This is a genomic window from Ensifer sp. LC163 (assembly GCF_001695855.1).
In the GTDB taxonomy this organism is placed as follows: domain Bacteria; phylum Pseudomonadota; class Alphaproteobacteria; order Rhizobiales; family Rhizobiaceae; genus Ensifer.
This window is the reverse complement of the sequence record NZ_MBSS01000024.1, coordinates 1-51,189: the sequence shown is the minus strand read 5'-3', so window position 1 is coordinate 51,189 and position 51,189 is coordinate 1. Positions and strand designations below refer to the sequence as shown.

50 protein-coding genes, 1 tRNA gene and 1 rRNA gene are annotated in these 51,189 nt (G+C 62.3%); 28 read left to right on the top strand and 24 right to left on the bottom strand.

From position 1 onward, the window contains the following. The 3 genes from rrf to BC360_RS20950 all read left to right on the top strand — a co-directional run. Positions 1–92 (top strand): 5S ribosomal RNA (gene rrf, locus BC360_RS20960); the annotation flags it as partial. 278 nt (positions 93–370) lie between these two features. Continuing rightward, positions 371–447: transfer RNA gene (locus BC360_RS20955), tRNA-Met, on the top strand. A gap of 741 nt (positions 448–1,188) precedes the next feature. Continuing rightward, positions 1,189–1,926, top strand: a complete 738-nt coding sequence (locus BC360_RS20950) for a helix-turn-helix transcriptional regulator (RefSeq protein ID WP_065796778.1) — start codon at positions 1,189–1,191, stop codon at positions 1,924–1,926. A gap of 6 nt (positions 1,927–1,932) precedes the next feature. On the opposite strand, the gene BC360_RS20945 is transcribed toward BC360_RS20950, so the two are convergent. The 5 genes from BC360_RS20945 to BC360_RS20925 form a co-directional block, all read right to left on the bottom strand. Continuing rightward, a complete protein-coding gene (locus BC360_RS20945) occupies positions 1,933–2,205 on the bottom strand; it encodes a transposase (protein ID WP_208858208.1) in 273 nt (90 codons plus the stop codon). A gap of 105 nt (positions 2,206–2,310) precedes the next feature. Then, on the bottom strand, positions 2,311–3,753 hold the full coding sequence (locus BC360_RS20940; RefSeq protein WP_065796777.1) for an HlyD family type I secretion periplasmic adaptor subunit: 1,443 nt from the start codon (positions 3,751–3,753) through the stop codon (positions 2,311–2,313). Positions 3,754–3,768: 15 nt separating this feature from the next. Next, on the bottom strand, positions 3,769–5,484 hold the full coding sequence (locus BC360_RS20935) for a type I secretion system permease/ATPase (protein WP_065796776.1): 1,716 nt from the start codon (positions 5,482–5,484) through the stop codon (positions 3,769–3,771). 102 nt (positions 5,485–5,586) lie between these two features. Then, positions 5,587–6,198, bottom strand: a complete 612-nt coding sequence (locus BC360_RS20930) for a PE-PGRS family protein (protein WP_065783616.1) — start codon at positions 6,196–6,198, stop codon at positions 5,587–5,589. 258 nt (positions 6,199–6,456) lie between these two features. Beyond that, positions 6,457–7,542 carry a hypothetical protein gene (locus BC360_RS20925; RefSeq protein ID WP_065783617.1) on the bottom strand — a complete coding sequence of 362 codons (1,086 nt, stop codon included), beginning with the start codon at positions 7,540–7,542 and terminating at the stop codon, positions 6,457–6,459. A 377-nt stretch (positions 7,543–7,919) separates the two neighbouring features. On the opposite strand from BC360_RS20925, the gene BC360_RS20920 reads away from it, so the two are divergent. The 3 genes from BC360_RS20920 to BC360_RS20910 are packed head-to-tail and all read left to right on the top strand — an operon-like array spanning position 7,920 to position 11,607. Then, positions 7,920–9,383, top strand: coding sequence for a DUF3300 domain-containing protein (locus tag BC360_RS20920; RefSeq protein ID WP_083222665.1), 1,464 nt, complete (start codon positions 7,920–7,922; stop codon positions 9,381–9,383). A gap of 25 nt (positions 9,384–9,408) precedes the next feature. After that, positions 9,409–10,365, top strand: a complete 957-nt coding sequence (locus tag BC360_RS20915; protein ID WP_065796784.1) for a DUF2950 domain-containing protein — start codon at positions 9,409–9,411, stop codon at positions 10,363–10,365. Between the two features lie 6 nt (positions 10,366–10,371). Beyond that, the gene (locus BC360_RS20910; RefSeq protein WP_139110136.1) at positions 10,372–11,607 is read left to right on the top strand and encodes a hypothetical protein; all 1,236 of its coding nucleotides are present in this window, start codon (positions 10,372–10,374) and stop codon (positions 11,605–11,607) included. An 18-nt stretch (positions 11,608–11,625) separates the two neighbouring features. Here the strand turns inward: BC360_RS20910 and BC360_RS20905 are convergent, their stop codons facing one another. The 12 genes from BC360_RS20905 to BC360_RS20850 form a co-directional block, all read right to left on the bottom strand. Next, entirely contained in the window at positions 11,626–11,970 is a 345-nt protein-coding gene (locus BC360_RS20905) for a cytochrome C oxidase subunit IV family protein (RefSeq protein ID WP_065783620.1), read from the bottom strand. A 9-nt stretch (positions 11,971–11,979) separates the two neighbouring features. Then, the gene (locus BC360_RS20900) at positions 11,980–12,702 is read right to left on the bottom strand and encodes a heme-copper oxidase subunit III family protein (protein ID WP_065783621.1); all 723 of its coding nucleotides are present in this window, start codon (positions 12,700–12,702) and stop codon (positions 11,980–11,982) included. A gap of 10 nt (positions 12,703–12,712) precedes the next feature. Beyond that, positions 12,713–13,417 carry a cytochrome c oxidase subunit 3 gene (locus BC360_RS20895; protein WP_065783622.1) on the bottom strand — a complete coding sequence of 235 codons (705 nt, stop codon included), beginning with the start codon at positions 13,415–13,417 and terminating at the stop codon, positions 12,713–12,715. After that, complete coding sequence (ctaD, locus tag BC360_RS20890; protein ID WP_065796774.1) at positions 13,414–15,192, bottom strand: cytochrome c oxidase subunit I; 1,779 nt, start codon at positions 15,190–15,192, stop codon at positions 13,414–13,416. The genes BC360_RS20895 and ctaD overlap by 4 nt, the downstream gene beginning before the upstream one ends. A gap of 35 nt (positions 15,193–15,227) precedes the next feature. Then, the gene (locus BC360_RS20885; RefSeq protein WP_065796773.1) at positions 15,228–16,070 is read right to left on the bottom strand and encodes a cytochrome c oxidase subunit II; all 843 of its coding nucleotides are present in this window, start codon (positions 16,068–16,070) and stop codon (positions 15,228–15,230) included. 141 nt (positions 16,071–16,211) lie between these two features. Continuing rightward, a complete protein-coding gene (locus BC360_RS20880; protein WP_065796772.1) occupies positions 16,212–16,598 on the bottom strand; it encodes a c-type cytochrome in 387 nt (128 codons plus the stop codon). A gap of 214 nt (positions 16,599–16,812) precedes the next feature. Continuing rightward, positions 16,813–17,880, bottom strand: coding sequence for an ABC transporter ATP-binding protein (locus BC360_RS20875; RefSeq protein ID WP_065796771.1), 1,068 nt, complete (start codon positions 17,878–17,880; stop codon positions 16,813–16,815). 10 nt (positions 17,881–17,890) lie between these two features. Further along, positions 17,891–18,724, bottom strand: a complete 834-nt coding sequence (locus tag BC360_RS20870) for a carbohydrate ABC transporter permease (protein ID WP_065783627.1) — start codon at positions 18,722–18,724, stop codon at positions 17,891–17,893. Positions 18,725–18,729: 5 nt separating this feature from the next. Continuing rightward, the gene (locus tag BC360_RS20865) at positions 18,730–19,662 is read right to left on the bottom strand and encodes a carbohydrate ABC transporter permease (protein ID WP_065796770.1); all 933 of its coding nucleotides are present in this window, start codon (positions 19,660–19,662) and stop codon (positions 18,730–18,732) included. 101 nt (positions 19,663–19,763) lie between these two features. Beyond that, complete coding sequence (locus BC360_RS20860) at positions 19,764–21,023, bottom strand: ABC transporter substrate-binding protein (RefSeq protein WP_065783629.1); 1,260 nt, start codon at positions 21,021–21,023, stop codon at positions 19,764–19,766. A gap of 85 nt (positions 21,024–21,108) precedes the next feature. Further along, positions 21,109–22,281: a PLP-dependent transferase gene (locus BC360_RS20855; RefSeq protein ID WP_065796769.1), complete on the bottom strand. Its 1,173-nt coding sequence runs from the start codon at positions 22,279–22,281 to the stop codon at positions 21,109–21,111. Then, positions 22,278–22,994 carry a FadR/GntR family transcriptional regulator gene (locus BC360_RS20850; RefSeq protein ID WP_065783631.1) on the bottom strand — a complete coding sequence of 239 codons (717 nt, stop codon included), beginning with the start codon at positions 22,992–22,994 and terminating at the stop codon, positions 22,278–22,280. The genes BC360_RS20855 and BC360_RS20850 overlap by 4 nt, the downstream gene beginning before the upstream one ends. 144 nt (positions 22,995–23,138) lie before the next feature. On the opposite strand from BC360_RS20850, the gene BC360_RS20845 reads away from it, so the two are divergent. Beyond that, positions 23,139–23,384: a hypothetical protein gene (locus BC360_RS20845; protein WP_065796768.1), complete on the top strand. Its 246-nt coding sequence runs from the start codon at positions 23,139–23,141 to the stop codon at positions 23,382–23,384. A gap of 183 nt (positions 23,385–23,567) precedes the next feature. Here the strand turns inward: BC360_RS20845 and BC360_RS20840 are convergent, their stop codons facing one another. From BC360_RS20840 to BC360_RS20830, 3 genes are all read right to left on the bottom strand, one after another. Further along, a complete protein-coding gene (locus tag BC360_RS20840; RefSeq protein ID WP_083222664.1) occupies positions 23,568–24,671 on the bottom strand; it encodes a M24 family metallopeptidase in 1,104 nt (367 codons plus the stop codon). A gap of 176 nt (positions 24,672–24,847) precedes the next feature. Then, a complete protein-coding gene (locus tag BC360_RS20835; RefSeq protein ID WP_208858207.1) occupies positions 24,848–25,534 on the bottom strand; it encodes a helix-turn-helix domain-containing protein in 687 nt (228 codons plus the stop codon). Positions 25,535–25,727: 193 nt separating this feature from the next. Continuing rightward, a complete protein-coding gene (locus BC360_RS20830; RefSeq protein WP_065796767.1) occupies positions 25,728–26,420 on the bottom strand; it encodes a GntR family transcriptional regulator in 693 nt (230 codons plus the stop codon). Between the two features lie 123 nt (positions 26,421–26,543). Between BC360_RS20830 and BC360_RS20825 the strand changes: the two genes are divergently transcribed. The 4 genes from BC360_RS20825 (at position 26,544) to BC360_RS32405 (ending at position 30,913) form a co-directional block, all read left to right on the top strand. After that, positions 26,544–27,911 carry a glutamine synthetase family protein gene (locus BC360_RS20825; RefSeq protein ID WP_065783634.1) on the top strand — a complete coding sequence of 456 codons (1,368 nt, stop codon included), beginning with the start codon at positions 26,544–26,546 and terminating at the stop codon, positions 27,909–27,911. Then, positions 27,908–29,221, top strand: coding sequence for an NAD(P)/FAD-dependent oxidoreductase (locus BC360_RS20820; RefSeq protein ID WP_065796766.1), 1,314 nt, complete (start codon positions 27,908–27,910; stop codon positions 29,219–29,221). The genes BC360_RS20825 and BC360_RS20820 overlap by 4 nt, the downstream gene beginning before the upstream one ends. 495 nt (positions 29,222–29,716) lie before the next feature. Further along, positions 29,717–30,631, top strand: a complete 915-nt coding sequence (locus tag BC360_RS20815; protein WP_065783636.1) for a transglutaminase-like domain-containing protein — start codon at positions 29,717–29,719, stop codon at positions 30,629–30,631. Positions 30,632–30,763: 132 nt separating this feature from the next. Further along, positions 30,764–30,913: a hypothetical protein gene (locus tag BC360_RS32405; RefSeq protein WP_025428181.1), complete on the top strand. Its 150-nt coding sequence runs from the start codon at positions 30,764–30,766 to the stop codon at positions 30,911–30,913. 16 nt (positions 30,914–30,929) lie between these two features. Here the strand turns inward: BC360_RS32405 and BC360_RS20810 are convergent, their stop codons facing one another. Both BC360_RS20810 and BC360_RS20805 read right to left on the bottom strand, forming a co-directional pair. Further along, positions 30,930–31,322, bottom strand: coding sequence for a YybH family protein (locus BC360_RS20810; protein WP_065796765.1), 393 nt, complete (start codon positions 31,320–31,322; stop codon positions 30,930–30,932). Positions 31,323–31,350: 28 nt separating this feature from the next. Further along, the gene (locus BC360_RS20805) at positions 31,351–31,968 is read right to left on the bottom strand and encodes a TetR/AcrR family transcriptional regulator (protein WP_065796781.1); all 618 of its coding nucleotides are present in this window, start codon (positions 31,966–31,968) and stop codon (positions 31,351–31,353) included. A gap of 114 nt (positions 31,969–32,082) precedes the next feature. On the opposite strand from BC360_RS20805, the gene BC360_RS20800 reads away from it, so the two are divergent. From BC360_RS20800 to BC360_RS20770, 7 genes are all read left to right on the top strand, one after another. Then, positions 32,083–33,180: an ABC transporter substrate-binding protein gene (locus BC360_RS20800; protein ID WP_208858206.1), complete on the top strand. Its 1,098-nt coding sequence runs from the start codon at positions 32,083–32,085 to the stop codon at positions 33,178–33,180. Between the two features lie 128 nt (positions 33,181–33,308). Next, the gene (locus BC360_RS20795; protein ID WP_065796764.1) at positions 33,309–34,172 is read left to right on the top strand and encodes an ABC transporter permease; all 864 of its coding nucleotides are present in this window, start codon (positions 33,309–33,311) and stop codon (positions 34,170–34,172) included. Next, positions 34,172–34,963 (top strand): ABC transporter permease, encoded by a 792-nt coding sequence (locus BC360_RS20790; RefSeq protein WP_065783639.1) that lies wholly within the window; start codon positions 34,172–34,174, stop codon positions 34,961–34,963. Before BC360_RS20795 ends, BC360_RS20790 begins: the two co-directional genes overlap by 1 nt. After that, positions 34,960–36,060 (top strand): ABC transporter ATP-binding protein, encoded by a 1,101-nt coding sequence (locus BC360_RS20785; RefSeq protein ID WP_065796763.1) that lies wholly within the window; start codon positions 34,960–34,962, stop codon positions 36,058–36,060. Before BC360_RS20790 ends, BC360_RS20785 begins: the two co-directional genes overlap by 4 nt. A 4-nt stretch (positions 36,061–36,064) precedes the next feature. Next, a complete protein-coding gene (locus tag BC360_RS20780) occupies positions 36,065–36,799 on the top strand; it encodes an MBL fold metallo-hydrolase (protein WP_065783641.1) in 735 nt (244 codons plus the stop codon). Between the two features lie 16 nt (positions 36,800–36,815). Beyond that, positions 36,816–38,249, top strand: coding sequence for an aldehyde dehydrogenase family protein (locus BC360_RS20775; RefSeq protein ID WP_065796762.1), 1,434 nt, complete (start codon positions 36,816–36,818; stop codon positions 38,247–38,249). A gap of 232 nt (positions 38,250–38,481) precedes the next feature. Next, positions 38,482–39,327: a DMT family transporter gene (locus BC360_RS20770; protein WP_065796761.1), complete on the top strand. Its 846-nt coding sequence runs from the start codon at positions 38,482–38,484 to the stop codon at positions 39,325–39,327. Positions 39,328–39,333: 6 nt separating this feature from the next. On the opposite strand, the gene BC360_RS20765 is transcribed toward BC360_RS20770, so the two are convergent. After that, positions 39,334–40,512 (bottom strand): aminotransferase, encoded by a 1,179-nt coding sequence (locus BC360_RS20765; protein ID WP_065796760.1) that lies wholly within the window; start codon positions 40,510–40,512, stop codon positions 39,334–39,336. A gap of 18 nt (positions 40,513–40,530) precedes the next feature. Continuing rightward, the gene (locus tag BC360_RS20760; protein ID WP_065783645.1) at positions 40,531–41,577 is read right to left on the bottom strand and encodes a LysR substrate-binding domain-containing protein; all 1,047 of its coding nucleotides are present in this window, start codon (positions 41,575–41,577) and stop codon (positions 40,531–40,533) included. 224 nt (positions 41,578–41,801) lie between these two features. Between BC360_RS20760 and speB the strand changes: the two genes are divergently transcribed. The 10 genes from speB (at position 41,802) to BC360_RS20710 (ending at position 51,035) form a co-directional block, all read left to right on the top strand. Next, entirely contained in the window at positions 41,802–42,863 is a 1,062-nt protein-coding gene (gene speB, locus BC360_RS20755) for an agmatinase (protein WP_065783646.1), read from the top strand. A gap of 93 nt (positions 42,864–42,956) precedes the next feature. After that, a complete protein-coding gene (locus BC360_RS20750) occupies positions 42,957–43,751 on the top strand; it encodes a transporter substrate-binding domain-containing protein (RefSeq protein WP_065796759.1) in 795 nt (264 codons plus the stop codon). A gap of 62 nt (positions 43,752–43,813) precedes the next feature. Further along, complete coding sequence (locus tag BC360_RS20745) at positions 43,814–44,482, top strand: amino acid ABC transporter permease (RefSeq protein WP_065796758.1); 669 nt, start codon at positions 43,814–43,816, stop codon at positions 44,480–44,482. Beyond that, a complete protein-coding gene (locus BC360_RS20740) occupies positions 44,479–45,126 on the top strand; it encodes an amino acid ABC transporter permease (RefSeq protein WP_065783649.1) in 648 nt (215 codons plus the stop codon). The genes BC360_RS20745 and BC360_RS20740 overlap by 4 nt, the downstream gene beginning before the upstream one ends. A gap of 73 nt (positions 45,127–45,199) precedes the next feature. After that, on the top strand, positions 45,200–46,279 hold the full coding sequence (locus tag BC360_RS20735) for an ABC transporter substrate-binding protein (RefSeq protein WP_065783681.1): 1,080 nt from the start codon (positions 45,200–45,202) through the stop codon (positions 46,277–46,279). Between the two features lie 125 nt (positions 46,280–46,404). Next, a complete protein-coding gene (locus BC360_RS20730) occupies positions 46,405–47,442 on the top strand; it encodes an ABC transporter ATP-binding protein (protein WP_065783650.1) in 1,038 nt (345 codons plus the stop codon). Then, positions 47,439–48,293: an ABC transporter permease gene (locus BC360_RS20725; protein WP_065783651.1), complete on the top strand. Its 855-nt coding sequence runs from the start codon at positions 47,439–47,441 to the stop codon at positions 48,291–48,293. The genes BC360_RS20730 and BC360_RS20725 overlap by 4 nt, the downstream gene beginning before the upstream one ends. After that, the gene (locus tag BC360_RS20720; RefSeq protein WP_065783652.1) at positions 48,290–49,090 is read left to right on the top strand and encodes an ABC transporter permease; all 801 of its coding nucleotides are present in this window, start codon (positions 48,290–48,292) and stop codon (positions 49,088–49,090) included. Before BC360_RS20725 ends, BC360_RS20720 begins: the two co-directional genes overlap by 4 nt. Then, positions 49,087–49,866, top strand: a complete 780-nt coding sequence (locus BC360_RS20715) for a carbon-nitrogen hydrolase family protein (protein ID WP_065783653.1) — start codon at positions 49,087–49,089, stop codon at positions 49,864–49,866. The genes BC360_RS20720 and BC360_RS20715 overlap by 4 nt, the downstream gene beginning before the upstream one ends. A gap of 215 nt (positions 49,867–50,081) precedes the next feature. Continuing rightward, positions 50,082–51,035 carry a ring-cleaving dioxygenase gene (locus tag BC360_RS20710; protein ID WP_065796779.1) on the top strand — a complete coding sequence of 318 codons (954 nt, stop codon included), beginning with the start codon at positions 50,082–50,084 and terminating at the stop codon, positions 51,033–51,035. Positions 51,036–51,189: the final 154 nt, after the last annotated feature.

Sequence of the window (51,189 nt, the reverse complement as noted above, 5' to 3'; positions counted from 1 at the left end):
TGCACCCGTTCCCATTCCGAACACGGCCGTGAAACGCCCCAGCGCCGATGGTACTTCGTCTTAAGACGCGGGAGAGTAGGTCGCTGCCAGGTCTGCAAAGCGCAAGAAAAACAACCGGATACGCCGCTCCCCTTCGAGGCAACGCCGAGAAGGACAAGGTAGCGGCGCAGATAAACTCTTCTCGACACACACAAACCTCGGCCCAGCCGAACAATGGGCCGCCCTCAAGCGGCCCTTTTGTTTGGTTAGACTGAAAACTCAGAAACAAACGAGATTTTGCTTCGCAAAACTCGGACCGGACAAACGGGATTTTGCCGAAGGCAAAACCCGGGAGAAAGCGGATAAACCGCAAAGCGGTTTACCGCGATGGCGCGGGGTGGAGCAGCCCGGTAGCTCGTCAGGCTCATAACCTGAAGGCCGCAGGTTCAAATCCTGCCCCCGCAACCAGATCAAACAAAGCCCGCAGGACAGCAATGTCCGCGGGCTTTTTGCCGTTCTGGAGCCCTCAAATCCGCGCCCCCAAGCAAGCACAAAACAAAATCAACAAAAATGCCACCTTCAAAGGCAGATGAACGCCGCGTCGCCCCCCGTGCCGAAAGAGAACGCGCCCGCTTGGGCCTACAGCGCCGCGCGTCTATTTAGACGCGCAAAGGTCGCTGTAACACTTTGAGTTGCTGCGTAATTCCTTAAATCGATTCCGATTTAAGGAATTACGCAGTAGGCAGGTGCGCGATGATGCGAAGCCCTCCAAGATGCGCCAGGCGAGCCGGACAGGCTCAACTCCGAGGCTCGGGTCGCAAGCGGCTTGCAACCGCCCTCGGCGACCGCAATAGGGGACGTTTCGCCGCTATACTCAGCCGAAAGCTTGCGGCCTCCTGGGCAGGCGACCAGGGGCCGCCCACGAAGTGTCTGCTGGTTGGCACACGAGGAACGCCGCCAAATCCAGTTGCAAAATATCGCCATGCGATCGATACGCGTTGCATCATTGTCTCGATGAACAACGCGAGTTTCACTACTCAAGATATGTTACAACCGACCAATTCGGAAAGTTCAGTCAAAAAAAGCTTTTTTCCTCAATAGCTTCGTGAAATTGGTCCAATCGGATTAATCCCCATTTTCTCATGACATGATGCATGTTCGGGCCTAGTATGCCCCCTTAGAGGTTGCAAACATCCTGGGGGTCGACTCGTGTCCATCAGTTCAGGAACGGTGCGCCGCAAAGGGCGCAATGCACCGACCGGCATCGTCATCGAACCGCACACGCTTGCCCGCACCGCCATCGTCACGCTCCTCGAGCGCGAACTTGCGGGATGGAACTTCATCGATATGATCTCGACAGCGAGCCTCGATCGGGCTCTGGGCATGGACGTGCGCCTGATCACGCTTGATCTGGCGGGGAGGGGGGTGCGAAGCGGTGGTCTGCTGGCCGACCTTGCCGCCGTTGCGGCTCGCTTTCCTGAGGCGCCGGTCGCTTTGTTGTCGGATACAGACGACAGCTCGATAGCGGCGCAGGCGCTCCAGATGGGCATCCGCGGCTTCTTTACCACATCGCTGCCGATTGAGATTGCCCTGGCTGGTTTGCGACTGGTGCTGGCAGGCGGGGTGTTCTGTCCGCATCCGCTGGGTGCGTTTACCGACGGCGCGACGCTGCACGTGGTGCCCGAGCATGCGGACCGAGAGATCAGGCGGTCGCGCGCCGACGAACTGATTCTGGCCGACTTCACGCCACGGGAAGCCGACGTGCTGGCCGAGCTGCAATGCGGCTCTTCCAACAAGGTTATCGCCGGCAAACTTAACCTGTCGGGCCACACGGTGAAAATGCATCTCCAGCATATCATGCGCAAGCTTCAGGTGCAGAACCGCACGGAGGTCGTCGCGCGACTGGGCGGCAGGCCCTCGTCCGGCAATGGAGCGGCGGTAACGTAGCCGTTGTCATTTCGAGGTTTTCTCCAACATCTCGCTCAGTGTCGCCGCCGTCAGCATGGCTTCGGCAAGCAGCTTCTTCAGCTTTTGGTTCTCCTGCTCGAGCGCCCGTATGCGTTTGACGTCGAAACCGACGGTTCGAAGCTGCGAGGATTGCCAGCGATAGAAGGTCGGTTCGCTGATGCCATAACGTTGGCAGACCTCCACCACCGTTGCGCCGGCCTGATGCTCCCTGAGGATGTCCATGATCTCATCGTCATCGAATTTTCGCTTGCCCATCATGGTATCCTTCGGTGGAACCAAGCCAGGGATGCAAGGGGCATCGGGCATCAATGGAGCACGAACCTCCATTCGCATCGCGCACAGAGCAGCCGGCTACAGCATGTTTCAGTCCTCACGAAATGCTCTGTTGAAACTGTCCAGCAGCGGTCTCAGCGCATAGAGGGCAACGCTGTTGCGTCCGGTCTCGATCAGCGTTTGGGCCGGCATGCCGGGCACAAGCTCGACGTCGCTCATCGTCGCCAGCCGCTCGTCGACCACATGGATCGTTGCGGCATAGTAGGACTGGCCGGTTTGCTTATCGACCAGACGGTCCGCCGAGACATATTCCACCTTGCCCTTCAGAAGCGGTACACGGTGCTGGTTGTAAGGCAGCAGGTGGACCTGTGCCTCAAGTCCCGGATGCACCAGATTGATGTCCTCGGGCCGCACCCGGGCCGAGACGATCAGGCGGCCCTTGCGTGGGACGAGGTCGACGAGCGGCTCGCCGGCACCGATGACGCCGCCGTTGGTATGGATCCGCAAATCCATGATCACGCCGTCTTCAGGCGCCTTGATCTCGGTTCTGGCAAGCTGATCATCGATCGCGCGCAACCTTTCGCTCAGTTGCAGGATCTGCGTTTCCGTTTCGCGCATCGTCTGCGCGACTTCGTTTAGCCGGTCGCTTCGAAGTTTGACGAGATAGGCCTGGGCTTCGCTGATCACCTGGTAGGCACGAGAAATCTGGGCGGCGATTTCTCCCAGCCGCCCGCTGATATCGGCCTTTTCGCGCTGCAGGTTGAGGACACGGCTTTTCTTCTCGAGCCCCTTGGCGGTCAACGTCGTGACGCTCTCAAGCTCCTGCCTGGAGATTTCGACCCGTTCGCTCAGCGCTGCCTTCTGGGCGGCAAGGCCGACGACTTCCTGCTGAACCTGCTTCATTCTTTCTTGGGTGATCGCAATCTCGGACAGCATGACCTGGCGACGGGTCTCGAAAATCCGCTGCTGCCCGATGACGATCGCCTTGACCGAGGGATTGTCGGCCATGACGGCCAGCATCTCGGTCGGGTAGGTTATGTTGTCGGCATCATCCTGCTCGGCCAGCAGGCGCGCGCGCCTGGCCTCTGCGTCCCAGAGCTGCCCCTGGAGGCTGTCGCGTTCCGAGCGGAATTTGGTGTCGTCCAGTTCGATCAGGACCTGGCCGGAGGTGACGGCATCGCCGTTCTTCACGCGGATCTGCCGGATGATCCCGCCTTCCAGATGTTGAATGGTCTTGCGGCTGCTTTCCGGCTCGACGACGCCGGAGGCGATTGCCGCACTGCTGAGCGGCGCCAGTGCCGACCACGTGCCAAGACCGATGACGAAGAAGCCGATCAGGAGATTGCCGGTCCAAGCGACGGAGCGCAGCCTGGACAGCGGCGAGGCGGCTGCGAGCTCGATCGGGTTGATGCCGTCCTGCGGTGAATAGGTCAGCAATTTTCCGATCGGACCTTGCGCCTTTGCCGAGCGGTTGGCCGTATTCGGGGTGGCAATGATCCGCGCGGACGGCGGTTCGATCTGAACAAGGTGCATGGTGCCGTCCCCCTCCTACGTTCCGGTTCGCGCCGGAGGCTGAAGATGGGTTTCGAAGATCTGCTCGCTGTCTCCGAAGGCGTCGACCGTGCCGTTGCGCAGAATGGCGATCTTGTTGGTAACGGGCAGAATTCCCATCCTATGGGTGATGATGACGACAATCATGCCGCGGGATCTCATTCGCGATATGGCGGTGAACAGCTTGCGCTCGCCGTCGTAGTCGAGGCTCGAGTTCGGATCGTCAAGCACCACCAGTGACGGATTGCCGTAGGCGGCACGCGCCAGCCCAAGCTGCTGGCGCTGCGCCCGCAGGAGTAGGCCGCCGCCTTCGCCGATATCGGTGTCGTAGCCCTTGGGCAGGCGCATGATCGTTTCGTGCAGCCCGACGAGCTTGGCTGCCTCGATCGCCTTGCCGGGATCCGCTCCGTCCAGCCGGCCGATGACGTCCTTGACGGCGCCGCCGAAGAGCTCGATGTCCTGCGGCAAGTAACCGACATGACATGTGCCTGCGCACAGGCGCAGGGCGGAGATGTCGACACCGCCAAGAAGTGCGCAGCCGCTCGTCGCCGGCTCGACGCCGGCGATGATACGACCGAGCGTCGATTTTCCCGATCCCGACGGCCCAATCAGGGCGACGCAATCGCCCGGCGCCAGCCGAAGCGTCACGCCCTGCAATATCTGGCGATCTGCGAAGGGGAGCGTATAGCCGACGCCCTCGAGAACGAGACCGCTGGGTTCGGGGACCGGAACCATGCGTGCGCCACTGTCCGCCGCGACGGCGATCAACATGGCATTGAGCCTGTTGAAGGAGTTGCGCGCAAAGGCGAAGGACCTCCAGGCGCCGATCGCCCCTTCAACAGGCGCAAGCCCGCGCCCGAGCAGCAAGCTTGCGACAAAGATGATGCCGGGGCTGCTGTTCTCCTCGAGCACAAGCAAGGTGGCCGCACCCATCATCAGAATTTGCGTAAGCGTCCTGACGGATTTCGACAAGCCCAGAATGATCTCCGTGCGATGCATTGCGTTGTCTTGCGCCTTTCGCGCCGTCTCGGCGTCGCGGTAGACGATCTGTGCGGCACCATCCTGCATACCCATCGCGCGGATCACCTGGATGTATTTGAGGGCGCTGGAAAAGCGCGTGTAGCTGCGGGCCAAGGTAAGGTTGGCGTGGGCCAGCGGCCGCCGCGTCGCCATCTCTGTCAAGATGGCAAGCAAAAGCAGGGTGAGCGCACTCAGAAGCCCGATGACGCCGAGCAGAGGATGAACGAGAAAGAGCAATAACAGGAAGACGGGCGCCCAGGGAATGTCGAAAAGCAGGGAACTGGCAGGCGAATCAAGGAACTGGCGCAGGATCGACAGGTCCTTGTAGCACTCGGTCGCGACACCCGCGTCGGTGCGCGCGCCATATTCGAAGGAAGCGGTGAGAACCACCGGCCGCAACCGATGATCAAGCCAACTGCCAATGCGTGAAAGGGCGGCGCGGCGCACGATATCCAGCAGCGACCCGACCACGACCGCGATCGCGATGATCAGCGTCAGCATCACCAGCGTATCAGCGCTGCGGCTCGACAGAACCCGATCGTAGATCTGCAGCAGATAGATGGACGGGGCGAGAAGAAAGAGGTTGTAGCCACAGCTATAGAGGAAGACCAAGCCGAAGGCCCCGGCGCAAGCCCGAAGGGCCATGACCAGATGCGTCGGTTCGCGCTGCAATGGTGTAGATTTCGCTGTCATTATCAGATCTCGGTGCAATCGATTCTGACAAGGCAAGGGTATCGGCCAAGGCACGGGAAGATGAGGATCACCGGCCGAAGCCGGCGATCCTCATGGCTGACTTCACGTCCCGATATCGCTCAGGTCGATGGTGCCGAATTCGTTACTGAAGTTGGCGAGCGCATTCGAAACCGTCGCGGTTTCGGTGTTCGTTGATGTGCTCGTGTTGGTTTCGGTCCACGGATTCGTGTGCACCAGGGCCGACGATATGTTGCCGCCTTGAGCAAAGTTGCCGTTGCCGCCGCCGCCGCCGACGCCGGCGAGAATGGTGGCGCTCTGATCAGCAACCAATTGCGTGTTCTGCGTTGCGGTGGTGTCGGCTGCCACGGCCGCTACATTGCCACCACTCGAGTTGCTCTGGTCGCCACTCGATGTGGGATTGCCGCCGGCGCCGCCCGCACCGCTATTGGTGAGGGTCGCAAAGACGGCGATCGGTACCTGAACAAGACCGCCGCCGTCAGCGCTGCCGGTTCCCCAGCCAGCGTTTTGCCAGACATCGTCGCCATTGTAGAGGTTGGTATAGGCGCCTTCGACGGTCTGCGTGTTGGCGACATAGGCCACTGGGTTGTAGTAGATATCACCATAGTTGAAGCCGTCGCCGCCGTTGCCGGCACTCGCGTCGCCAGCATCGGAATTGCTGAGATTGATCGTGTCAGATGCTTGCGGAATAGGCATAGCGTTGCTCCTCTATGTAGCTTACCCCGTGTTCTCGAGCGGTTTCGGTAGGATGCGACGTTGTCGCAGACGGGGTACCCGCAGACAGATGGTGCGCGTGATCGCCTGCGCGAACCAGCCGGACATTCGGGGACGTTCTTTTGGGTGGGGTATGTATAGGTGCCGATCCGGCCACAAAGGCTTGGCGCGCACAGGTTGGCAATCGCCACCACGCCATATATGCGCCAGGAGAAGCCACCAAGGGCACAGCCGGGGATGTCAGCCGTCCACGAAAGTCAGGATATCGTCGACGAGGGCCGAGTGCGCGTCGGACAGGTTGCCTTCGCCGCCAAGCCCGCCGATGCCACCGACCTGCAATGCGTGCTGGTCGTATAGGACGGTGTTGAGCTGTTGCGCATCCGCCGTGCCGCCGGCCGGAACGGCAATGTTGATCGGGTGGAAATAGCCGATACTGACATCGACCATGCTCCCGTTCGAATAGCCCGATCCGCCGCCGCCGGCCATCTGGCCGCCGGTGAAGATCGTGTCCGACGACAGGTTGAAACCGCCGCCGGCGCCGCCGATACCGGCGATCTGCATGCCGCCTTGATCGAAGATGGCGTTGTTGGTCTGGTGGGCTTGGGCGTCCCCGCCGGCAGCGCCAATTGCGATGTTGATCGGCGAAAAGACCGCGACGTTCACGTCGATCATGCTGCCGATGAAGGTGCCATCGCCGCCGTGTCCGGCGAAATTGTCGCCGGTGAAGGTGATGGATGTTCCGTGGCTGGCAGATGAGCCGCCGCCACCGCCGCTAATGTTGTTGTCGCCACCCGAACCGCCGATGCCGCCGATCTGGGTCGCACCCTGCAGCATCGCTGCGTTGTTGGTCTGGGTGGCCGTGGCTGTCGATTCCGGTCCTGCTGCAACGGCGGTGTTCACCGGGGCAAACACGCCCACGTCCGTGCTGACGAGGCCGCCGATGAAGGTGCCGCTGCCGCCGCCGCCGGCATTGCCGCCACCGCTGCCGGCCATGTTGCCGTTGCCGCCATCTCCGCCCATGCCGGCCATTTCGGTTGCATGTTGGTTGATCAGGGCGTTATTGCCCTGCTGGGCATCTGCCGCCGAGTGAGGGCCGGTGATGGCTGCGTTGGAGGGCATGAATACAGCCAGGGTATTGCTGCTGAGCGTGCCGATGCTCGTACCGTCGCCGCCGCTTCCGGCCGAATTACCATCCGGGTCGGGGACAAGCTCAAGGGGGAGCCAGGTGGGGACCAGCGCCAGATGTCCGCCGGCAGCTGTCGCGACCGTGTTCTGATTGGTGTTCGTGTTCGGCGCTTCTTCCGACAAGGGACGAGTTTCCGTCATCGCCGTCTCTCCAATCCACCTTTCAGCACAGGCCCTGCGACATCGCGCAGAACATGGGCCCGAATTGAACGGCTATTCTGTAGCCAGTTGCGGGAAAAGAAGAGCCTGCAATTCGTCTATATCCATTTGGGCAGGACCTAGCCGTTTGGCGGTAGCATCGCAGGCCTGGAGAGGTCGTTTGCCACAACCCAGAGAAGGTGCCTTCGCAGCGACATCATTTGTGCATTGAAAAAGAAAGACCTTATGCAGTAGTATCCGCGCACACTTGAGGCAGCCGAGGCGCTGCCGACATATCAGACCAGCAGCTAGGCAGACAGAGAGCGACGCACCAGCAGACAGGACAGGTGACGCGAGAATGCGTCCGATCGGGAGGGGAAATGGCAGTTCTGAGTGTCATCCGTTTGCATCGATCGATCTGCTTTCTGGCCACGGCCTGCTTGCTGATCCCGGAGCCCTACACCTACAATTTTCGGGCGTTTGCGCAGGAGCAAGCTGCTGCCGATCCTTCGGCGGCTCAGCAGGATGACGCGGATAGGCCTGCGCCCCTCAGCGAGGATGAACTCGAAGTCCTTGTCGCCCGTATCGCGCTCTACCCTGACGAGTTGGTCGCGCTCATCGCCTCAGCCTCGCTCTTTCCTTTGCAGATCGTCGAAGCGGAGCGCTATCTTGAAAACCTCAAGAAGAACAAGGATCTGAAGCCTAAGGACAGCTGGGACGGCAGCGTCATCTCGTTGCTGAACTATCCCGAGCTCGTCATGATGATGAGCGAGGATCTCGACTGGACGCAATCGCTGTCTGACGCCATGGCCTATCAGCAGAAGGATGTGCTGATCGCCATTCAGCAGCTTCGCGACAAGGCGGTTGCTTCGGGCGTGCTGAAGACCGACGACAAGATGAAGGTCGTTCAGGAGAACGACAACGTCATCATCCAGGCGGCCAATCCGGAAAAGATCTACGTGCCCCAATACGAGCCGGAGATGCTCTACGTGCCGGACTATGCGCCGGAGCCGCTGTCGTATTATCCGGAGCCATATCCGAGCTACTATTATCCGGCGGCGACGTTCTTTGCGGGTGCGGTGACCGGAGCGGTGTTCGGTGCGATTGTCGACTGGGATGACTGGGGCGTGTGGGGCGGTCGGTTCGATGGAGACATCGATGTGGACTGCAATCGTTGCTTCAACGACATCGATATCACCGGCAAGGTCAAGTTCAACGACATCGACTGGAAGAACGTCGACCGGAGCAAGATCAACATCGACAAGAGCCAGTTCGCCAAGCTCGACCGAACGAACATGAAGAACAGGCTCGAAGCCAACGGTCACAACAATATTCGCGACAAGGCCAAAATCACCCGAAGCAATGCGAGCGCAAGCCTGCGGCAGAAGGTCGACACGGGTTCCTTCAAGGATCTGAAGGATGTTCGGGCCAACAAGATCGATGGCGCAAAGAACCGAGCGGCGGCCGCAAGGCCGAACGCGGGGGCGGCCAACAGGCAGGCCGGTGCCGCCGCGGCGGCAAAGCGAGCCGGCAATGTCTCAAAACCCGGCGCCGGTTCCGGCGGCAAGATCAATCGGCCGGCGAGCAAGCCGCGTCCGGCAGGCAAAGTCGACAATCGTCCGCGCAAACCGTCAGGTCTCGGAGAAGTGCGTTCCGGCAAGGCGACGCAGATCCAGTCGCGGCGCGGCGGCCAGGCCCTCGGTGGCGGCGCCCGCAGCGGGCGCCCGCCGCATCGCTCCATCAGCCACGGCGGCGGTGGCGGTCGGTCTATGGCCCGGCACGGCGGTGGCGGCGGGGCCCGTCATGGTGGCGGCGGACGCGGTGGTGGCGGACGTCGTCGTTGAGCGCGCGAAACGGGAGGGAATGATCATGACCAAGCATCATCGTCAGAGCATGATTTTCCGTTCGGGTGTCGGGCTGTTGCTGCTCGGCCTGTCGGCCTACGCTGGAGTGTCGTTGGCGGCTGAGAGCGAGCCGGCTGAACTTGCAGACTATATCTCGCCGACCGATCCGCCCACCTTCGACGATCCGGACAAGGCGCTGACTGCCTTCAAGGAGGCAGTGAATTCGGGCGACATGGGCAAGCTAGCCGCGTTGCTGGGCCTTGATGCTGAAAAGCTCAAAACGAGCGAAGGGGTGATGAACACCTATGAGCAGATCAAGGCGGGCGCCGCCAAGAAGGTGACCCTGACGGACGCGGGCGACAACAAGATCATCGAGATCGGCGACCAGCTCTGGCCTTTGCCCTTCCCGATTACCAAGGGAGAAGACGGCAAGTGGGCCTTTGACACCTATGCCGGGATCGAAGAGATCATCAATCGCCGCGTCGGTGAGAATGAGCTTGAGGCGATCAACACGGTGCGAGCCTATGTGGACGCACAGGAGGAATACACCCAGGAAGATCACGATGGCGATGGCGTGTTCGAGTATGCCCAGAAACTGATATCGAGTGAAGGACAGACGGATGGCCTCTATTGGCCCGCAGAGCAGGGGGATGGCGACAGTCCCGCAGGAGATCTTTCACAAGCTCAGTTGGATAAAGCCAAAGCGAACGAAGGTTACTACGGCTATCGCTTCAAGATCCTGACGCGCCAGGGGGGAAACATCGCCGGCGGCGCCTACGACTACGTGATCAACGGCAACATGATCGCAGGTTTTGGGCTTGTTGCCTGGCCGGTTCGATATGGCGAGACGGGCATCCATACCTTCGTCGTCAACCGGAACGGCACCGTCTATCAGGCGGATCTCGGCGCGGGAACGGATACGATGGCGCGCGATATCAAGCAGTTCAATCCCAATGACAACTGGACCATTACCGAGGATTGAGCGCTATTGAGTATTGAAGACAAGATTAGCAAGAGTGCCGGCCAGGTGACGGAAACGTCACCGCGCCACGACCTTTTGCCAGGCGAGTATCTTGCCGCTCACGGCGGGCCGTTCTTCGAATTGCAGCGACGGCTTGGGCTGCTTCACGAACATTCGCTGAAAACCGGAAGACGGGCATTGCTTTTCGTTGCGCTTGCCTGGTTCGTGCCGCTCCTGCTCGGCCTGCCGCGCAGTTTCCTCGCCGCAGACACGCCGGGCTCTTACCTCGGGGATCTCGGTATTTGGGGCCGTTTCGTGCTCGGTATCGGTGCCTTCGTACTTGCCGAGCAGCAGGTGGAGCGCGGATTGCGCATCAAGCTCGGGCAGTTCCTGAAAGCCCCACTGATCGCGCCTGGTTCCGTCGCTTCTTTCGGCGATGCCGTGACGACGGCGCTCAAACGGCGCGATTCACGGATCGCTGAGGCCGTTTGCCTAGTCCTGGCCATTGCCGCCGCAGTGTTGGCCTTTGCCCATACCCACACGGCGACCGTGTCTTCCTGGGCAGTCGAGGTTTCGCCTGACGGCAACCGTCTTACGGCGACCGCCTGGTGGATGGTCTTCGTCAGCCAGCCGCTGTTTGTTTTCCTGCTGTTGCGTGGGTTGTGGCGCCACTTGGTGTGGGCGCAGCTTTTGCGCCGGATCGCACGGCTGGAACTCCGGCTGGTCGCAACTCATCCGGACGGAAATGGCGGGCTCGGCTTTCTTGCAGGCTATCCCAACGCGTATGTTCTTTTCATCTTCGGCGTCAGCGCGGCGATCGGCGCGGCAATCGCCAAACATCTGCTGCAGGAAAGCCTGACGACTACAACTTTCAGCATGATCGCAACCGGTTGGCTGGTGATCGTGATTGCTCTCTTTGCCTATCCGCTCTCGGCCTTCTCGAAGCCGCTTGCGGAATTGAAGGAACGCAGCCTGTTGATGCTGGGCACGCAGGCCACCCGCTATCAACGTTTGAACGAGCGCAAGATCATCGGGACGAACGTGGCGGCGGCAAGTGCCGACGAGGTGCAGCAGCAGGCCGACGACATCGCCGACCCGACAAAACAGTATGAGACGACGCGCAAGCTGTCGGCGATGCTGCTGAGCCGTACCGCGATCGTCCCGGTCGCGGCGGCGGCACTCCTGCCGATCGCCGCTGCCGGGGCTACCATTCTTCCCTACAAGGAAGTGTTCTCGGTTCTCAAGAAACTGCTGTTGCTCTGACCGGTTCTTGGCCGCCGCTTACGGCGCGGCACCGAAGAAGGCGAGGCGGCTGAAGAGCACATAGTGCGATTCCGATACCATCAGTGCGACGAAAACCAGCACCAGAAGTGGTGGCAGCAGGATTGCGTAGATCAACGCCAGGCGCTCCCAGGCCATATGCATGAAAACGGCAACGATGAGTCCTGCTTTCAGCATCATGAAAAGCAGGATCAACGACCACCTGAGATAGCCCTGCAGGCCGACATAGTCGACCAGATAGGAACAGGCGCTGAGCACGAAGAGCAGGCCCCAGACGAGCAGGTAAAGACTGATCGGGTGCTGCTGGTGCTCTGTCACCGCGGTATGTGCCGGTGTATCAGTCATGGCCGTTCCTCACCAGAGATAGAAGAATGCGAAGATGAAGACCCAGACGAGGTCGACGAAGTGCCAGTAGAGCCCAGTGATTTCAACGATCTCGTATTGCCCCTTGCGGCTGGTGAAAAAGCCGCGCTTGCCCGTTTCGAAGTCGCCGCGCCAGACCTTGCGCGCGATGATCAGCAGGAAGATAACGCCGATCGTCACGTGTGTGCCGTGGAAACCGGTGATCATGAAGAAGGTGGAGCCGAATTGGGCCGCACCCCATGGGTTGCCCCAGGGGCGCACGCCCTCGGAGATCAGCTTCGTCCATTCGAACGCCTGCATGCCGACGAAAGTGGCGCCGAAGAGCGCGGTCAGAAGCATGAGCGCAGCCGTCTTGCGCCGGTCGCGGCGATAGCCGTAGTTGACCGCCATGGCCATGGTGCCGCTCGATGAAATCAGCACGAAGGTCATGATGGCGATCAGGATCAGGGGGACGTCCGAGCCGCCGATATGCAGCGCAAACACCTCGCTCGGGTTCGGCCAGGGCACGGCGGTCGAGATGCGCGCCGACATATAGGCGACGAGGAAGCAGCCGAAGATGAAGGTGTCGCTGAGCAGAAAGATCCACATCATGGCCTTTCCCCAGGAGACATTCTTGAATGTGCGCTGATCCGATGCCCAATCGGCGGCAAAGCCGACCAGACCCGAGGGCCGGGGCAAGGGCTCTGTGACTGGTGCGTGTGTCGGCGCGGACATGGGACGGCTCCTAGCTCAAGATTTGCCGGCAGAGGTCGATGAAGTCGTTCGCCCAGCCGGAGAACAGTGCAAACAGCACGAGCCAGACAGCGAGCATGAAATGCCAGTAGGTGGCGCAAAGCGTGATCGACAGGGTTGCTCTTTCGTCGATCGGTCGCGCGCGTGTCGCAAGGATGGTGCGGGTAAGTGCGACCAGGCCGCCGACGATGTGCAGGCCGTGCATGCCGGTGATCATGTAGAAGAAGCTGTTGGCCGGATTGTCCGTGAGCAGATAGCCGGCGTCGGTGAGTTCGCGCCAGGCGAGGACCTGGCCGACGAGGAAGGCGAGGCCCGCGGCGAGCGCGGCGATGAGCGCCGAGCGGCTTTTCTCGTCACGATGGTGTTCGGCAGAGGCCTTGGCGGCATGGAGCAGCAGGCTTCCGGTTGCAAGTACCGCGGTGTTCACCCACAGGAGCTTCGGCATCGGTGTCGACCACCAGTCGGTCGATGCCATGCGCATGAAGTAGGCGCTGATGAACAGGGTGAACAGCGCGCTGACGACGGCGAGGAAGACGCCGAGCCCAAGTTTGGCCGGCTCGATCGGGTGCCGGCCCTGCGGGCGCGGATCGTGATGATGGCCGACCTCAAGCCAGGGTTTCGACATCATTCGTTGCTGCGACAGCCACCAGCCGGCGATCGCGGCGACGACGGCAAGGAAGATGAGCGTGATGCTCATGTCGCCGCCTCCCGCGTCAGGTTGCCGGGGCCGGGCTGGTTCTGCGGGATGAAATCTTCCGGCGCGCCCGGCACGCTGTAGTCATAGGCCCAGCGATAGACCACCGGCAGGTCCTTGCCCCAGTTGCCGTGGCGTGGCGGCGTTTCCGGCGTCTGCCATTCGAGCGTGGTTGCCCGCCAGGGGTTGCCGCCGGCATCACGGCCGTGGCGGATGCTCCAGACGAGATTGAAGAGGAAGACGATCTGTGCTGCGCCGACGATGAGGGCGGCGATGGTGATGAACTCGTTGAGCGTGTGGGCGGAGGCCGGGACGAAAGCGGTTTCGCCCATTTCGTAGTAGCGCCGGGGCACACCGATCAGGCCGAGATAGTGCATCGGGAAGAAGATGAGGTAAGCCCCGACGAAGGTGACCCAGAAGTGAAGCTGGCCCAGCGCCTCGTTGAGCATCCGGCCGGTGACCTTCGGATACCAGTGATAGATGGCACCGAAGATGACGAGGATGGGTGCTACACCCATGACCATATGGAAATGGGCAACCACGAACATCGTATCGGAAAGCGGCACGTCGACGACGACATTGCCGAGGAAGAGGCCGGTCAGGCCGCCATTGACGAAGGTGACGATGAAGCCGAGCGCAAACAGCATCGGCAAAGTGAGGTGGATATCGCCGCGCCACAGCGTCAGCACCCAGTTGTAGACCTTCAGCGCCGTCGGCACGGCGATGATCAGCGTCGTGGTGGCGAAGAAGAAGCCGAAATAGGGGTTCATGCCGCTGACATACATGTGGTGCGCCCAGACGACGAAGGAGAGCGCACCGATGATGACGATTGCCCAGACCATCATGCGGTAGCCGAAGATGTTCTTGCGGGCATGGGTGCTGATGAGATCGGAGACGATGCCGAAGGCGGGTAGCGCGACGATGTAGACTTCGGGGTGGCCGAAGAACCAGAAGAGATGCTGGAACAGGATCGGGCTGCCGCCGCCGTGCTGCAGCTGTTCGCCCATCTCGACGATCGCCGGCATGAAGAAGCTGGTGCCGAGCACCCGATCGAACATCATCATGACGCAGGCGACGAAGAGGGCGGGGAAGGCGAGCAGCGCCATCACGGTCGCAGTGAAGATGCCCCAGATGGTCAGCGGCATGCGCATCAGAGTCATGCCGCGCGCGCGGCCCTGGAGAACGGTGACGACATAGTTGAGCCCGCCCATGGTGAAACCGATGATGAAGAGGATGAGCGAGGAGAGCATCAGGAGAATGCCCCAGTCCTTGCCGCCGGGGGTGCCTGAGAGCACCGCTTGCGGCGGATAGAGCGTCCAGCCCGCGCCGGTCGGCCCACCGGGTGCGAAGAAACTGGCGGCGAGCACGAGCACGGCAAGCAGATAGATCCAGTAGCTCAGCATGTTGGCGTAGGGAAACACCATGTCGCGTGCGCCGAGCATCAGCGGGATGAGGTAGTTGCCGAAGCCGCCGAGAAACAGTGCGGTCAGCAAATAGATCACCATGATCATGCCGTGCATGGTGATGAACTGGTAATAGCGCTCCGCATCGATGAAGGCGAAGGCTCCGGGATAGCCGAGTTGCAGGCGCATCAGCCAAGAGAGAACCAGCGCGACCATGCCGATGGCGATGGCGGTCGAGGCATATTGTACGGCGATGATCTTGGCGTCCTGGCTGAAGACGTATCGCGTCCACCAGCTGTGGGGATGGTAGAGTTCAACATCCTCCACCTCGGCGTGTTCAAGCGCCCCATCTGTGCCTAACCGGATATCGACCATCTAAACTCTCCCAACAATGGCCGTCGGGGCGCCTCCTACCGCGCCGGGGCGGCATTTTCTGCCTGTGCCGTTTCCTTCGTTTGCGCTGCTGCCATCAACTGCGAAAAGGTCTGCTGGCTTGCGAGCCAGGTCTGGTAATCGGCTTCGCTGTCGACGACGACGGTTCCGCGCATCTGCGGGTGGCCGACGCCGCAGAGCTCCGCACAGAGCACCTCGAAGGTGCCGGTGCGCGTGGGGGTCATCCAGAAATAGGTGACCATGCCGGGCACCATATCCATTTTGGCGCGGAACTCCGGCACGTAGAAATCATGCAGCACGTCGACCGAGCGCAGCAGCACCTTGACCGGCTTGCCGATCTCGAGGTGCAGCTCGCCGCCTTCGATGACGATGTCGTCGAGGGCGGCCGTGTCGTTGCGGTTGAGGCCGAGCGAGTTTTCCGGCGAGATGTCGCGCGTCTCGGAGGTGCCGAGCTTGCCGTCGACGCCGGGCAGGCGGTAGCTCCACAGCCATTGCTGGCCGACGACTTCGACCTCGCTGGCACCCGCGGGCACGGTGACGAACTGATGCCAGACGAACAGGCCGGGCGTCAGCATCGCGGCGACGCCGAGCGTCGTGCCGGCGGCAAGCCAGCTTTCCAGCTTCTTGTTTTCCGGTTCATAGGCCGCCCGGTTTCCCGGGCGGTGCTGAAAACGCAGGACACAGTACGCCATGAACAGCACGACGGCAACGAAGACGACGCCGGTGATCCAGAAGGTGATGATAAGCGTATTGTCTATGTAGTTCCAGTTGGACGCGATCGGCGTCCACCACCACGGGCTCAACAAATGGAACAACACCGATCCGGCGGCCAGCAAAACCAGAATAACCACCACGGCCATTTCTTGTCCCTCCTCGCCGCTCGCGGCTGTGGGCATGAATACGCAATCCGTAGAGTTCTAAATGCAATTATTGCACGAACGGAAAACGCTCGCAATTGACCGTTCGGTTGAGCGCCAGTGCGGCGTTTCCGACCGTCTCGTCTATTGCGAATATTGCTTGAGATAGGCAAGCAGGTTGAGGATATCGTCCTCGTCCTTCAGGCCGGGAAAGACCATCTTGGTGCCCTTCACCTTCGCCTTCGGATTGTGGAGATAGTCGCGCAACGTTGCCTCGTCCCAGACAAGCCCACCCTTGCCGGCATCGATCATCGCCGGCGAATATTTGAAGCTGGGATGCGTGCCGGCGGTGCGGCCGAGCACATGGTTGAGCGACGGGCCCACCTTGTTGGTATCACTGTCGACGACATGACAGATCGCGCATTTCTTGAAGACGGTGGCGCCGGCGTCCGCATCGCCCTCTTGCGCGAGGGCGGCGACGGGACAGAGCAACGCTGTCGAAAAGGCAAGGGCAACAACAAAGTTTCGCATGATACTTCCTCAAAATCGCCGGGCGCGGGGCAAGGAAGGCTATCGTCAATTCGTCGTCTTGGCGGTACTTGCTTCTCTCAATTGGGCGCCACGGGCGGTTGATACTTGCGACGGCATGACGGTACGCCTCGTCCGTAAGATGTCAATCTCCGGACTTGGGCGATACCGTCTGCGCCGCGTCAGTCTCCGGCAAACACTACGGGCGACGCTGCAATCAGACCCGATTCCCGGCGGCGTCGAAGAAGTGCAGCCGCTCGGGCGGCAGCCGCACGGGGATCTCGCCCGCTGCCTTAAGAAAGGTGCGGTCGTTGGTAAAGGCCTTGAAGCTCGCCTTGCCGAAGGACAGATGCAGGATGATGCCGAAGCCGGTCGGCTCAACCAGTTCGACGGTCGCCTTCAGCGCATCCGGTGCCGTGGTGCCGATCTCGACATGTTCCGGACGGATGCCGAGCGTCGCGCGGGCGCCATCCGTCAGTTGTGCGTGCACTTGCGCCGGAATGGTCACGCCGCCATGTGTCTCGAAGCGTGGCGTCGCACCATTGCGATAGGTGCCTTCGAAGAAGTTCATGCCGGGCGAGCCGATGAAGCCGGCCACGAAGAGGTTTGCCGGGCGATCGTAGAGGTCGAGCGGGCTGCCGACCTGCTGCACGAAGCCGCCGTTCATGGCGACGATCCGGTCGGCAAGCGTCATGGCCTCGATCTGGTCGTGGGTGACGTAGATAGAAGTGGCGCCCAGATCCTTGTGCAGTTTCTTGATCTCGGCACGCATCTGTTCGCGCAGCCGCGCGTCGAGGTTCGACAGCGGCTCGTCGAAGAGAAAGGCCTTGGGTTCGCGCACAATGGCGCGGCCCATGGCGACGCGCTGACGCTGGCCGCCGGAAAGGGCGCGCGGGCGGCGCTCCAGCAGCGGATCGAGCCCGAGCTTGGCGGCAGCGCCCGAAACGACGCTGGCGATCTTCTCCTTGGCGGTCTTCCTGAGCCTCAGGCTATAGCTCATGTTCTTGGCCACCGACATATGCGGATAAAGCGCATAGGACTGGAAGACCATGGCGATGTCGCGGTCCTTCGGTGCCAGTTCGTTGACGCGCTTGCCGGCGATGCGGATTTCGCCTGAAGTGACGCTTTCAAGGCCGGCGATCATCCGCAGCAGGGTGGATTTGCCGCAGCCCGACGGGCCGACAAGCACGACGAATTCGCCGTCGCCGATCTTCAGGTCGACGTCGTGCAGGACCGGGTGGATACCATAGGATTTACGGATGTTGGCGATATCGATGGAAGCCATGAAACAATCCTCAGCCTTTGACCGCGCCGGCCGTCAGGCCTTGGACGAGATAGCGTTGAATGAGCAGGAAGAAGAGGCAGGCCGGGATCAGCGCCAGCACGCCGGCGGCCATCATCTGGCCGAAGTCGACCGAGAATTTCGACACGAACGACAGCAATCCAACGGGGAAAGTCGCCTGGTCGTTGCCCGAGATCAGCATCAGCGAAAACAGAAGCTCGCTCCAGGCGGCCGTGAAGACGAAGCCGAGTGTCGCTGCAATGCCGGGCAGTGTCAGCGGCAGGATGATCTGGCGGAACGCCACGAACTGGGTGGCGCCGTCGATCATCGCCGCCTCTTCGAGGTCCTTCGGAATGCCGTCGAAGAAGGACTGCATCAGGAATGTGGCAAACGGCACGTTGAAGGCAGTGTAGACAATGACGAGGCCAGTCAGGCTATTGGTCAGGCCGAGCGGCGACAGGATCTTGAAGATCGGCGCGACCAGCATGACGAGCGGGAACATCTGCGTCAGCAGCATCAGCGCCACCAGCCAGTATTTTCCGCGGAAATTGAAGCGTGACAGCGCGTAGCCGGAAAGCGATGCAAGGATGGTGACGATGACGGCCGTCGAGCCTGAGACGATCAGGCTGTTGCGGAAGAACACCGGGAAGGCGCTGTGGCGCAGCACGAAATCGAAATGCTCGAGACTGGCGCGCGACGGCCAGAGGCGAATGCCTTCGGAATAAAGCAGATCGTTCGGCGTCACGGCTACTTTCAACAGCCAGTAGAGTGGGAAAAGCGCGAAGGCGATATAGGCGAGGATCGCCAGCCGATGCGCGGTCACGAGAAGGATAGGTTTGGCGCGCATCGGTCTCAATCCTTGCTCAGCAGCCATTGGCGCAGGATGACGATCAGCATGGAATAGGCGAGCAGCAGTGCCAGAAGCACCAGCGCGATCGCCGAGGCGTAGCCGAAGTCGAGCCGCTTGAAGGCCTGGGTGAAGATGTAGCTGGCGACGATCTGGGTGCGATCGGCCGGTCCGCCATTGGTCATGACGATGATCAGGTCGGCGAAGTTCGAGATCCAGACGGTGCGAAGCAAAATGGTGATGGCGATCGTCGGCGCCAGGAAGGGCAGGGTGATCGACAGGAACCGCTGCACCGGGCCGGCGCCGTCGATGCTGGCCGCCTCATAGAGATCGCGCGGGATCGCCTGCAGTGCGGCGAGCAAGGTGATGGCGAAGAACGGGATGCCCCACCAGACATTGGCGATGATCGGCCCCCACATCGCCAGCTGTGGGTCGGACAGGATGTTGGACGGCTCACTCATGATGCCGAGCGCGTAAAACCAGTGCGGCAGCGGCCCGACGACCGGATTGAACAGCCAGGACCAGTTGAGGCCGGCAAGGAAGCTCGGCACCGCCCAGGGCAGGAAGACGAGCGCCTGCGCCAGACCGCGGCCGTAGAACGGCTTGTCGAGCAGCAGCGCCAGGACGAGCCCGAGGAGGAACTGCAGGAAGACGGAGGCGCCGGTCCACCACAGCGTGTTGCGCAGCGCCCGGTAGAAGGCCTGATCCTGCGACAGGGCCCGGAAGTGATCGAGGCCGATAAAGGCACCGGAGAACGGATTGAGCAGCTGGATATCGCGGAAGGCGTAGGAAACGCCCAGCGCCAGCGGCACGAGCATGACGGTAACGATCAGGATCAGCGCCGGCGCGCTATAGAGATAGGGCGCGGCGCCATCGGCGATATTCTTCATCAGCGGCCGGCGTACGGGCAGGCCGTCATGGTGGGCGGCATAGGCCATCGGTCGAAATTTCCCCTGTGTGGCCGCCAGTTTTCTCGGCGTGCCCTGTTCTCAAGACATCGGGTGACCGGCGGCGGTCAGGGCCGCCGCCGGTCGAAGGCTCACTTCTTGGCGAGGTGCTTCTGCTGCGCCTTGGTGAGATACTCCGCCCACTGGGTGGCCAGATCCGTCGGCGTGATGTCGCCGAGCAGGGCTTCCTGGGTCGTCTTGATCGCCAGCGAATCCTTGAAGAAGGCGAATTCTTCGAGGTAGGTCGGCATCACCGTCAGGACGACGTCCTTGTCGGCAAGCTCGTCGAACCAGCCCTTGAACTGCGGGCTGGCATAGAAGGGGTCCTTTTCCGCCGACTTGTGCACAGGCAGCGCGCCGGTGCGCTTGTTCCATTCAATGTTGCCTTCAGGCCCTTCGAGCGTTTCGATCAGCTTCCAGGAGAGGTCCTTGTTCTGGCTGGCGGACAGCATCGACCAGCCGGCAAAGCCGATGGTGGTGAAGGCCTTGCCGCTCGGGCCCTTCGGCATGGTGGTGACGCCGAAGTCTTCCGACTTCATCCGTTCGGCAATGGCGATCAGCGCGTCCGGATCCTGGTCGAGGAAGGCGCAGGTGCCACTGTAGAAACCGGCGACGATTTCGTTGAAGCCCCAGTTGACGCTGTCCTTCGGTGCGAGCCCGTTCTTATAGAGGTCGATCACCCAGGTGAGACCCTTGACCCAGCCTTCGCTGTTCATCGTCGAGGTGCCGTCCTCGTTGAAGAAGGTGTTGCTGCCGGCCATCGTCGCGCCGAACATCACCCAGCCGTTGAGGCCGCCCGGACCGCCGCGCAGGCAGTAGCCGGACTTGCCCGGCAGCTTGGAGACGGCTTCCGACGCCTTGACGAAATCGTCCATGGTCTTCGGCGGCTCGCTGACGCCGGCTTCCGACAGCAGCTTCTTGTTGTAGAACATCGCGCGCAGATAGAAGCCGTAGGGCAGCATGTAGGCTGTGTCGTTGATGTCGCGGCCGAGCTCGAGCGTGCGCTCCGTCAGGCCCGGCGTGTGCTCCCACTTTTCGAGATAGGGCTCGAGGCTTTCGAGCATGCCGTTGTTGGCGTAGAGCGAAAGCCAGGTGTCCGGCATCTCCATGACGTCGGGCAGTTCGCCGGCCGAAACCATGGTCGCGAACTTCTGGAAGGCTTCGCCCCAGGGCAGCGAGATGATCTCGACCGTAGTGCCCGGATTTGCCGCCTCGAACTTGGCGACGATCGACTTCAGCGTTTCGGTGCGCTCGGGGCTGGTGATGACTTCGACGAGCTTCAGCTTGGTGTCGGCCAGCGCGCTTCCTGCCATCAGGGTGGCAAGCAGAGTGGCGGTAATCAGTTTCCTCATTTTTGTTCCCTTTGTTTTTTGATGGTTGATCCACATTCGAAGAGCGGGCGCGGAAAAACGTTGCGCTTTCCTGATCCCGCTCCTGTCAGCCTGCTGAAGCGGTTGACATCGCCGCTTCAAGATCGCTCCAGAGGGCCTCCGTTCCCTCCAGGCCGACATGGAGCCGTACCGACCGCGGTGAGATGCCGAAGGCGGCCGCGGAATTGGGCTGGGCTTTCTGCGCCAGAACGACTTCGCCCGGCACGATGAGGCTTTCGTGTCCGCCCCAGGAAACGCCGAGCTTGAACAGGTCGAGGTGGTCGGCGAAGCGGCGCACGTCGACGCCGTCGCGGAAGATGAAGGAGAAGAGGCCGGATGTGCCGGAAAGGCCCGGCGGCAGGGTGTTGCCAAGGCCGGGGTGGCACACGGTTTCGACCAGCGGATGCGCCTGCAGCCGCTGCGCGACGGTCAGCGCCGATCGCTCGTGCGCCTTCATGCGGATCGGCAGGGTGCGAAGGCCGCGGATCAAGAGCCAGGCGTCGAAAGGCGAAAGCTTGCCGCCGAGATAGGGATAGGCTTCCGAGCGGATCCGCCCGATGAGTCCCTTCGAGCCGGCAACCACGCCCGCGACGACGTCACTGTGTCCACCGAGATATTTCGAGGCCGAATGGATGACGAGGTCGACGCCGAGCGACAGCGGCTGCTGGAAGATCGGGCTTGCCCAGCTGTTATCGATGGCGGTGATGATACCCTGCTCCTTGGCAAGGCGGGCGAGCGCGGCGACGTCGTGGGTGTCCATCACCCAACTCGTCGGGCTTTCCATGTAAAAGAGCTTGGCGCCCGGCAGGGCCCTGGCGACCGCTTCCTCGTCGCGGCCGTCGACATAGGTCACTTCGATCTTCATGCGCTTCAGATGCGTGCCGAACAAGCGGAACGCGTCGGGATAGACATGGTTGACGGCGACGATGCGGTCGCCCGGCTCGACGAAAGACAGCACGGTCGACGAGATCGCCGACATGCCGCTGGCAAAACCGATCGCGTCTTCGCCGCCCTCGAGTTTCGCCAGCATTTCCTCGAACATGCGCACGGTCGGGTTGAGGCCGCGGGTATAGATCGGCCGCACGCGCTCGCCCCGGTAGGAGGCGACCATGTCGTCATAATCCCTAAAGGTGAAAAGCGAGGTCTGGACGATCGGCGGTACGACGGCGTCGTAGGCATTGCCTTCGTCGTGCGCGACGATCAGCGAGGCATGGTCGAACGGATCGAGGCCGTTGTTCATTTGGACATTTCCTTGATGTCTTCCTCGACGATCGCGAGGATTTTCAGTGTTTCTTCGCGCGCCGCCTCGGGGTCCTGTGCGACAATCGCGTTGAAGAGGGTGCGGTGGAATGGAAAGGAGCGGCGGGCGAAATCCGACCGATCGAAGGGCTCTTCCCAGAAGCGTTCGAAGGCCTCGCGCATCTGTTCGAGCAGCTGCCGGAACAGGGGATTGTGGGTGGCGTCGTAGATCGCCAGATGGAAGGCGAGGTCTTCCGGGCCGGAGGTGCCCTTGGCGAGTTGCACGCGCTCCATCTCGTTGAGCTTTATCTCGATGATCTTCAGGTCGTCTTCGGTGCGCCGGCGCGCAGCGACCATGTTGGCCTCGACCTCGATGCCGCGGCGAACCTCGAGCGTCATCAGCATGATGTCGCGCAGATGGCCGGCGTCGAGGGTGAGCGGCATATGTACGGTGGCGGCGGATATGGTGCGCAGCAGATAGGTGCCGCTGCCCTTGCGCGCCTCGACGACGCCGAGCGCCTGGAAATGGCGGATGACCTCACGCACGGTCGAGCGCCCGACGGCAAGCGCCGTCATCAATTCGCGTTCCGCCGGCAGCCGATCGCCGGGTTTCAGGCCTGAATGCTGGACGTAGTCGGCAAGCGCGGCAATGACCTGCTGCGCCCGATCGGCGGGCGGCAGTGGCAGAAGCGCTGCTCTTGCTTGTTCAGTCATTCAGCCTCCCCCTCGGCGCCAAATTGGTCTGACATCTGATCAATATGACCAATGCATGGGTGCTGGTCAAGCAGGAACTTATAAAGTCCTCTGTCGGTTGACCTCGCCGCGGGCAGGCGTAGACATGGGGCAGGGAGCTTGAAGATGATGAAATCGGGATATCTGCTGGTCGCTGCCGCAATGATCGGCGCGGTGACGGTCGCCGGCGATACGCAGGCGCAAATGCGGACCAGGAAGGGCGAATATTACGAGGGCATTCAGCGTAAGCCCTATGGCCACTATTTCTGGATCTGGCCGCCGGAGGACAGGCAACCTGCCTATGAGCCGCGTCGGGGCAGGGATGCGGACGACAGTCGACCGCAGAAGGGTCGCAGACCGCCGACCCGATAGCTGCTCATGCCTACATCCTGCTACTGCATAATTCCTTAAATCGGAATCGATTTAAGGATAAAATTATGCAGCAAGTTTAAAGCGTTACAGCGTCCTTTGCGCATCATATTTGATGCGCGGCGCTGTAAAGCGAGGCGGAGCGTACAGAAAAGTGGCGCCCGAGGGCGCCACCTAAATACTGTATCAGATCTGCACGATATGTGCGTCGCGCGGCAGCGACGACAGCACTTCCGGGCCGTCCTCGCGCAGGATGACGATATCTTCCAGTCGGATGCCGAAGCGGCCGGGCAGGTAGATGCCGGGTTCGATCGAGAAGACCATGCCTTCCTCCAGCACCGTTTCCGAAGTGGCCGTGATATACGGCGGCTCGTGGCCGTCGATGCCCATGCCGTGACCGGTGCGATGGACGAAATATTCGCCGTAGCCGGCGTCCGCGATCACCTTGCGCGCCGCATCGTCCACGTCCTTGGCGAGAGCGCCGGGGCGCGCGGCCTTGAGTGCCGCCTGAACGGCCCGCTCGACGATCGTGTGGATCTGGCCGTAGCCTTCAGGTGCACGGCCGACGATCGCCATGCGGGTGATGTCGCTCGGGAAGCCCTGCTTGCGGCCGCCGATGTCGACGACAACGGCATCGCCTTCCTCAATCAGCCGCTCGGTGGCGGAATGGTGCGGAAAGGCGCCGTTGCCGCCGGCGCCGACAATCCAGAAGGCCGGTGCCGCACCTTCGGACGAGAAGTGCGCGCGGATTTCTGCGGCCAGTTCCTTCTCGGTCATGCCGGGGCGGATCTTGGAAAATGCCGCCTGCATGGCGCGATCGGCGATGCCGGCATTCATCTTCAAAAGTTCGTATTCGCTCCTGTCCTTGCGCATGCGCAGGGCGCCGAGCGTTTCCGGCGTGAAGTCGCGGGCGGTGTCATCGGGCAGGTTGTCGATGAGCAGCAGCGCGAAATCGGCGCGCATGGTCTCGTCGATCACCACGCGGCCCGGCTTTTCGGTACCGATCCCGGCAAGCGCCAATCTCAGAGCCTCGAGCGGGCCTTCGGCGTCGGACCAGTTGTAGAAATCGATATCCGTATGTTCGCGCGTTCCCTCGGCATTGAGCGCCGGCATCAGGAAGGCTTCCTTCTGCGGGCCGATCAGCAGCAGGCAGGGGCGTTCGTCAGGATGCGGGTGATAACCGATCAGCCAATCCATGTGCGACCCGGGGGCGAGCACAACCAGCCCGCTGTCGGTTTCATTCATCTTGGCCCGCAGAGCGGCGAGGCGTGTTTTCGTCTGTTCTTTCATGGCGTTTCCAGTTCTGGTTCCGGCAGGGTTTGAGTGAGGTGAGGGGCCGCGCGCCGGTCTCGTGTTCGGGCGTCGATCGACGCGCGGCGGTCGCCGGGCGCAGGCGCCCGGACGAAAGGCTGGTGATCTGAAGGGCGCAATCGCTGATGGCGGCTGTGCTTTTGGCCGCGCCGGCTCTATCCGGTGCCCTTGCCTGGGGTTGTCGCGGCACTGCGGCGGTTCTCGGCGCGTGTCACCGCGAACGCGCCTTCCGGCGTTTCGGCTGTCTGTGCGTCGCCGAAGACATCCATCGTGCAGGTGTGCAGGATGACCGTCGGTTCGCTGGTGTGGTTCCAGGTGAGGTGAGTCAGACCCGACAGGAAGTGTGCGGAATCGCCGGTTTCCAGCACCGTCTCTTCGCCGTCGATCTCGATCGTCAGCGCACCCTGAAGGATGAAGAACATCTCTTCGCCCTCATGGGTCATGGCCTCGCTGCGGTGACCGGGCGGCGTGTGCACCACGGTGCTGCGCAGAACGCTGCCGGGAAAGGAAGCGGACAGGCGTTCGTAGGAGACGTTGTTGTCGAGCGAACCGGCAAGTGCATAGGCGCGGCGTTGGTGATGGCGGGTAAACGGCGTGGCCACCCTGGGCGAGTTCAGGAACGTCCCGACCTCGACCTTCAGCACCCGGCAGACCGCGACCAGCGAGGTCAGCGACGGCACGGTGATGCCACGCTCGATCTGGGAGATGAAGCCCACGGAAAAATCGGCCCGATCCGCAACTTCCTTGAGCGTCAGCTTTAGGGCTTTGCGCCGCTCGCGCAGCCGATCCCCGAGCGGGGGAAGCTCCGATGCCGCACCGTCTGGCTGAGACTGCGAATCCACTGCGAAATCCCCCCTGATCCCACATCTTCGCTCGAGGAAGATCTCCTGCGTGGGTGCAAGCATCCGCGCCCGGAAATCTCAGGGATTTCATGGCTATGCGCTTGTATTTTCTGAACTTTGGTGCGGAGACTGCGGCTTGTCAATGGAAATTTTAGCCACACTAAAATTTCACCGGCGCAGCGAAGCTCAAGCGTCAGGCTGCGAGCTTCAGCAGGCGAGCGACGGCCTGCTGGTCGAAGCCGCCGATGCCCTCGCGAATGTCGGCTGCAATGGCATCGGCAACGGCATCCTCGTCGCGGCGGCGCAAGGCTTCGATCGCCTCGCGGTGCCGGTCGACGACATAGAGTTCGGTGACGTGCTCCATGGCGATGCCGAGGATCGGACCCAGCTGCAACCAGACGCTTTCGATCAGCGGCATGACGATCTGGTCGGGGTTGGCGGTGTAGATCGTGCGGTGGAAGGCCTGATTGGCGATCAGCGCCGCCGCCTGGTCGCCGCGGCGGATTTCGTCTTCGATGCTGTCGTCGATCGCGACGATGCGTTCGATCTGCCGCTCGGAGAGATGGGCGACGGCCCGGCGGGCGGCATGGCTCTCGAGCGCGATGCGAAGCGATATCAGCTCTTCGAAGCGGGCGGGCGTAATGCGCGGCACGACGATGCGGCGGTTTTCGAGGAACTGCAGCGCGCCGATGGAGGTCAGTTGCCGCAGCGCTTCGCGCACCGGCGTCGGGCTGCTTTCCAATGCCTCCGCAAGCCCCCTGATCGTCACCGAGGTGCCCGGGCGGAAGCTGCCGACCATGATCGCCTGACGGAGCCTGGCAAAGGCATAGTCATGCGTGGTCATGCCTTCCGGACGCTCGAGAAGAGGCAGCGATGGGGTCTTCAAATCAGCAGGCTCCTTCTGCCACACGGGGAATAGTCGCGGGCTGATAGCATCAGTCGAGGTTGACTCCAACTCCTGAATTGTGTCAAGTTTCTGAAAATGTGATCACAAAATGAGATTTGCGATATGTCCCTCGACGCGGAAGACCCGAGCGCCTTCAAGGCCTGGCTGGAGCAGAACGGCCCTATCGAAAGCATCCAGGCCGTGGTCTGCGACCTGAACGGCATCATGCGCGGCAAGCGCGTGCCGGTGGAGCAGGCCTCCAAGGTGCTTGGCGGCGGCATCCGCATGCCGCTGTCGATCGTCGGCGTCGACGTCTGGGGCGAGGACATCATCAACAGCGAGCAGGTGTTTGCGAGCGGCGACAGGGACGGCATCTGCGCCGTCACCGGGCGCGGGGCGCTGCCGGTCAACTGGACCTCGCGGCCGAGCGCTCTGGTGCCGCTCTGGCTGCTGCTCGAGGACGGCAAGCCGTTCCTCGCCGATCCGCGCCAGGCGCTGGCGGCGATCGTGCGCGAATACGAAGAACTGGGCTTGCGCCCCGTGGTCGCGACCGAAATGGAATTCTATCTGATCGATCCGGAACCCGACAGTGCGGTGCCGCCGATCTCGCCCTATACCGGCAAGCGGCTCGATTCCGATGCGATCCTGTCGATCGACGAACTCGACGATTTCGGCGAATTCTTCTCCGACGTCTACAAGGAATGTGCCCGCCAGAACGTGCCGGCGGATGCGGCGATCGCCGAGAACGGCATCGGCCAGTTCGAAATCAACCTCTTGCACACAGACGATCCCTTGAAGGCGGCCGACGACGCGATCTTCTTCAAGCGCATCGTCAAGGGGGTTGCCCGCAAGCATGGGCTGGCGGCGACCTTCATGGCCAAGCCCTACGGCACCCGCTCGGGCAACGGCATGCACATTCACTTCAGCCTGCTCGACGCGGACGGCAACAACGTCTTCAACGACGGCAGCGACGAGGGGTCGGCGGTCCTCAAGAACGCAGTCGCGGGCCTGCTGCGCGGCATGTCGGAAACGACGTTGCTGTTTGCGCCGCATTTCAATTCCTACCGCCGGCTGCGCCCGGACACGCACGCGCCGACGGCGGTGTGCTGGGGCTACGAGAACCGCACGTCGGCGATCCGCATCCCCGGCGGCAATCCGGCGGCACGCCGTATCGAGCACCGCGTTGCCGGCGCCGATGCCAATCCCTATCTCGTCATCGCGGCGATCCTCGGCGCGGCCCTCGTCGGCATCCGCAACAAGTGGAAACCCTCGGCGCCGGTGACCGGCCGGGCCTATGCGGCGGAGAAACTGCCCAAAATTCCCGCCGATTGGGGGCAGGCGGTCGATGCCTTCGAGGCAGGGCCGATTGCCACCGAAATCTTCGACCCGACGCTTCGCTCGATGCTGATCGCCTGCAAGAGACAGGAGATCGCCGGTTTTGCCGAGCAGGTGACGGACTATGAATTCAGCGCTTACCTGGAAATCGTATGATGTCGACGCAACAGAAATCCTACGCCGGCGACGGCAGCTACCCCACGAGCTACTACGCCGCCTCCCGCAACATCATCCGCACGCCGGTGTCGCTCAAAGGACGCGTCGAGACGGATATCTGCGTCGTCGGCGCCGGCTATTCCGGCCTGTCGACGGCCATTCATCTCGCAGAGAAGGGCTACAAGGTCGTTGTGGTCGAGGGCGCACAGGTCGGCTGGGGCGCATCTGGGCGCAATGGCGGCCAGGTCGTCAATGGCCTGAACGCCAGCCTTGCCACCATCCAGCGCCGCTACGGCGAGGATGCGGCCCGCTTCGTCGGCGGGCTGGTGCAGGAGGGCGGCAAGATCATCCGCCGGCTCGTCAGCCAGTATCAGATCGACTGCGACCTGAAGCCGGGCAATATCTATGCGGCCTATACGCCGGCGCATATGAAGGAACTGGAAGCCAAGCAGGTGCTTTGGCGCAAATACGGCATGGACGACCATCAGCTTCTCGACCGCGACGCGCTCAGCAAGCTGGTGAACTCGGATGCCTATTGCGGCGGCATGCTGGATACGACGGGCGGGCACATGCACCCGCTCAATCTGGTGCTTGGCGAGGCACGCGCCCTCGAAAGCCTCGGCGGCACGATCTATGAACAGTCGCCGGTCACGCGGGTCGACCATGAGGCGGCGAGGCCGACGGTCTATACCGCCGACGGCGAAGTGTCGGCGCGGATCGTCGTTCTCTGCGGCAACGCCTATCTCGGCGACGCGGTACCGAAGCTCGTCTCGCGCGTCATGCCGGTTTCCACCCAGATGATCACCACGGCGCCGCTCGGCGAGGAACTCGCCCATTCGCTCATTCCAAGCGACATGTGCGTCGAGGATGTGCGCTACATCCTCGATTATTTCAGACTATCGGCCGACAAGCGCATGATCTTCGGCGGCGGAACGGTCTACGGCGGCACCGATCCGGCCGACGTCGTGGCCAAGCTGAAGCCCAATCTGGAAAAGGTCTTCCCGAAGCTCAAGGGCGTGAAGATCGACTATGCCTGGAGCGGCAACTTCGCGCTCTCCTTCACCCGTGTACCGCAGATGGGCCGCATCGGTGCGAATACCTATTTCGCGCACGGCTATAGCGGCCATGGGGTGACGGGATCCCACCTTTTCGGACGCACGCTCGCCGAGGCGATCGACGGCGACGCGACGCGCTTCGACATGTTCGAAAAGCTGCCCTGGTATCCGTTCCCGGGCGGGCGGATGTTCCGTGCGCAATATTCGACGATCGGCTCCTGGTGGTATTCGTTCAAGGATGCCGTTGGCTGGTAAAAACCGTCTTCGGATTTTTCGTTTGCCTGGAACAAAAAGGCGGCAGGATCGTTTCCTGTCGCCCGATCGCCCGAACGCATCCGTCTCTCTGGAGCCTCCTCTCGGCTCGCCGGCGCTAGAGCGTTGCCGGTTTAGACGGAGCCGCAGAAACGCTCTATCTCTTTGTTTGTACGCATTTCCTGACGGAAAACCGCTTCGGACTTTTCCTGGAAAGGCTCTAGGGAAGCCGGTTGTTGCCCGCGGCATTCGGGCATAAGATCGGGCACGGAAAAGCGGGAATGAACGGCTCTGCCGGCTTCGTCGAAGTAGAGGTTTGCGCTGCCCGATGAAGTGTCTTTTGCCGACCATTGCCATCCACATTTCGCGCTCTGGTCGCGGCTGCGGCGCGTCTCAATTTCAGTTGTTTCTTGCGTGCACAGGCAGCACTGATTTCGCCCTCATATGAGGGAACAAAAGGGTTCGCGAAACATTCCTGCCGAACGAGGGAGGTTGGAGATGTTCGTACGCTTTGGCTATGAGATCGGCATCCGCTGCCCCCAGCCGACGCCGATGATGACTTACCTTTCCGTCGTCGCCGAGAAGCGCCGCGACATCCGGCGCGAGCGCGGCCCCGTGACCTCACCGATCGTCAAGATGGAGGAGATCGTCGACCCGCACGGCAATGCATGCCTGCGCATGATCGCGCCCGAGGGGGACTTCAAGCTGAGCTATGATGCTGTGATCGAAGACGACGGCAGGCCCGATGTTTCCGATCCGCTGGCGCAGGCTGTGCCCGTCGAGAGGCTACCGCCGAACACGCTGCCCTATCTGGCCGCCAGCCGCTATTGCGAAACCGATCGGCTGGGCACGCTTGCCTGGAGGCTTTTCGGGGACGTGGCACCCGGCTGGCCGCGCGTGCAGGCGATCTGCGACTATGTGCACGAACGCCTGGTGTTCAGCTATGGCTATGCCCAGGCGATGCGGACCGCGCTCGAGGCCCATGAGGATCGTCTCGGCGTCAGCCGTGACTATGCGCACCTCGCCATCGCGCTTTGCCGTTGCATGAACATGCCGGCGCGATACGTCAACGGCTACATGGCCGACCTCGAAACCGAGCAAAGGGTGGCGCCGATGGATTTCAATGCCTGGTTCGAGGTTTTTCTCGGCGACCGCTGGTACACGTTCGACGCCAAGAACAATGCGCGCCGGGCGGGGCGCATCGCCGTCGCCCGTGGCCGCGATGCCGCCGACATCCCGCTCATCCAGACCTTTGGAAAACACGAGCTGACTGGGTTTACGGTGTGGACCTGCGTGGAGGCGGATGGCGGGCTGAGCCGCTCGCACCGCGATGCCAATGTGTCACTTTTGACGCCATGGTTCAGCGAAAGCTGGTCGAGGCACGTGCAGGAACGCGACCGCAATCGCCACTGAAGGCGCCGCCCGGCGGACGATTTTTTACTTTCGGGGTGGAATCGAGAAATTAATATCTATAAACTCAATCGAGAATATCGGAGAACATGGCTATTGCCGGCCTGTTCCCGGCCTGAACGACGGAGAGACGCGATGAACGCTGCGAAGCCGACAATCCAGTCCCGATATGCGTCTTACGCGGCAGCCCCGCCGCGTCGATCGCCCATCACCCTGTTTCCGCACGCGATCGCCTTCGTGGCCGCGTTCTGTTTCGTTTCCGCCGTCGTCATCGGCGCCCTCTAAACGCTCTTCGAGACTGCTAGCCGGCGGGTGACAGATGCTCGTGGACCGCCAGCCAGGCTCCGGTCCCGTCCCGTTCGAAGACGATCGTTTCTCTTTCCTGCGACGTCAGTGCTTCACCGCCGATCTCAAGTTCGGTCTGAACGCCGTGCGTGAAGACGGCAACGTTACCCATCACTTGCACGTGCCGGTCGCTGGACTGGCAGGCGCGGACGCGGAAGCTGTCGCGGGTCTCCCATAGCGCCCATTCGGCCTCGTATTCCGCCCGGCTGCGCAAGGGGCGATCGAGATTGTGGAAGATGAACGTGGCATTGGGCGCGAAGGCTGAGAAATAGGCCGCGCGGTCATGGCGGGCAAAGGCTGCGACAAGTCGATCGGCAGCGGCGAGCACCGTGTGTTCGGAGTCTTGCATCGAGATTCTCTTCATTGTCCGGATTGAATTATGGCGCCGCGATCAGCGCTGCGAGCGGCCGGTTCTGCCTGCTGACGCGCGCCTTGAGTTCTTCAAGCGGCAGCGCCTCGTGCTTGGCGAATTCGATGAACATCATATTAAGATTGTTGAACAACATCTCGCCGATCGCGCGAACGTCGGTGCCGGGGGAGACTAGGCCCTTCACCTGCAGCTTGTGAATGAGCGTCGAGACCTGGTCGCAAAGCCGGCGGTCAAGCTCGGTATAGCGCTTGCTGAAGGGGCTTTCCGGCTGCTGGATCGAAATTGCCATAGCCGTCCGCCACATCTCCTTGCTGAGATAGACGAGCGAGTGATCGTAGTACTGGCCGATCAGGGCCTCCAGCGCGCCTTCGACGGAGGAGGGGGGATTGTCGACGATGGTCCGCCCGGCGGCGAGAACTTCCTCCACTTCCATGGAGACGGTGGCGACGAGGATGTCGCCCTTGTTTTCATAGTAGTTGTAGAAGGTTCCGACCGAAACTTCGGCCCGTTCGGCGATGTCCTCGATGCGGGCGCTGTCGTAACCTACCTCGCGAAACAGGAGAGCCGCGGCGTCCAGGATACGTCTGTTCCGGTCGGCTTTCTGCCGTGCGCGCAGCCCTGTCATATGCATGTCCTTGAATTATGAATGTCCTCAAAATTGAGATTGACTTAAAAAATGAATTCATTCAATCTTTTTTTGAAGGCGCCGAAACGAGCGTCAAAACAAGAGGGCAACAGCATGATGCAGTCAGTTCATGACGGCGCGCACCTGCGCCGATTTTTCTCCTCGGTCGCCGCAAGCGCGATCGTCGCCGCCTCGCTCGTCTCGGTTCCGGCACCGGCTTTTGCCACCGAAGAACTCAACGCGCTCGTCTGGTGCGACCACACGGATCCGGCCCTGGTCGAGCCGTTCGAAAAGGCCAACGACGTCAAGGTCAACCTGAAGGTTTATGAGGGCACCGGTGCCGCGCTCTCGATCCTCGACCAGTCCCGTCCGGGCGATTGGGATGTGCTGGTGATCGACGGCGTCGACGTGCACCGTGCCATCGATCTCGATCTGCTCGCAGAAATGCCGGCCGATGCCCTGCCGACGGCCGATATCTTCCCCGAGGTCCGGATGGAGGCCAACAACATGAAGGACGGCAAGACCTATGCCGTCACGGAGAAGTTCGGCTACAACACCATCTCCTACGACAAGTCGAAGGTCGATCCGAAGGACATGCAGGATCTCTCGGTGATCTGGTCGGACAAGTACAAGGGCCGCATCGCGCTTTACGACTACTACCTGCCGATGATCGGCCTCGTCGGTCTCGGGCTTGGCAAGAAGACCGCTGATCTGACCGAGGCGGACATGCCGGCGATCAAGGAAAAGCTGGCGGCGATGCGCGCCGTGTCGAAGCAGGTCAGCGACGTCGTCTCCTCGCAGACGGCGCTGGCGACGGGCGAGGTCGATATTCTGGTCGGCGGCGGCGAGTGGATCACCGCGGTGCTTTCGGCCGACAAACCCAATCTCGACTGGACGATCCCGGAGCAGGGGGCGGTGCGCTGGGCGCAGTCGATCGGCGTGATGAAGGATTCGTCCAAGCAGGATCTGGCGCTGAAGTTCGTGCAGTACATCGTCAGCCCCGAAGGCCAGGCGCGACTTGCGACATCCTCCTGCTACTGGGCGATGCCGGCAAACAGCAAGGCGGGCGAGCATCTGACCGACCAGCAGAAGGCGGCGCTGCGCTTCAACCAACAGGCCGAATACTTGAAGAAGACACAGCTCTACCCGATCCCGTCCACCGAACTGGATCAGCAGTTCCAGGATGCCTGGACGGAAATGCTGCAGCAGTAACGCCCCGCGCGCGGTGAACGTATAGGCGTTCATCCGTGGGGCAGCCCGATCGCCGCCCCGCCGGACGGCGGGACGTTGAACTGCGCCCATCATCCTTGTCATGGTGGGCGCTCAAATCTGGAGCTTTCATGACTGCGACAACGCTCGAAGATGCCGACCGCCGGAAAGCCTGGGGCTTTGCCGCCCCAGCACTTTTGTGGACGCTCGCCTTCTTCGTTGTTCCTTTCCTGTTCATGGCGGCGATGAGCCTCTGGAAGCGCGAGGGGCGGGAGATCGTCCGCGTCTGGAATCTCGACAATTATCTGCGCGTCTTCTCCGAGAGCGCCCTGTTGCAGGGCCTGGTCAATTCGCTGGAAATCACTGTCATCGTCACGGTGCTTTCGGTGCTGCTTGCCTATCCGCTCGCCTGGATCATTGCCGAGCGCGTGCCGAAGGGGTTTCAGCGCATGGCTCTGATCCTGGCAATCCTGCCGTTCTGGACTTCCTATGTCGTCCGCTCGTATTCTTGGCTGCTCGTCTTGTCGAAGAATGGCGTCATCAACCAGATGCTGACGGGTCTGGGGCTGATAGCCGAGCCGCTGGAGATCGCCAGCACGCGAACGGCGACGGTGATCGGCTTCGTGCACTTCTTCGTCATGCTCTTGACGCTGACCATCTATTCGAACCTGATCCAGCTCTCGCCGAACTATCGCCGAGCGGCCGCCGACCTTGGCGCCAACGCCTTCCAGACCTTCTGGCACGTGGTGTTGCCGCTGACCTTGCCCGGCATCATGACCGGCGCATTTCTCACCTTCGTGCTCTGCATCGGCGACTACGTCACGCCGCAGATCCTCGGCGGCAACAACGAGCTGGTGCTGCCGCAGATCATCATGCTGCAACTGGGCCGGCGCGCCGATTTTCCGATGGCAGCGGCGCTGTCGATCATTCTGATGCTGGCCGTCACCGCCGCCTACGTGCTGTGCGCCCGTTGGCTGAAGATCGAGAGGGCCTGATGCTGCGCAGAATTCTCGTCAGTGGTGTGTCCTGGGCCTACCTTGCTCTCGTCTACGCCTTCATCTTCCTTCCGGTGGCGGTGCTCGTGCTGTTCTCCTTCCAGGACGGGCGGCTGCCGGTGCCGCCGTTCAACGGCTTTTCCACCCAGTGGTACGAGGCGGTCTTCGTCGACCGCAAGCTGATGGCGGCGCTCGGCAATTCGATGCTGGTCGCGATCTCTTCATCCGTGGTCTCCTGCGTGCTCGGCTTTCTCGCCGCCTATTCGCTGGCGCGCTACAAGCTGCCGGGCTCGGCCTTGCAAAGGGGCCTGCTGATCGCGCCGATGACGGTCAGCTATCTAATCATCGCGCTCGGGCTGCTGGCGCTGCTCAACGCGCTGCATATGCCGCTGTCGCTTCTGACGGTCGGCATCGGTCACGTGGTGATCAACCTGCCGCTCTGCTTTGCGATCATCTATGCCTCGATGGGCGATCACCAGATCAACATCGAGCGGGCGGCACGCGACCTGGGCGCTAGCGATTTCAAGGTCATGACGCTGGTCACCGCGCCGATGCTGATGCCCTCGATCCTGGCCGCCTTCTTCCTGTCGGTGACCTTCAGCTGGGACGAGTTCATCATCGCTTTTCTGCTGTCGCGCTTCGACGTGACCCTGCCCGTCGAGATCTGGAGCATGCTGCGCTCCGGCCTCAACCCCAAGACCAATGCGATCGGCTCGCTGGTCTTTCTTGCCTCGGTGGCGCTGCTGCTGATCCTGGAGTTTTCCCTGTTCGGAAGGACGAAGAAACAATGACCGCTCCCGTCTCGATCGAAAACGTCAGCAAGACGTTCGGGCACTTCAAGGCGCTGGACAAGGTTTCGCTCGACATCCGAGCAGGAGAGTTCATCGTTCTGCTCGGCCCGTCGGGCTGCGGCAAGACCACGCTCCTTTCCATTCTCGGCGGGTTCCTGTCGCCAAGCTCCGGCCGCGTCGTGATCGGCGATCGCGACATGACCTTCGTGACGCCGGCCAAACGCCCGACGACGACGATGTTTCAGGACTATGCGCTGTTCCCGCATATGCGGCTTGTCGACAATGTCGGCTTCGGGCTCCGGATGCGCGGTCTCGGCAAGGCCGAGCGGGACAAAAAGGCGCTCGGTTTTCTCGATCTCGTCGGCCTCAAGGCGTCCGCCGGCAAGCGGCCGCACGAACTCTCCGGCGGACAGCGCCAGCGGGTGGCTCTTGCCCGCGCCCTTGCGGTCGATCCCGAAGTGCTGCTGCTCGACGAGCCCCTCGGCGCCCTGGATCTGAAGCTTCGCCGGCAGATGCAGGATGAGTTGAAGGCGATCCAGAAGCGGGTTGGCACCACTTTCGTCCATGTGACCCACGACCAGGAGGAGGCGATGGCGATCGCCGACCGGATCGTCGTCATGAACCAGGGCCGGATCGAGGATTTCGGTCCGCCGTCGCAGATCTACATGCGGCCGCGGTCGCTGTTTTCGGCGGGCTTCATGGGCGAGGTCAATTTTGTCTCCGGCCGGGTGCGGGCCGCCGACGCATCGTCGGCCGAGGTCGAAACATCGCTCGGCAACCTGGCGCTTCCCGCCGCCAACTTCACCGCTGCAGCGCCGAAGGCCGGCGACGCGATCACGCTCACCATCCGGCCGGAGCATTTTCGCGGCGCGGACAAATCGGATGGCCCGATGTTCACGCTCGGCGAGGCGCGCGTCGCCGGCAGCGCCTTCTTCGGCACCCACTACCGTTGCCATCTCCAGCCTTGCGCGACCGACGGCGATGCGCTGGTGGCGCACCTGCCGCAATCCTCCGACGTGCGCGACGGCGAGATCATCCCCCTTGCGGTGCGGGCTGCCGACGTCGTAGCCTTACCGGCGGCAAGCGGAACCCTTTAGCAACATGCGGCGAATTGCTCCGAAAGACTGGTATGCGGTGAAACGTCTCGACGACGATGTCACCTACATCTGCGAACCCTTCATCCAGGAGTTCTACCGCTGCAACATGTGGCATGTGCGCGGGCGCGACCGCGACATGCTGGTCGATAGCGGCATGGGGGTCGTGTCCTTGCGCGAGTGGGTGCCGCTGGTCACCGAGCGCAAGCTGACCGCCGTCGCCAGCCATACGCATTTCGACCATATCGGCTGCCATCACGAATTCGATTGCCGGGCAGTGCATGCGGCGGAGGCCGAACTGCTGGCGCATCCGACGCGTGCCAACACGCTCGCCGATCCCTATGTCGCCGACGAGATCTTCGAGGCGCTGCCGCCCGAGCCCTATGCCTCGACCACCTATGCGGTGAAGGCTGCGCCGGCGACCATCGTTCTTGCCGATGGCGACCATATCGATCTCGGCGATCGCCGCTTCGAGGTGATCCATACGCCCGGCCATTCGCCCGGCGGCATCGCTCTTTGGGAAGAGAAGACCGGCGTGCTCTTTTCCGGAGACATCCTCTACGACGGGCCGTTGATCGAGGATACCTACCACGCCAATGCCGACGACTATCTGGCGTCGATGGAACGGTTGCTGCGCATTCCGGCGCGTATCGTTCACGGCGGACATTTTCCGAGCTTTTCAGGCGAGCGCTACCGCGCGCTCATCAAGGACTGGCTCGCGAAGAAAGAAAAGACAATCTGACGGGAAGGAGGAGCGCATGCTCGACAAGAGGAAGTTTTATATCGATGGCCGATGGGTCGACCCGATCGCGCCGAACGATCTGGAGGTGCTGAACCCGGCGACCGAGAAGGCGGTTGCGGTGATCTCGATGGGGACCGCTGCGGACATCGATCGCGCCGTCGCCGCCGCGAAAAAGGCCTTCGCCACCTATAGCCGCACCAGCGTCGACGAGCGGCTGGCGCTGCTGGAAAAGCTGCTGGCAATCTACAAGCGCCGCTACGACGAGATGGTCGCGACCATTACCATGGAGCTCGGCGCGCCGACGACGATGACGCGTGAGCAGCAGGCGGACGTCGGCGTCGGTCATCTGCAGGGCTTCATCGATGCGCTGAAGCGGCTGAAGACGCGCGACACGCTGCCGAACGGCGACGTGATCCTGCGCGAGCCGATCGGCGTCTGCGGCCTGATCACGCCCTGGAACTGGCCGATCAACCAGATCGCGCTCAAGGTCGTCCCGGCACTTGCGACCGGCTCTACCTGCGTGCTGAAGCCGAGCGAGTTCACCCCGCTCAACGCCATGCTCTATGCAGAAATGATCGATGAGGCCGGTTTCCCCGCCGGCGTCTTCAACCTCGTCAACGGCGACGGCATCAATGCCGGTGCCGCACTGTCGAAGCACCGGGATATCGACATGATGTCGTTTACCGGTTCAACCCGCGCCGGCATCGCCGTCAGCAAGGATGCGGCCGAAACGGTGAAGCGCGTGACGCTCGAACTTGGCGGCAAGTCGCCGAACATCGTCTTTGCCGATGCCGACCTCGAAGACCGGGTGGCCGGAAGCGTGTTCGAATGCTTCAACAATTCCGGCCAGTCCTGCGATGCGCCGACGCGCATGCTGGTCGAGCGCAGCGTCTACGACAAGGTCGTCGAGATCGCCGGCCGCGTCGGTCGTGGAGCCGAGGTCGGCGATCCGACCAAGGAGGGCAGCCATATCGGACCGCTGGTGAGCGACGTCCAGTTCGGCCGCGTCCAGGCGCTGATTGAGGCCGGCATTGCCGAAGGCGCGCGTCTTGTCGTCGGCGGCGCCGGCAAGCCGGAGGGCTTCGAAACCGGCTACTTCGTCAAGCCGACCATTTTTGCCGACGTCAACAACACCATGCGCATCGCCCGCGAGGAAGTGTTCGGGCCGGTGCTGGCGATCATCCCCTTCGATACCGAGGAGGAGGCGATCGCCATCGCCAACGACACCAATTACGGCCTTGCCGCCTATGTGCAGACCGGTGACCCCAAGCGGGCGGAGCGGGTGGCTTCGCGGCTGCGCGCCGGCATGGTTCACATCAATGGTGGGCCGCATCGTTACGGCAGCCCGTTTGGCGGCTACAAGCAATCCGGCAACGGCCGTGAAGGGGGTATGTTCGGCCTTGAGGATTTCCTCGAGGTCAAGACGGTGCATATTCCCGACGCCGCCTGACGAGACGAAGCATTGCGCCGGCGAGGCGCAATCGAACCATCTGGCGGCCGCCGTGTTTCCGCATGGCGGCCGTCTTTGTTGCATCGGGCGATTTATTGCGACTGTCGCCGATGCCGCACTTCTGTTAGCTGCGTTGTCATGGGCGCCATGATCGTCCCCGCCCGCCAGCAGACAGCCGGACATCGACGTGACCTCAGCATCAACAACCCCTTCGTCTCATAACCGCCTTGCCATGGCCGCTCTCCTGATCGGCGGGGCTGCGATCGGCGGCTCGCCGATCTTCGTGCGGCTGTCCGAGGTCGGGCCGATGGCGACTGCCTTCTGGCGTGTGGCGCTGGCGCTGCTTCCTCTGCTCGCCTGGTCGTGGTTTCGCGGGGCGCCGGCATCGGACCGGCGGCCCGAGCGGCTCTCGGAATATGCGCTGCTGGTGCTGCCGGGTGTCTTCCTCGCGATCGACCTTGCCGCCTGGCACTATGCGCTGACCAAGACGTCGGTTGCCAACGCCACGCTGCTTGCCAACCTTGCGCCTGTTTTCGTGACGCTCGCAAGTTGGCTGCTTTTCCGCGCGCGCATCAGCGGCGTCTTCGCCGCCGGCCTCGTGACGGCGGTCGCCGGCGTGGTCATCCTCAAGGGCGGGCCGATGGCGCTTGGCGACGGTGATCTGCTGGGTGATGGCGTCGCCGTCGTCGCAGCGATGTTTTATGCCGGCTACATTCTGGCGATCGGCCGGCTGCGTAGCCTGTTCAGCACCATCCGGATCATGGTCTGGAGCACGGCATCGGCCGCCATCTGCATGCTGCCGATCGTGCTTCTCTCCGAGCCGACATTGTTGCCTCCGACCCTCTTCGGCTGGTCGATGCTGTTCGGTCTGGCTTTTGTCAGCCATGCGGGCGGGCAGGTGGCGATCACTTATGCGCTTGCCTACCTGCCGCCAGCCTTCTCGTCGCTGACGCTGCTGCTGCAGCCCGTCGTCGCTGCGATCCTCGCCTGGATCTTGCTTTCCGAGCCTGTCGGGCTGATGCAGGCGATCGGCGGGGCGATCGTGCTCGTCGGCATCCTGATCGCCCGCCGGGGTTAGACGCCACTACAGGCCGGGGAGGTTGAAGCCGGCGAGCCGCTCTTCCAGCTGGCGGATCGTGTCGGCGTCGGCATTGGCAAAGGCAAAGCGCAGGTAATTTTCCTGGCCCTCGCCGAAATAGTCCCCCGGCAGGCAGACGACGCCGGCGAGTTTCGCCAGTTTCTCGGCGACGAACTGCGAATCGATATCCGGGAACGGATGCCTGACATAGGCGAAGTAGGCACCGATCGCCTGCAGCTTCCATTGCGGCAGCCGGCTCATGACATCGCGCAGCGCATCGGCACGCGTGGCGATTTCGGCGCGATTGCCAAGGCGCCAATCGGCAAGCGCGGGAATAGCTTTGGCGACCGCGGCCTGGGCCGAGCGGGGTGCGCAGATCTGCAGGTTGTCCATGATCTTGGTGACCTGCTCTACGAGCGCCGGCCCGGCCGTGATCGCGCCGAGACGATGGCCCGGAATGCAGAAGGATTTCGAGAAGCTGTAGAGGCCGATGAAACTGTCCTGCCATCCTTGCGCCTGCAGCAATTCGTGTGGGGCCGCGGCGGCGTCGGGCAGGAAGTCGCGGTAGGTTTCGTCGAGAATCAGCCAGGTACCGTTGGCGCGGCAGACGTCGTGAATGCGCGACAGAAGCTCGGGCGGATAGATCGCACCGGTCGGATTGTTCGGCGACACGAGCGCAAGCGCGCGGATACCCGGGCGCAGCGTTGCAGTGATTGCGTCCACCTCCGGCAGGAAACCGGCACCGGCATCGCAGGGCACCAGCTCGACATTGATGCCGAGCATGGCCAGCGTCGTTTTCTGGTTGAAGTAGTAGGGGTTGGTCATCAGGATCGTATCGCCGGCCGCGGCAATCGCCATTGCGGCACAGATGAACGCCTGGTTGCAGCCCGAAGTGATGTGGATGTTGTCGGCCGTGATCGCAGAGCCATAAAGGCCTGCCACATGCGCGGCATAGGCCTCGCGCAGCACGGCTTCGCCTTCTATTGCGCCATAGCCGGTATAGGCAGTCGATGCCGCCGCTTCGCCGAGCCATGCCAGCATGTCGGGGTGCGCCGGATAGCCGGGCACCGCCTGCGACAGGTCGATCAGCGGCCCGCGGGCGCCATCATAGCTTTTCGCCCAGGCAAGCACCGACGGCACGGGCGGCGGCGAGAGCTTTTCGACGAGCGGATTGAAATGCGGCATGGCGGGTGTTCCTATGTCTCAGGCTTTGTTCTTGCGTTTCTGTGGGCGGTCCAGCCGCCGGCCACGGGCCGGGGCTGAAACCGGCTGAAAACCGTCGTTTACCGATTTACGGTCTGTCGGATCGGATTTCGAGGCTCGGCTGCGAATAATCGTGCGCGCCGAAGTCTGGAGTTCCGGCATCGGGTCGTTTTCCAGCGCCGAGAACATCCAGTCGATGAAAATGCGCACGATCGGCGCGGCCAGTACCTCGTTGCGGCAGGCGACGTAAAAGGCGTCGTTGGCCGGAACCGTCAGGTCGAAAGGCGCGATCAGTTCGCCGCGCGCGATCAGGCTGCCGGCGGTGATGGTGTCGCCGAGCGCGACACCCTGATTGTGCAGCGCCGCTTCGGTCGAAAGCCGCGCATCGCTCATGAAATGCTGGCGGCCGCGCTGCAGGTCGCTGGCGTCGGCTGCCGCCAGCCAGGTGTTCCATTCGCGGCCGTCGTCGCCATGCAGCATCACATGGTCGCGCAGGTCGCGCACGGAGCGCAACGGCCGCATGTTCAGCAATGTCGGGCTGACCACCGGGAACAGTTCCAGCCGGCTCCAGAGCTTCGACCAGCAGCCAGGCCAGTTGCCGTCGCCGTAGATCAGGCAGACGTCGACATCGGACGCATCGAGATAGGCGGCGTCATTGGAGGCGATCAGGGTCAGGCGCACGTCGGGAAACTGCTCGGTGAAGAGATGCAGACGCGGGATCAGCCAGAAGGAGAGCAGGGCGGGAACGCAGGTGATGCGCAACTCGCCGCTGGTGGTCGGGCGCGTCATGGCGGCTGTCGCCGCAGCGATCTCGGCAAAGGCGTGGGTGACGGCGGGTAGCAATAGCGCGCCCTGCGGCGTCAGTTTCAGCCGCTTGCCGCCGCGCTCGAACAGCGTGGCGTTGATCGACAGTTCGAGCGCGCGGATCTGGTGGCTGATGGCGCCATGCGTCACGTTCAGTTCACGCGCGGCAGCCGACACGGAGCCACGGCGCGCCGTTGCCTCGAAGGCGCGCAAGGGGTTCAAAGGCGGCAGGCGGCTGGACAAGGAGGTCAGTTCCGGCGGGCTGTTGTTATGTGAATTTTTCTCACACGAAACGCTATAACAATGTCAATTGATTTTCCAGAGGATTTGTCACCTAATGCTAGTCAACAAGGGCAAAAAAGCCTGGGGAACATGATTGCGCCGGAGAGAGCCGGCCCCATCCGCAGATAATGATCTGTGGCGCCTTTGTGCGCATTCCCCGGCTGACATGACGGAGGTTTGCAAGGATGGCCTGGGACGAAAAGAAGCTTGGCGAACTCAAGGCGAAATACGGCGAGAGCCATGGCGGCGAACTGTTCGACCCGACTTTCCGCCGCGTCGCCGACAAGATCTTCACCAAGAGCGGCACGCGCCTTGCGCCCTATTCCGGCATCCCGACATTCCTGACCGCGCCGCATATGGCTGTCGATGCCGACGAGCCTGATTTCGGCAATCTGCAGGTCGCGATCGTCGGCATTCCGATGGATCTCGGCGTCACCAACCGTCCGGGTTCGCGCTTCGGACCGCGGGCGTTGCGTTCGATCGAGCGCATCGGCCCCTACAACCACGTGCTCGGCTGCGCGCCGGTTCACGAACTGCGTGTTGCCGACATCGGCGACGTGCCGTTCCAGAGCCGCTACCGGCTGGAACTCAGCCACGAGGACATCGAAAAGCGCTTTAACCAGATCGTCGATGCCGGCGTCATTCCGCTGTCGGTCGGTGGCGACCATTCGATCACCCATCCGATCCTGAAGGCCGTCGGCAAGAAGAAGCCGGTCGGCATGATCCATATCGATGCCCATTGCGACACCGGCGGCGCCTATGACCTCACCAAGTTCCACCACGGCGGTCCGTTCCGCAACGCGGTGCTCGACGGCGTGCTCGACCCGACCCGCGTGGTGCAGATCGGCATCCGCGGCTCGGCCGAATATCTCTGGGAGTTCTCCTACGAGTCCGGCATGACCGTCATCCATGCGGAGGAAGTGACCGGTCTCGGCATTCCCGCGATCATCGAGAAGGCGAAGAAGATTGTCGGCGACGGCCCGACCTATCTCTCCTTCGACATCGACAGCCTCGATCCGAGCTTTGCGCCGGGCACCGGCACGCCTGAGGTCGGCGGCCTCACCACCCGCGAAGTGCTGGAACTGATCCGCGGCTTCAAGGGCGTCAACCTGGTTGGCGGCGACGTCGTCGAGGTCGCGCCGCAGTATGACTCGACGACCAACACGGCGCATGCCGGCGCCCAGGTTCTGTTCGAGATACTCAGCCTCATGGTCTTCAGCCCGGCCGTTACCGGCAAGTCCGCCTGACGCCTGAGAAAAAGATTGTCGGCTGCCGGACTGGAAGCGGCGGCCGGCCAACAAATGCCACAACCAACAATGCTTCCGGACAGGGGAACGACAATGACAATTCACAAGACGATGAAAGCAGCATTCGCCGCCGCTCTGATGCTGGGCGCGGCAACCGGTATCGCGCGTGCCGACGCGCTGGCCGACATCAAGTCGGCGGGCCAGATCAATGTCGGCATCTTCTCGGACTTCCCGCCCTTCTCCTCGGCCAGTGCCGATATGAGCATCAAGGGATATGACGTCGATGTCGCCCAGCAGATTGCCGACGGCCTCGGCGTCAAGCTCAACCTGGTCAGCGTCACCGGCCAGAACCGCATTCCCTATCTCAACGACAAGCGTGTCGACATCCTGATGAGCGTCGGCTTCTCGAAGGAACGGGCCGAGGTGATCGACTTCGCTGCGGCTTACGCGCCTTACTACATCGCCGTCATCGGCCCGGCCGAACTCAAAGTGGCCGGCAAGGATGACCTGGCCGACAAGACGATCGCCGTCAACCGCGGCACGCTCGAAGATACCTCGCTGACCGAGGCGGCGCCGTCGACGGCTGAGATTCAGCGCTTCGACAACTACAATGCCGTGATCCAGGCATTCATCTCCGGCCAGACCCAGCTGATGGTCGTCGGCAACGACGTCGGCGCGCAGGTGCTTGCCCGCCAGGAAACGCTGAAGCCGGAGCAGAAGTTCCAGCTCTTGACCTCGCCCTCGCATATCGGCCTCAACAAGAACGAGGAGGGCCTGAAGACGGCCGTCAACGACGCCGTCGCCAAGATGCTTGCCGACGGCAAGCTGAACGCCAGTTCCGAGACCTGGCTGAAGACGTCGCTCAACCCCGAAAACCTCAAGGACTAATCAGTACTTGACGCCCACGGGGACATGCGTCTCCGTGGGCTTTTCGGGGGAAGGTTGCGACGATGGGTTACGGCCTCGATTTCGGGTGGCTTCGGGACGCCGCGGGCGCAATCGCCCATGGCGCCACGATGACGCTCTTTCTGATCGCCTGCACGACGGTGCTCGGCATTTTGATCAGCATTCTCTTTGCCGCCGCCCGCCGCAGCCGCTACGGCGTCCTGCGCAAGGCGGTTGCCGTCTATGTCGAAGTGGTCCGCAACACGCCGTTTCTGGTGCAGCTGTTCTTCATCTTCTTCGGTCTGCCGAGTATCGGCGTCCGGCTCGATCCGATCGTCGCCGCGATCCTGGCGATGACGCTCAACATGGCGGCCTACACCACGGAGATCGTCGGTGCCGGCCTCGACGCCGTGCCGAAGGGCCAGAGCGAGGCGGCGTTTGCACTCGGCCTCAGGCGACGGCAAGTGTTCGTCAAGATCATCCTGCCGCAGGCGCTGAAGGTCATTTTTCCGGCGCTCGTCAGCCAGGTGATCATCATGATGCTGGAATCGGCCGTCGTTTCGCAGATCGCGGTGCGGGAGCTTGCCCATGAGGCCGACCTGCTGCAGGCGCGAACCTTCCGTTCGTTCGAGACCTATTTCGTCGTCACACTGATCTATCTCGGCCTGTCGATGGCGATCCGCCGTCTGTTCGTCGCCAGCGGCCGGCGGATGCTCGGAGCGGGCGTGTCATGATCGAATTCACCTTCTGGGACATCCTGCGCAACCTGGTGTTCGCCACCCGCTGGACGCTGCTTCTGTCCCTCGTCGCCTTTGCCGGCGGGGCCGCCGTCGGCCTCATGATCCTGTTCGCGCGCATATCGAAACAGACGTGGCTGCGCCGTTTCGGCTCGGGCTACATCGCGCTCTTTCAGGGCACGCCGCTGCTGATGCAACTGTTCCTGATGTTCTTCGGCCTGCCGATGCTCGGCTTTCGCATCGAGCCGTGGACTGCCGCGGCACTGGGGCTGACCTTCTATGCCAGCGCCTATCTCGCCGAGATCTGGCGCGGCGGCGTCGAAGCGCTGCCACTCGGTCAATGGGATGCCGGCGCCAGCCTCGGGCTGCACCGCCTGCAGGAACTGCGTCTGGTGATCCTGCCGCAGGCGTTCGCGATCACCCGGCCGCCGGCCGTCGGCTTTCTCGTCCAGCTTATCAAGAGCACGGCGCTGACGTCGATCATCGGCTTCGAGGAGCTTCTCAGAACTGCGAATGCGATCAATAATGCAACCTTCGAACCTTTCACGGTCTATGGGCTGGTCGCGGTGATCTTCTTCGTGCTGTGTTATCCACTGACGCAATATGCACGGACGCTGGAGCGCAAAATGCCCGCGCACTGAGACCGAAAATGTGCAAGAAATCAAAGAGAACAGGGAACAAGGCGGATCACCGCCGAAACAAAGGAGACAGATGATGATCACCACTTCCATCAAGCGCCGCACGCTGCTCGGTGCTGGCCTTGCCGGCGCCTCGATGCTGGCCATGCCCTCGGTGCTGCGCGCCCAGGAGAAGTCGCTGAAGGTCGGCGTTTACGGCGGCTATTTCAAAACCTCGTTTGACAAGAACATCTTCCCCGAATTCACCAAGGCGACGGGTATCGCCATCGAATCGATCGCCGAGCCGACCGGCGAAGCCTGGCTCGTCCAGCTGGAGCAGGCCGCTCGTGCCGGCCAGGCCCCGGCCGACGTTTCGATGATGTCGCAGGTGGCAATGCTCAAGGGCCAGTCGACCGATCTGTGGACGCCGATCGATATGGCGAAGATCAAGAACGGCTCGAACCTGCTCGACCGCTTCGTCAACAAGTACCCGGACGGCCGCATCGCTGGTATCGGGGCCGTCTCCTGGTACATCACGCTGGTGACCAATACCGATGTCTACAAGGAAGCGCCGACCTCCTGGTCCGCCTTCTGGGATCCGGCGAACGCTGACAAGCTGGGCCTGTTGGCGCTGGTCTCCAACTCCTTCCTGCTCGAAGTGACGGCAAAGACCTTCATGGGCGGCACCAATGCGCTCGATACCGAAGAGGGCCTTCTCAAGGCCTTCGAAAAGCTTGCCGAAGTGAAACCGAACGTTCGGCTCTGGTATCGCGACGAAGCGCAATTCGAGCAGTCGCTGAAGTCGGGCGAAATCCCGATGGGCCAGTACTACCACGACGTGACCGGTCTTGCCGCTGCCGACGGCAATCCGGTGCGCTCGACCTTCCCGAAGGAAGGCGGCATCCAGGATTCCGGTTGCTGGGCGCTGTCGCGCGCGTCGCAGAAGTCCGAGGAAGCCCATATCTTCATCGACTACATGTGCCAGCCTTCGATCCAGGCGACGCTGTCGCGCAAGGTCGGGACGTCGCCGACCGTCCAGCGCGAAGTCACCGACCTCACGGACAAGGAGTTCGCATCCGTTTCGTCGGACATCGAGCCGATCGTGCCGCGCTACGACCTCTACCAGACCAAGTCGGATTGGCTGAACCAGAAGTGGACCGAGCTGATCGTCGGCTGATGACAAGAGTTGGCCCGCCACCATCCACGGGGCGGGCCGGAGCTTAAACGAAGGGGAGGGCATGGCCTTCATCTCCCCTTACTACCCCTCCCGCAATCGGGAGGGGCCTATCCCGCGGAGAGACAATGTCCGGACTTGCCCTTCAAAACGTCGTCAAGGAATTCGGATCCTTCAGAGCCGTCAACAATGTCGACCTCAACGTGCCGCACGGGACGTTCGTCTGCATGCTCGGCCCGTCCGGCTGCGGCAAGACCACGCTTCTGCGCATGATCGCCGGCCTTGACCTGCCGACCGGCGGGGCGATCCAGCTCGACGGCGACGACATCACCCATGTGCCGACGCACAAGCGCAATCTCGGCATGGTGTTTCAATCGCTGGCGCTTTTCCCGCATCTGACCGTCGGCGAGAACATCGCCTATCCCTTGCGCATCCGCGGTGCGGCAAAGGAAGACCAGAAGAAGCGGGTCGACGAGCTGCTGTCGATGATCCACCTGTCCGGCTACGCCGACAGGCCCGTCGCCAAGCTCTCCGGCGGCCAGCGCCAGCGTGTCGCGATTGCCCGGGCGCTTGCGATCTCGCCCAAGCTTTTCCTTCTCGATGAGCCGCTCTCCGCACTCGATGCCAAGCTGCGCGAGGCGATGCAGGTGGAACTGCGCCAGCTGCAGCAGAAGCTCGGCATCACCACCATTGTCGTCACTCACGATCAGCGCGAGGCGATGACCATGGCCGACACGGTCGTCGTCATGAATGGCGGCGAGATCCGCCAGGCGGCGTCGCCGATCGAGATCTACCGTCGCCCGGCCGATAGTTTCGTCGCCGATTTCATCGGCCAGACCAATCTTCTCGAACTGCAGGCCGACAGTGCCGGCCGTGTCGAAGTGCTGGGGCAGCCGATCGCCGGTCTCTCTCTGCCGGCTGGCGCTTCCAAGGGCACGCTGTCGGTTCGCCCTGAAGATGTGCATCTGACCGCGCCCGGTGCCGGCGCATTGACCGGCAAGGTCACCTTCGTGCGCGATCTCGGCGGCACGATCGAAACCTTCGTCGACATTGCCGGCCGGCAGATCGTCGCGGTCTCGACGCCGCGCGCCCGGCCGGACGTCACCGTCGGCCAGGAGGTCGGCATCGCGCTTACCCCTGACGTTTGCGTGGTCTTGAAGAAATGAGACGCGAACCGCCCCAAACCCTTGGCGATTACGCGCCGCTCCTCTTTCCCGCGGCGATGCTGACCATCTTCTTCGTCGTGCCCTTCGGCACCATGATCGCCGTCAGCTTCTTCCAGCGCCAGCAGGGCGGCTTCTATACGCCGGCCTTCGTCTTCGACAATTATGCGCGCTTCCTTTCCGCCTTCTTCGGCGGCGTGCTCGGCTTCTCGCTCCTGTTGGCGATTACCGTTGCGATCTGCTGCGTCGTGCTGGCGTTGCCGTTTACCTACATGCTGACGCGGATGGGACGAAAGGTGCAGGTGGTCTGGCTGGTGGCGCTCTTGTCGATCCTGTCGCTGTCGGAAGTCATCATCGGCTTTGCCTGGTCGACGCTGTTTTCGCGCACGGCCGGCATCACCAACATTCTGGTGGCGCTCGGCATCATGAGCGAGGCGAAGGCGCTGACGCCGAGTTTCGGCGCGGTGTTGACCGGCATGGTCTACCAGGCTTTCCCCTATACGGTGCTCGTGCTCTTCCCTGCGCTTGTGCGGCTTGACCCAACGCTGACGGAAGCGGCCCGGACGCTCGGCGCATCGCCGCTCAAGGCCTTCTTCACCGTCGTCGTGCCGGCGCTCAGAAACACCATTACCGCAACGCTGATCATGGTCTTCATCTTTGCGCTCGGCTCCTACCTGCTGCCGCAACTGCTCGGTCGTCCGCAGCATTGGACGCTGTCGGTGCTGATCACCGACCAGGCGATCTACCAGTCGAACATGCCTTTCGCGGCGGCCATGGCGGTGTTCCTGGTGCTGGTGACGCTCGGGCTCGTGGCGCTGACCGTGATTGCCGGACGCAAGGGAGAAGCGGCATGACCACGATCTTCCGCAAGGCCTATTTCTTCCTGATCGGGCTCTTCCTGGCGCTGCCGCTGATCGTCGTGGCCGGTGTCTCGGTCAATGCCAAGCAGACGCTCGCCTTTCCGCCGCAGGGCTTTTCGCTGTCCTGGTATGGCGAGATCTTCCTCAATCCCGAATGGCGCAGCGCGCTTTTCGCCTCCGTCACGCTGGCACTGCTGTCGGCGGCATTTGCGGTTGCGATCGCGCTGCCGCTCGCCTGGTTCCTCTGGCGGCGGATCGCGCCCTGGGCCAATATCTTCCAGCTGCTCGGCGTCGCCCCCTTCACGCTGCCGCCCGTCATCACGGCGCTGGGCCTGCTCACTTTCTGGGCGACGGTCGGCTTCTACGGCCAACCCTGGACGGCGGTCGTCAGCCACGCGATCTTCTTCGTGACGCTGCCATTGGTGACGCTGTCGCTCGGCTTCACCTCGATCGACCGATCGCTGGTCGAGGCGGCCGCGACGATGGGGGCCGACGAACGCACGATCTTCCGCACCATCGTCTTGCCGCTGATCCTGCCCTATATCGTCTCGGGCTATGCGTTTGCCTTCGTGCTCTCGCTCAACGAATATATCGTCGCCTATATGACCGTCGGCTTCACCATGGAAACGCTGCCGATCAAGATCTTCAACGCGCTTCGCTACGGCTACACGCCGACGATGGCGTCGGTGACGATCCTGTTCGTCACCACGGCAGCCGTGATCTTCGGTCTCGTCGCCCGCTTCGGTGACCTGCCGAAGCTGCTGGGCGCCATGTCGTCGGACGGAAAATGATGAAACTCGCCGCTCTCCAGATGCAATCTGTCTGCGGCGATGTCGCCGCCAATCTCGACCGCCTTGCGCGAGCGGCGAAGGAGGCGGCAGCGAAAGAGGCGACGCTGCTGATGACGCCAGAACTCGGCCTTACCGGCTACGGCGCGGGGGACGCGATCCGCGATCTCGCCGAGCCGGCGGACGGGCCGATCGTGCAGCGCCTGGCGCAAATATCGCGGGAAAACGGCATCGCGCTGATCGCCGGTTTTGCCGAGCTCGATGGCAACGACATCTATAACAGTGCCGTCTATGTCGATGGCGATGCGACGCCGACGGTCTACCGAAAATCGCATCTCTACGGCAACTACGAGCGCACGCTGTTTACGGCCGAGAAACCGTCGACAGGGCTGTTCGTCCATCGTGGCGTCACCTGCGGCATGCTGATCTGCTACGACGTCGAGTTTCCGGAGAATGTCCGCAGGCTGGCATTGGCAGGCGCCGAAGCCGTGCTGGTGCCGACCGCGTTGCCGGCCGGATGGTCGGGCACCTTCATCACCGATCACATGATCCAGACGCGTGCGTTCGAGAACCAGGTCTTCGTCGCCTATATCAACCATTGCGGTTCCGACCCGCTGTTTTCCTTTGCCGGCCTGTCGCGCATCGCATCGCCGGACGGACAGGTGCTCGCAAAGGGTGACGCCGGTCACGAAACGCTGATTTTCGCCGACATCAATCCGGCGAGCTTCGCGATCTCGCGAATGGAGAATACCTACCTGGGTGACCTGAACCGCGCTTAGAGCGTTTCCGGTTTGGGCGGAGTCGTGGAAACGCTCTATCTCCTTGTTTACGCATTTCCTGACGGAAAACAGCTTCGCACTTTTCCTGGAAATGCTCCGAGACGGGCGGAGATCGTTCACTCCGGAAGAACATTCCGTTCGTCATTGTCTACTTTCGCAATCGCAGCGCCGACCCATATTGTGCTCAACGGAAAAGCCACACATTGGAGGCAATCATGAGTTTGCAACTGACGGGTATTCACCATCTGACGGCGATCACCGCGAACGCGCCGGAGAACCTGCGCTTCTACACCAAGGTTCTCGGCCTGCGCCTGGTCAAGAAGACCGTCAACCAGGACGATACCACCGCCTATCACCTCTTTTATGCCGACGGCAAAGCGACGCCCGGCACTGACCTGACCTTCTTCGACTGGCCGGTCGGGCGCGAAGGTCGCGGCACGCACAGCATCTCGCGCACCGGCCTGCGCGTCGGCAGCGCCGACAGCGTTCGCTGGTGGAAGGGTCGCCTCGACGAGATGAAGGTGACCGCCAGCGACGTGAGCGAAATCGATGGGCGCACCTCGCTCGACTTCGAGGACGGCGAAGGCCAGCGCTTCCGGTTGATCGACGACGGTGGTCTTTCGCCTTCGCACCCCTGGGAGAGAAGCCCGGTCCCGGCCGAGCACCAGATCAAGGGTCTTGGGCCTATCACCATCAGCGTGCCTGACATCACCAATACCGAATTGGTGCTGACTCAGGTGATGAACATGACCGAAGCGAGACGCTATCCGTCGCCGGATGGCGAGGGCCAGGTGCATGTGTTCTCGATGGGCGAGGGTGGTCCGGCGGCCGAGCTGCATGTTGCCGTTCAGCCGGGCCTGCCGATCGCCCGCCAAGGGGCCGGCGCCGTGCATCACGTCGCCTTCCGCGCGCCGGATACGCATGCGCTGACGGCGTGGACGGAGCGCCTGCAGGGCTTCCGCCTGCCGTCGAGCGGTGAGGTCGAGCGCTACTATTTCCGTTCGCTCTATTTCCGCGAGCCGAACGGCGTGCTGTTCGAGATCGCCACCGACGGACCGGGTTTTGCCGTCGACGAACCGATGGAGACGCTGGGCGAAAGCCTTTCGCTGCCGCCGTTCCTGGAGCCGAAACGAGCCCAGATCGAGGCGCGGCTGAAGCCGCTGGAGTAACGATCGAAAACAGAAAGCCGGGGCTCGTCCCCGGCTCAGACCGCTGACAAACCCGTCGATTTTTCGGCGGGTTTTGTTTTGCGGATTGGGTTGTTTTTGACGGCCGTGTTTTGGCGGAGGTGAAGAAGGACGCGCCGGCTCACGCCATGGCCGG

Excerpts from the sequence above, each read along its gene's own strand:
- BC360_RS20945 (WP_208858208.1), bottom strand. The coding sequence starts at position 2,205 with ATGATGGGCAAGCGAAAATTCGATGACGATGAGATCATGGACATCCTC.
- BC360_RS20940 (WP_065796777.1), bottom strand. The coding sequence starts at position 3,753 with ATGCACCTTGTTCAGATCGAACCGCCGTCCGCGCGGATCATTGCCACC.
- BC360_RS20935 (WP_065796776.1), bottom strand. The coding sequence starts at position 5,484 with ATGACAGCGAAATCTACACCATTGCAGCGCGAACCGACGCATCTGGTC.
- BC360_RS20930 (WP_065783616.1), bottom strand. The coding sequence starts at position 6,198 with ATGCCTATTCCGCAAGCATCTGACACGATCAATCTCAGCAATTCCGAT.
- BC360_RS20925 (WP_065783617.1), bottom strand. The coding sequence starts at position 7,542 with ATGACGGAAACTCGTCCCTTGTCGGAAGAAGCGCCGAACACGAACACC.
- BC360_RS20920 (WP_083222665.1), top strand. The coding sequence starts at position 7,920 with ATGGCAGTTCTGAGTGTCATCCGTTTGCATCGATCGATCTGCTTTCTG.
- BC360_RS20915 (WP_065796784.1), top strand. The coding sequence starts at position 9,409 with ATGACCAAGCATCATCGTCAGAGCATGATTTTCCGTTCGGGTGTCGGG.
- BC360_RS20905 (WP_065783620.1), bottom strand. The coding sequence starts at position 11,970 with ATGACTGATACACCGGCACATACCGCGGTGACAGAGCACCAGCAGCAC.
- BC360_RS20900 (WP_065783621.1), bottom strand. The coding sequence starts at position 12,702 with ATGTCCGCGCCGACACACGCACCAGTCACAGAGCCCTTGCCCCGGCCC.
- BC360_RS20895 (WP_065783622.1), bottom strand. The coding sequence starts at position 13,417 with ATGAGCATCACGCTCATCTTCCTTGCCGTCGTCGCCGCGATCGCCGGC.
- ctaD (WP_065796774.1), bottom strand. The coding sequence starts at position 15,192 with ATGGTCGATATCCGGTTAGGCACAGATGGGGCGCTTGAACACGCCGAG.
- BC360_RS20885 (WP_065796773.1), bottom strand. The coding sequence starts at position 16,070 with ATGGCCGTGGTGGTTATTCTGGTTTTGCTGGCCGCCGGATCGGTGTTG.
- BC360_RS20880 (WP_065796772.1), bottom strand. The coding sequence starts at position 16,598 with ATGCGAAACTTTGTTGTTGCCCTTGCCTTTTCGACAGCGTTGCTCTGT.
- BC360_RS20875 (WP_065796771.1), bottom strand. The coding sequence starts at position 17,880 with ATGGCTTCCATCGATATCGCCAACATCCGTAAATCCTATGGTATCCAC.
- BC360_RS20870 (WP_065783627.1), bottom strand. The coding sequence starts at position 18,724 with ATGCGCGCCAAACCTATCCTTCTCGTGACCGCGCATCGGCTGGCGATC.
- BC360_RS20865 (WP_065796770.1), bottom strand. The coding sequence starts at position 19,662 with ATGGCCTATGCCGCCCACCATGACGGCCTGCCCGTACGCCGGCCGCTG.
- BC360_RS20860 (WP_065783629.1), bottom strand. The coding sequence starts at position 21,023 with ATGAGGAAACTGATTACCGCCACTCTGCTTGCCACCCTGATGGCAGGA.
- BC360_RS20855 (WP_065796769.1), bottom strand. The coding sequence starts at position 22,281 with ATGAACAACGGCCTCGATCCGTTCGACCATGCCTCGCTGATCGTCGCG.
- BC360_RS20850 (WP_065783631.1), bottom strand. The coding sequence starts at position 22,994 with ATGACTGAACAAGCAAGAGCAGCGCTTCTGCCACTGCCGCCCGCCGAT.
- BC360_RS20845 (WP_065796768.1), top strand. The coding sequence starts at position 23,139 with ATGATGAAATCGGGATATCTGCTGGTCGCTGCCGCAATGATCGGCGCG.
- BC360_RS20840 (WP_083222664.1), bottom strand. The coding sequence starts at position 24,671 with ATGAAAGAACAGACGAAAACACGCCTCGCCGCTCTGCGGGCCAAGATG.
- BC360_RS20825 (WP_065783634.1), top strand. The coding sequence starts at position 26,544 with ATGTCCCTCGACGCGGAAGACCCGAGCGCCTTCAAGGCCTGGCTGGAG.
- BC360_RS20820 (WP_065796766.1), top strand. The coding sequence starts at position 27,908 with ATGATGTCGACGCAACAGAAATCCTACGCCGGCGACGGCAGCTACCCC.
- BC360_RS20815 (WP_065783636.1), top strand. The coding sequence starts at position 29,717 with ATGTTCGTACGCTTTGGCTATGAGATCGGCATCCGCTGCCCCCAGCCG.
- BC360_RS32405 (WP_025428181.1), top strand. The coding sequence starts at position 30,764 with ATGAACGCTGCGAAGCCGACAATCCAGTCCCGATATGCGTCTTACGCG.
- BC360_RS20810 (WP_065796765.1), bottom strand. The coding sequence starts at position 31,322 with ATGCAAGACTCCGAACACACGGTGCTCGCCGCTGCCGATCGACTTGTC.
- BC360_RS20805 (WP_065796781.1), bottom strand. The coding sequence starts at position 31,968 with ATGACAGGGCTGCGCGCACGGCAGAAAGCCGACCGGAACAGACGTATC.
- BC360_RS20800 (WP_208858206.1), top strand. The coding sequence starts at position 32,083 with ATGATGCAGTCAGTTCATGACGGCGCGCACCTGCGCCGATTTTTCTCC.
- BC360_RS20795 (WP_065796764.1), top strand. The coding sequence starts at position 33,309 with ATGACTGCGACAACGCTCGAAGATGCCGACCGCCGGAAAGCCTGGGGC.
- BC360_RS20790 (WP_065783639.1), top strand. The coding sequence starts at position 34,172 with ATGCTGCGCAGAATTCTCGTCAGTGGTGTGTCCTGGGCCTACCTTGCT.
- BC360_RS20785 (WP_065796763.1), top strand. The coding sequence starts at position 34,960 with ATGACCGCTCCCGTCTCGATCGAAAACGTCAGCAAGACGTTCGGGCAC.
- BC360_RS20780 (WP_065783641.1), top strand. The coding sequence starts at position 36,065 with ATGCGGCGAATTGCTCCGAAAGACTGGTATGCGGTGAAACGTCTCGAC.
- BC360_RS20775 (WP_065796762.1), top strand. The coding sequence starts at position 36,816 with ATGCTCGACAAGAGGAAGTTTTATATCGATGGCCGATGGGTCGACCCG.
- BC360_RS20770 (WP_065796761.1), top strand. The coding sequence starts at position 38,482 with ATGGCCGCTCTCCTGATCGGCGGGGCTGCGATCGGCGGCTCGCCGATC.
- BC360_RS20765 (WP_065796760.1), bottom strand. The coding sequence starts at position 40,512 with ATGCCGCATTTCAATCCGCTCGTCGAAAAGCTCTCGCCGCCGCCCGTG.
- speB (WP_065783646.1), top strand. The coding sequence starts at position 41,802 with ATGGCCTGGGACGAAAAGAAGCTTGGCGAACTCAAGGCGAAATACGGC.
- BC360_RS20750 (WP_065796759.1), top strand. The coding sequence starts at position 42,957 with ATGACAATTCACAAGACGATGAAAGCAGCATTCGCCGCCGCTCTGATG.
- BC360_RS20745 (WP_065796758.1), top strand. The coding sequence starts at position 43,814 with ATGGGTTACGGCCTCGATTTCGGGTGGCTTCGGGACGCCGCGGGCGCA.
- BC360_RS20740 (WP_065783649.1), top strand. The coding sequence starts at position 44,479 with ATGATCGAATTCACCTTCTGGGACATCCTGCGCAACCTGGTGTTCGCC.
- BC360_RS20735 (WP_065783681.1), top strand. The coding sequence starts at position 45,200 with ATGATCACCACTTCCATCAAGCGCCGCACGCTGCTCGGTGCTGGCCTT.
- BC360_RS20730 (WP_065783650.1), top strand. The coding sequence starts at position 46,405 with ATGTCCGGACTTGCCCTTCAAAACGTCGTCAAGGAATTCGGATCCTTC.
- BC360_RS20725 (WP_065783651.1), top strand. The coding sequence starts at position 47,439 with ATGAGACGCGAACCGCCCCAAACCCTTGGCGATTACGCGCCGCTCCTC.
- BC360_RS20720 (WP_065783652.1), top strand. The coding sequence starts at position 48,290 with ATGACCACGATCTTCCGCAAGGCCTATTTCTTCCTGATCGGGCTCTTC.
- BC360_RS20715 (WP_065783653.1), top strand. The coding sequence starts at position 49,087 with ATGATGAAACTCGCCGCTCTCCAGATGCAATCTGTCTGCGGCGATGTC.
- BC360_RS20710 (WP_065796779.1), top strand. The coding sequence starts at position 50,082 with ATGAGTTTGCAACTGACGGGTATTCACCATCTGACGGCGATCACCGCG.